Annotated in this window: 52 protein-coding genes, 1 tRNA gene and 1 pseudogene; 9 read left to right on the forward strand and 45 right to left on the reverse strand. The window is 43.2% G+C overall.

The features are described from left to right. Positions 1 to 480, forward strand: a pseudogene (locus HMPREF2918_RS08630) (TIGR00341 family protein); the annotation flags it as partial. Between the two features lie 211 nt (positions 481 to 691). On the opposite strand, the gene thrS reads toward HMPREF2918_RS08630, so the two are convergent. The 4 genes from thrS to ccpA form a co-directional block, all read right to left on the reverse strand. Beyond that, entirely contained in the window at positions 692 to 2,635 is a 1,944-nt protein-coding gene (thrS, locus tag HMPREF2918_RS08635; protein WP_070595233.1) for a threonine--tRNA ligase, read from the reverse strand. A gap of 353 nt (positions 2,636 to 2,988) precedes the next feature. Beyond that, the gene (locus HMPREF2918_RS08640; protein ID WP_070595236.1) at positions 2,989 to 4,311 is read right to left on the reverse strand and encodes a glycosyltransferase family 4 protein; all 1,323 of its coding nucleotides are present in this window, start codon (positions 4,309 to 4,311) and stop codon (positions 2,989 to 2,991) included. A 1-nt stretch (position 4,312) separates the two neighbouring features. After that, the gene (locus tag HMPREF2918_RS08645; RefSeq protein ID WP_003008161.1) at positions 4,313 to 5,311 is read right to left on the reverse strand and encodes an LTA glycolipid anchor biosynthesis glycosyltransferase, IagA/BgsA family; all 999 of its coding nucleotides are present in this window, start codon (positions 5,309 to 5,311) and stop codon (positions 4,313 to 4,315) included. 141 nt (positions 5,312 to 5,452) lie between these two features. Next, entirely contained in the window at positions 5,453 to 6,457 is a 1,005-nt protein-coding gene (gene ccpA, locus HMPREF2918_RS08650) for a catabolite control protein A (protein WP_070595238.1), read from the reverse strand. A gap of 160 nt (positions 6,458 to 6,617) precedes the next feature. On the opposite strand from ccpA, the gene HMPREF2918_RS08655 reads away from it, so the two are divergent. Next, positions 6,618 to 7,700 (forward strand): M24 family metallopeptidase, encoded by a 1,083-nt coding sequence (locus HMPREF2918_RS08655; protein WP_070595239.1) that lies wholly within the window; start codon positions 6,618 to 6,620, stop codon positions 7,698 to 7,700. Between the two features lie 240 nt (positions 7,701 to 7,940). Here HMPREF2918_RS08655 and HMPREF2918_RS08660 read toward each other — a convergent pair whose 3' ends face one another. The 4 genes from HMPREF2918_RS08660 to HMPREF2918_RS08675 form a co-directional block, all read right to left on the reverse strand. Next, complete coding sequence (locus HMPREF2918_RS08660; RefSeq protein ID WP_031576605.1) at positions 7,941 to 8,390, reverse strand: Rrf2 family transcriptional regulator; 450 nt, start codon at positions 8,388 to 8,390, stop codon at positions 7,941 to 7,943. A 111-nt stretch (positions 8,391 to 8,501) separates the two neighbouring features. Next, positions 8,502 to 9,344, reverse strand: a complete 843-nt coding sequence (locus HMPREF2918_RS08665; RefSeq protein WP_070595241.1) for a metallophosphoesterase family protein — start codon at positions 9,342 to 9,344, stop codon at positions 8,502 to 8,504. A gap of 165 nt (positions 9,345 to 9,509) precedes the next feature. Beyond that, complete coding sequence (locus tag HMPREF2918_RS08670) at positions 9,510 to 12,233, reverse strand: ABC transporter permease (protein ID WP_070595243.1); 2,724 nt, start codon at positions 12,231 to 12,233, stop codon at positions 9,510 to 9,512. Between the two features lie 13 nt (positions 12,234 to 12,246). Then, entirely contained in the window at positions 12,247 to 12,948 is a 702-nt protein-coding gene (locus HMPREF2918_RS08675) for an ABC transporter ATP-binding protein (RefSeq protein WP_070595245.1), read from the reverse strand. A gap of 170 nt (positions 12,949 to 13,118) precedes the next feature. Here HMPREF2918_RS08675 and HMPREF2918_RS08680 point away from each other — a divergent pair, with 170 nt between their 5' ends. Further along, complete coding sequence (locus HMPREF2918_RS08680) at positions 13,119 to 14,465, forward strand: Nramp family divalent metal transporter (protein ID WP_070595247.1); 1,347 nt, start codon at positions 13,119 to 13,121, stop codon at positions 14,463 to 14,465. Between the two features lie 493 nt (positions 14,466 to 14,958). Beyond that, the gene (locus tag HMPREF2918_RS08685; protein ID WP_070595249.1) at positions 14,959 to 15,501 is read left to right on the forward strand and encodes a TetR/AcrR family transcriptional regulator; all 543 of its coding nucleotides are present in this window, start codon (positions 14,959 to 14,961) and stop codon (positions 15,499 to 15,501) included. Between the two features lie 416 nt (positions 15,502 to 15,917). Here the strand turns inward: HMPREF2918_RS08685 and tehB are convergent, their stop codons facing one another. From tehB to HMPREF2918_RS08755, 15 genes are all read right to left on the reverse strand, one after another. Continuing rightward, positions 15,918 to 16,778: an SAM-dependent methyltransferase TehB gene (gene tehB, locus HMPREF2918_RS08690; protein ID WP_045759711.1), complete on the reverse strand. Its 861-nt coding sequence runs from the start codon at positions 16,776 to 16,778 to the stop codon at positions 15,918 to 15,920. A gap of 130 nt (positions 16,779 to 16,908) precedes the next feature. Next, positions 16,909 to 17,376, reverse strand: a complete 468-nt coding sequence (gene smpB / locus HMPREF2918_RS08695; RefSeq protein WP_070595250.1) for an SsrA-binding protein SmpB — start codon at positions 17,374 to 17,376, stop codon at positions 16,909 to 16,911. After that, positions 17,339 to 19,699 (reverse strand): ribonuclease R, encoded by a 2,361-nt coding sequence (gene rnr / locus HMPREF2918_RS08700; protein ID WP_070595252.1) that lies wholly within the window; start codon positions 19,697 to 19,699, stop codon positions 17,339 to 17,341. The genes smpB and rnr overlap by 38 nt, the downstream gene beginning before the upstream one ends. Before the next feature lie 96 nt (positions 19,700 to 19,795). Then, complete coding sequence (secG, locus tag HMPREF2918_RS08705) at positions 19,796 to 20,029, reverse strand: preprotein translocase subunit SecG (protein ID WP_003008189.1); 234 nt, start codon at positions 20,027 to 20,029, stop codon at positions 19,796 to 19,798. 41 nt (positions 20,030 to 20,070) lie between these two features. After that, on the reverse strand, positions 20,071 to 20,220 hold the full coding sequence (gene rpmG / locus HMPREF2918_RS10875; protein WP_003005699.1) for a 50S ribosomal protein L33: 150 nt from the start codon (positions 20,218 to 20,220) through the stop codon (positions 20,071 to 20,073). Then, positions 20,210 to 21,409, reverse strand: a complete 1,200-nt coding sequence (locus HMPREF2918_RS08710) for a multidrug efflux MFS transporter (protein ID WP_305366777.1) — start codon at positions 21,407 to 21,409, stop codon at positions 20,210 to 20,212. Before HMPREF2918_RS08710 ends, rpmG begins: the two co-directional genes overlap by 11 nt. 16 nt (positions 21,410 to 21,425) lie before the next feature. Further along, the gene (gene coaE, locus HMPREF2918_RS08715; RefSeq protein WP_070595256.1) at positions 21,426 to 22,022 is read right to left on the reverse strand and encodes a dephospho-CoA kinase; all 597 of its coding nucleotides are present in this window, start codon (positions 22,020 to 22,022) and stop codon (positions 21,426 to 21,428) included. Further along, positions 22,023 to 22,847, reverse strand: a complete 825-nt coding sequence (mutM, locus tag HMPREF2918_RS08720) for a DNA-formamidopyrimidine glycosylase (RefSeq protein ID WP_070595258.1) — start codon at positions 22,845 to 22,847, stop codon at positions 22,023 to 22,025. A 46-nt stretch (positions 22,848 to 22,893) separates the two neighbouring features. Next, the gene (gene era, locus HMPREF2918_RS08725) at positions 22,894 to 23,793 is read right to left on the reverse strand and encodes a GTPase Era (RefSeq protein ID WP_070595260.1); all 900 of its coding nucleotides are present in this window, start codon (positions 23,791 to 23,793) and stop codon (positions 22,894 to 22,896) included. A 29-nt stretch (positions 23,794 to 23,822) separates the two neighbouring features. After that, positions 23,823 to 24,221, reverse strand: a complete 399-nt coding sequence (locus HMPREF2918_RS08730) for a diacylglycerol kinase family protein (protein WP_003005463.1) — start codon at positions 24,219 to 24,221, stop codon at positions 23,823 to 23,825. Next, the gene (gene ybeY, locus HMPREF2918_RS08735; protein WP_003005431.1) at positions 24,202 to 24,699 is read right to left on the reverse strand and encodes an rRNA maturation RNase YbeY; all 498 of its coding nucleotides are present in this window, start codon (positions 24,697 to 24,699) and stop codon (positions 24,202 to 24,204) included. Before ybeY ends, HMPREF2918_RS08730 begins: the two co-directional genes overlap by 20 nt. Positions 24,700 to 24,795: 96 nt before the next feature. After that, complete coding sequence (tetB(46), locus tag HMPREF2918_RS08740) at positions 24,796 to 26,532, reverse strand: tetracycline efflux ABC transporter Tet(46) subunit B (protein WP_070595263.1); 1,737 nt, start codon at positions 26,530 to 26,532, stop codon at positions 24,796 to 24,798. 1 nt (position 26,533) lies between these two features. Continuing rightward, on the reverse strand, positions 26,534 to 28,258 hold the full coding sequence (tetA(46), locus tag HMPREF2918_RS08745; RefSeq protein WP_070595265.1) for a tetracycline efflux ABC transporter Tet(46) subunit A: 1,725 nt from the start codon (positions 28,256 to 28,258) through the stop codon (positions 26,534 to 26,536). 393 nt (positions 28,259 to 28,651) lie between these two features. Further along, a tRNA-Thr gene (locus HMPREF2918_RS08750) sits at positions 28,652 to 28,724 on the reverse strand. Between the two features lie 50 nt (positions 28,725 to 28,774). Then, complete coding sequence (locus HMPREF2918_RS08755) at positions 28,775 to 29,344, reverse strand: GNAT family N-acetyltransferase (RefSeq protein WP_070595267.1); 570 nt, start codon at positions 29,342 to 29,344, stop codon at positions 28,775 to 28,777. Between the two features lie 200 nt (positions 29,345 to 29,544). On the opposite strand from HMPREF2918_RS08755, the gene ald reads away from it, so the two are divergent. Continuing rightward, positions 29,545 to 30,657, forward strand: a complete 1,113-nt coding sequence (gene ald, locus HMPREF2918_RS08760) for an alanine dehydrogenase (RefSeq protein ID WP_070595269.1) — start codon at positions 29,545 to 29,547, stop codon at positions 30,655 to 30,657. A 257-nt stretch (positions 30,658 to 30,914) separates the two neighbouring features. Here the strand turns inward: ald and HMPREF2918_RS08765 are convergent, their stop codons facing one another. From HMPREF2918_RS08765 to rplK, 7 genes are all read right to left on the reverse strand, one after another. Next, positions 30,915 to 31,913: a PhoH family protein gene (locus tag HMPREF2918_RS08765; RefSeq protein ID WP_049496004.1), complete on the reverse strand. Its 999-nt coding sequence runs from the start codon at positions 31,911 to 31,913 to the stop codon at positions 30,915 to 30,917. A gap of 79 nt (positions 31,914 to 31,992) precedes the next feature. Next, positions 31,993 to 32,208: a YozE family protein gene (locus tag HMPREF2918_RS08770; protein WP_003005127.1), complete on the reverse strand. Its 216-nt coding sequence runs from the start codon at positions 32,206 to 32,208 to the stop codon at positions 31,993 to 31,995. Positions 32,209 to 32,218: 10 nt separating this feature from the next. Continuing rightward, the gene (cvfB, locus tag HMPREF2918_RS08775; protein ID WP_049490840.1) at positions 32,219 to 33,073 is read right to left on the reverse strand and encodes an RNA-binding virulence regulatory protein CvfB; all 855 of its coding nucleotides are present in this window, start codon (positions 33,071 to 33,073) and stop codon (positions 32,219 to 32,221) included. 99 nt (positions 33,074 to 33,172) lie between these two features. Continuing rightward, positions 33,173 to 33,730 carry a ribosome recycling factor gene (gene frr, locus HMPREF2918_RS08780; protein ID WP_023918770.1) on the reverse strand — a complete coding sequence of 186 codons (558 nt, stop codon included), beginning with the start codon at positions 33,728 to 33,730 and terminating at the stop codon, positions 33,173 to 33,175. Between the two features lie 19 nt (positions 33,731 to 33,749). Beyond that, positions 33,750 to 34,481, reverse strand: coding sequence for a UMP kinase (gene pyrH, locus HMPREF2918_RS08785; protein WP_003005706.1), 732 nt, complete (start codon positions 34,479 to 34,481; stop codon positions 33,750 to 33,752). Between the two features lie 163 nt (positions 34,482 to 34,644). Continuing rightward, the gene (rplA, locus tag HMPREF2918_RS08790) at positions 34,645 to 35,334 is read right to left on the reverse strand and encodes a 50S ribosomal protein L1 (RefSeq protein ID WP_003005355.1); all 690 of its coding nucleotides are present in this window, start codon (positions 35,332 to 35,334) and stop codon (positions 34,645 to 34,647) included. 97 nt (positions 35,335 to 35,431) lie between these two features. After that, a complete protein-coding gene (rplK, locus tag HMPREF2918_RS08795; protein ID WP_003005369.1) occupies positions 35,432 to 35,857 on the reverse strand; it encodes a 50S ribosomal protein L11 in 426 nt (141 codons plus the stop codon). Positions 35,858 to 36,017: 160 nt separating this feature from the next. Here rplK and HMPREF2918_RS08800 point away from each other — a divergent pair, with 160 nt between their 5' ends. After that, entirely contained in the window at positions 36,018 to 36,362 is a 345-nt protein-coding gene (locus HMPREF2918_RS08800) for a DUF3397 family protein (protein ID WP_070595271.1), read from the forward strand. A 94-nt stretch (positions 36,363 to 36,456) separates the two neighbouring features. Here the strand turns inward: HMPREF2918_RS08800 and HMPREF2918_RS08805 are convergent, their stop codons facing one another. Next, complete coding sequence (locus HMPREF2918_RS08805) at positions 36,457 to 38,043, reverse strand: ATP-binding cassette domain-containing protein (RefSeq protein WP_070595273.1); 1,587 nt, start codon at positions 38,041 to 38,043, stop codon at positions 36,457 to 36,459. A gap of 81 nt (positions 38,044 to 38,124) precedes the next feature. Between HMPREF2918_RS08805 and HMPREF2918_RS08810 the strand changes: the two genes are divergently transcribed. Then, the gene (locus tag HMPREF2918_RS08810) at positions 38,125 to 38,973 is read left to right on the forward strand and encodes a helix-turn-helix domain-containing protein (RefSeq protein WP_070595275.1); all 849 of its coding nucleotides are present in this window, start codon (positions 38,125 to 38,127) and stop codon (positions 38,971 to 38,973) included. 49 nt (positions 38,974 to 39,022) lie between these two features. On the opposite strand, the gene HMPREF2918_RS08815 is transcribed toward HMPREF2918_RS08810, so the two are convergent. The 6 genes from HMPREF2918_RS08815 to HMPREF2918_RS08840 all read right to left on the reverse strand — a co-directional run bounded on the left by HMPREF2918_RS08815 (position 39,023) and on the right by HMPREF2918_RS08840 (position 46,374). Beyond that, positions 39,023 to 41,341 carry an HAD-IC family P-type ATPase gene (locus HMPREF2918_RS08815; protein ID WP_070595276.1) on the reverse strand — a complete coding sequence of 773 codons (2,319 nt, stop codon included), beginning with the start codon at positions 41,339 to 41,341 and terminating at the stop codon, positions 39,023 to 39,025. A gap of 8 nt (positions 41,342 to 41,349) precedes the next feature. Beyond that, a complete protein-coding gene (locus HMPREF2918_RS08820) occupies positions 41,350 to 41,736 on the reverse strand; it encodes an SMU1112c/YaeR family gloxylase I-like metalloprotein (protein ID WP_070595278.1) in 387 nt (128 codons plus the stop codon). A gap of 66 nt (positions 41,737 to 41,802) precedes the next feature. Continuing rightward, complete coding sequence (locus HMPREF2918_RS08825) at positions 41,803 to 44,163, reverse strand: DNA translocase FtsK (RefSeq protein ID WP_070595281.1); 2,361 nt, start codon at positions 44,161 to 44,163, stop codon at positions 41,803 to 41,805. A 118-nt stretch (positions 44,164 to 44,281) separates the two neighbouring features. Then, on the reverse strand, positions 44,282 to 45,031 hold the full coding sequence (locus HMPREF2918_RS08830) for a hypothetical protein (RefSeq protein ID WP_049474320.1): 750 nt from the start codon (positions 45,029 to 45,031) through the stop codon (positions 44,282 to 44,284). Between the two features lie 125 nt (positions 45,032 to 45,156). Continuing rightward, complete coding sequence (locus HMPREF2918_RS08835; protein ID WP_070595283.1) at positions 45,157 to 45,546, reverse strand: hypothetical protein; 390 nt, start codon at positions 45,544 to 45,546, stop codon at positions 45,157 to 45,159. Between the two features lie 63 nt (positions 45,547 to 45,609). Beyond that, positions 45,610 to 46,374: a hypothetical protein gene (locus HMPREF2918_RS08840; protein WP_070595285.1), complete on the reverse strand. Its 765-nt coding sequence runs from the start codon at positions 46,372 to 46,374 to the stop codon at positions 45,610 to 45,612. A 239-nt stretch (positions 46,375 to 46,613) separates the two neighbouring features. Here HMPREF2918_RS08840 and HMPREF2918_RS08845 point away from each other — a divergent pair, with 239 nt between their 5' ends. Next, positions 46,614 to 47,459 carry a peptidylprolyl isomerase gene (locus HMPREF2918_RS08845; protein WP_070595287.1) on the forward strand — a complete coding sequence of 282 codons (846 nt, stop codon included), beginning with the start codon at positions 46,614 to 46,616 and terminating at the stop codon, positions 47,457 to 47,459. Positions 47,460 to 47,771: 312 nt separating this feature from the next. On the opposite strand, the gene HMPREF2918_RS08850 is transcribed toward HMPREF2918_RS08845, so the two are convergent. The 8 genes from HMPREF2918_RS08850 to tmk form a co-directional block, all read right to left on the reverse strand. After that, complete coding sequence (locus HMPREF2918_RS08850; protein ID WP_049474316.1) at positions 47,772 to 49,313, reverse strand: ABC-F family ATP-binding cassette domain-containing protein; 1,542 nt, start codon at positions 49,311 to 49,313, stop codon at positions 47,772 to 47,774. 84 nt (positions 49,314 to 49,397) lie between these two features. Then, positions 49,398 to 49,751, reverse strand: coding sequence for an arsenate reductase family protein (locus HMPREF2918_RS08855; RefSeq protein WP_070595289.1), 354 nt, complete (start codon positions 49,749 to 49,751; stop codon positions 49,398 to 49,400). 5 nt (positions 49,752 to 49,756) lie between these two features. Continuing rightward, positions 49,757 to 50,248 carry a methylated-DNA--[protein]-cysteine S-methyltransferase gene (locus HMPREF2918_RS08860; RefSeq protein ID WP_070595291.1) on the reverse strand — a complete coding sequence of 164 codons (492 nt, stop codon included), beginning with the start codon at positions 50,246 to 50,248 and terminating at the stop codon, positions 49,757 to 49,759. After that, positions 50,232 to 50,813: a GNAT family N-acetyltransferase gene (locus HMPREF2918_RS08865; RefSeq protein ID WP_070595293.1), complete on the reverse strand. Its 582-nt coding sequence runs from the start codon at positions 50,811 to 50,813 to the stop codon at positions 50,232 to 50,234. Before HMPREF2918_RS08865 ends, HMPREF2918_RS08860 begins: the two co-directional genes overlap by 17 nt. Positions 50,814 to 50,830: 17 nt before the next feature. After that, positions 50,831 to 51,688: a 16S rRNA (cytidine(1402)-2'-O)-methyltransferase gene (gene rsmI / locus HMPREF2918_RS08870; RefSeq protein ID WP_049491210.1), complete on the reverse strand. Its 858-nt coding sequence runs from the start codon at positions 51,686 to 51,688 to the stop codon at positions 50,831 to 50,833. A gap of 2 nt (positions 51,689 to 51,690) precedes the next feature. Then, entirely contained in the window at positions 51,691 to 52,011 is a 321-nt protein-coding gene (gene yabA / locus HMPREF2918_RS08875) for a DNA replication initiation control protein YabA (protein WP_014713697.1), read from the reverse strand. 9 nt (positions 52,012 to 52,020) lie between these two features. Then, positions 52,021 to 52,914: a DNA polymerase III subunit delta' gene (locus HMPREF2918_RS08880; protein ID WP_049491212.1), complete on the reverse strand. Its 894-nt coding sequence runs from the start codon at positions 52,912 to 52,914 to the stop codon at positions 52,021 to 52,023. Beyond that, positions 52,911 to 53,549, reverse strand: coding sequence for a dTMP kinase (gene tmk, locus HMPREF2918_RS08885; RefSeq protein WP_021153665.1), 639 nt, complete (start codon positions 53,547 to 53,549; stop codon positions 52,911 to 52,913). Before tmk ends, HMPREF2918_RS08880 begins: the two co-directional genes overlap by 4 nt. A 149-nt stretch (positions 53,550 to 53,698) precedes the next feature. On the opposite strand from tmk, the gene HMPREF2918_RS08890 reads away from it, so the two are divergent. Next, positions 53,699 to 54,586, forward strand: a complete 888-nt coding sequence (locus HMPREF2918_RS08890; RefSeq protein ID WP_070595295.1) for a YitT family protein — start codon at positions 53,699 to 53,701, stop codon at positions 54,584 to 54,586. Positions 54,587 to 54,662: the final 76 nt, after the last annotated feature.

A 54,662-nucleotide genomic window follows, 5' to 3' on the forward strand; every position in this document is an offset into this window, starting at 1 on the left:
GTTGGAACAAGAATTTTGATGAGAAAATCTCCCTTAAGTTCATTTAAAGAGCTAAACATTAAAATGAAAATTGGGTTGATATCCTTGATTGTATTATTGGTTCTTCCAGCCAGCTATTCAGCAGTTACTCTGACGATAGATCAAGCGCGAAAAGAAGGAATCAAACAGTTTGTAGGAAAAGAGTTCGCCAATCATACGGTCATTAATCAAGTCTACAAGTCAAGGAACAATGAATTGGTCTTGACGGTTGTTGGAGATCCGATTTCAGAAGAAGAATTAGAAACCATTCGCCAAAAACAAGACTCTTACGGTATTCAATCTGTTCAATTGAAAGTCAATCAAGTCCATAATTCGACAAAATTAGACAGTGAGACGACCAAGGAATTTTACGAAAACATTGACAAGTATATCGATCAAAAACTCTCTGAAAAAGATTCACAAAACGATCTCGTAAAAGAAAATGAAGCAGACAAGGACTGAGGATAGTCAACTTATCTAACTCATGGAAGCAAATCTTGGGAGGATATCCTATATCCAAAAGTTAATGGATAGAAAGGATTGTTGATGAGGATACTATTTGTGGTGGTTTGACAGATCACTACTAGCTCAGCTTAATCAAAATGTAAAAAAGCAACAACTATTTCAGTTGTTGCTTTTTAGGTGGCTGAGATTTTGTTCTAGGTTAAATGGTTTATTTCTCAACACGAGATTTATTTGCAATATCTGCAAGAATCAATTCTACAAATGCATCTACCGGCATGGTTTCTGTTTCTTTTTGACCATAACGGCGAACGTTTACAGCCTGCTCTTCCATTTCCTTGTCCCCAACGATTAATTGGTAAGGAATCTTTTGAGTTTGAGAAGCACGGATCTTGAACTGCATTTTTTCATTGCGTTCATCCACATCAGCTCGAACACCACGGTCACGAAGTTTCTTAGCTACTTCCCAAGCATAGTCCACGTGTTTTTCGTTCGATACTGGGATAAGGGTTACTTGGTGAGGAGCAAGCCATGTTGGGAAGGCACCCTTGTAGTTTTCAATCAAGATCGCTGTGAAGCGTTCCATGGTTGAGATTACCCCACGGTGGATCATGACTGGACGGTGTTCTTCCCCGTCTGCTCCAATGTAATGAAGATCAAAGCGTTCTGGAAGCAAGAAGTCCAATTGGATAGTTGAAAGAGTTTCTTCTTTACCAAGAGCTGTTTTCACTTGGATATCCAATTTTGGTCCGTAGAAGGCTGCTTCTCCTTCAGCTTCATAGTACTCAACACCCATATCATCAACGGCTGCTTTCAACATGCGTTGCGCATTTTCCCACATTTCATCGTTGTCAAAGTATTTGTGTTTGTCTTCAGGATCACGATAAGACAAGCGGAAACGGTAATCCGTCAAGTTAAAGTCTTCATACACATCGATGATCAATTGAAGGATCTTCTTGAATTCTTCCTCGATTTGTTCTGGAGCCACAAAAGTATGACCATCATTCAGAGACATTTCACGGACACGTTGCAAACCAGTCAGAGCACCAGATTTTTCATAACGGTGCATCATACCAATTTCAGCGATACGGATTGGCAATTCACGGTAAGAATGCACATGGTGTTTGTAGACTTCAATGTGGTGAGGGCAGTTCATTGGACGAAGAACAAACTCTTCTCCATCACCCATATCCATTGGTGGGAACATGTCTTCACGGTAGTGATCCCAGTGACCTGAAGTCTTATACAGTTCTACAGAAGCAATTGGTGGAGTGTAGACGTGTTGGTAGCCTGCTGCTACTTCTTTATCAACAATGTAGCGTTCCAACTCACGACGGATGGTCGCACCATTTGGCAACCAGAATGGAAGACCTTGACCAACTTCTTGAGAAATCATGAACAAATCAAGCTCTTTACCAAGTTTACGGTGGTCACGTTCTTTAGCTTCTTCACGCATTTGGAGATAGTTCTTCAAGTCTTTCTTGTCAAACCAAGCGGTACCATAGATCCGTTGCATCATCGCGTTGTCGCTATTACCACGCCAGTAAGCACCAGCAACGTTAAGAAGGTGGAAGATTTGGATGCGACCAGTTGATGGGACGTGTGGGCCACGGCAAAGGTCTACGTACTCACCTTGACGGTAGATCGTTAAACCACCTTCGTCTTCTGAGTGTTCTTCGATCAATTCTAATTTGTATGGATCATTTTTGAAGATTTCACGCGCTTCATCTTTAGTCACTTCTTCACGAATAGATGGGAAGTTTTCTTTGACGATTTTTTTCATTTCTTCTTCGATACGAGGAAGGTCTTCGTTAGAGATTTGACCAGCTTGGTTGTCTGTATCGTAGTAGAAACCATCTTCGATCGCTGGACCGACACCCAAGTGAATATCTGGGAAGAGGCGACGAGCTGCTTGGGCAAACAAGTGTGCCGCTGAGTGACGCAAGATTGGAAGAGCATCTTCGTGATCAGGTGTCACGATTTCAATGCTTCCATCTTCGGTGATGGCACGAGTTGTGTCAATCAATTTGCCGTTGAATTTACCAGCAAGAGCTTTTTTAGCCAAAGAATTGCTGATAGATTGGGCAATTTCAAAAGTAGTAACGCCAGATTCGAATTCACGAACAGCGCCATCTGGGAAAGTAATCTTAATCATGATTTTCTCCTTATAAAGTTTTTAGTAGCTAAATGGGTGGGAGGTGTCTTTGAACATTGGAATCATCTCTCCTTTTGATTTCCTCATTAAGAAATCAAAAAAGCGACCTCCTCGAAAGGACGTCGCAACGTGGTTCCACCTTCATTTATGTTCCTCAAAAAAGAGGGACACCTCTGATTGGCTCTAACGTAGCCACCGTTTTATGTTTGCATAAAAGAATCACGAGTAGTCCCAAACCTATCCTCTACGCGATTTCCAGCCCCACGCGCTCTCTATCAGATTTCCTAGATTTGATATGTCTCTGTCAGTTATTATAGCACGATTGAAAAATTTTGCAAGAAAAAGTTTCATTTTCAATCAAAGAAATGCGTGATTTTACGGATTTTCTTTACTTGTTTGACCGAAGCCTTCATCATCTTCACAGATCCATTGACCGGAAGAGCAATCACCTTGGTCGGGATTTTCACAATGGTCTTAGACATCCGCTTGACCCGACTTTGCTCAGGATTCAAATCATTTGAGAAGTCTTTAGAGATGATTTTATCCAAGTAAAATTCGTAGACCCGACGGCCAAAGGTTGCTGCAGAAATATCATCAATCTTTTCTGCCCACTTGGTCTCATCGATTGCGGGCATCTCGTCAATCGCTTCAAGAATCGCTTGCGCCAGATCGCTCTCTTCATAAAAGAGCTTTCCAAACATAGGATCATCAATCACATGATCGAGATAAGGATTGCCATGAGCGATGATCGGGGTACCACTTGCAATACTCTCTAAATAGGTCAACCCTTGCGTCTCACTCGTTGAAGCTGAAATAAAGAAGTCAGCCGCTTTATAGTAGAGAGCTGTCTCATTTGGTGGGATCATCCCTGTAAAGACAACCGCATCTGAAATCCCCAGTTTCACCGCTTGTTTTTTCAAATCATCCAAATAAGGACCATCTCCAGCCACGATCAACTTAACTTTTGGATTGACCTTGAGGACATCAGGAAGGGCCGCGATAACAGCCTGGATGTTCTTTTCATAAGAGACCCGCGACAGGCTCAATAAAAGCGTTTCATCTTCTGCGACTTCATATTTTTCACGAAGAGCAGCTGTCTCTGTCGGAGTGATTTCTGGTCGGTCAAACTTGGCCAAATCAATTCCTGTCGGAATAATGCGTTTTTCTGCCTTGACCTTGTACTTTTGGAGCAAGTCATAGACGATCTCACTAGGACAGATCACGCCGTCCAGATCATTCATATAACTTCTCACAATGTATTTGACCATACTTGGGCGAATGACCATGCCTCTTGCAATATAGCGAACATAGTCCTCATACTGGGTATGATAGGTATGAATAACTGGAATCCGCAACTCGCGTCCAATCCACACTCCCAAAAGGCCCAGTGAAAACTCAGTCTGGGTATGGATAATATCAAGCTGGTATTGCTTGGCAATGGCAAGCGCCTTTGAGAATCCACGGTAAGCAACGCGGCGGTCCTTAAAGGCGAAGAAAGGCACACTTGGAATCCGAATGATCTGCCAATCTTCATAGCGGTTCACATCTTTATCCGTTGTCGTAAAGATAAAGACCGTGTGACCCAATTTTTCTAATTCTGTTTTGAGCGTCCGAATACTGGTCGCCACTCCCGAAACTTGCGGGAAATAGGTATCTGTAAATAACCCTACACGCATCTTACATCTCCAAAACTGTTTGATAGGCTTCGACCAATTGATAAGCCACTAAGTCGATCGAACGACTTTCAGCAACCTTGTAGCCTGCCTCCCGCTTGTCTACTTGTCCGTTCAAGACCTTGTTCAAGGAATCCACAAATTCGTCTACATTATGGCACAATTCAGATGACGTCTCGTCAATCCAGCCATTGTATACGGGAATATCCCGCAAGACCGTGTGCTGATGACTGGCCAAGGCCTCCAAAACAACGATTCCTTCTGTTTCTTCATAAGATGGGAAGAAGAAAGCATCTGAACCCGTCATGGCCCCTTGGAAGACCGCTCCCTTGAAGTAGCCAGGGAATTCCACATTACTCGGATGATCCTTTTCCACGATACGACGAATCTTACGCGGAATGATCCATTTGTTGATAGAACCTAGCCAGATAAAGCGCACATCCGGCATGCGACGGGCCACTTCTACGAAATCTTCAATTCCTTTACGTTTAAAATAAAGCCCTGCACAGATGACAACCTTTTGGCCTTCTTGGATATTAAAATGCTTGCGAAAGACTTCTTCTTTTTTCGGATCCTTCTTGTATTTTTCCAAATCAATTCCATTGGAAACCGCGATAATCGGTGTAGTCACCCCATAAGACTGAATCAGGTGTTTAGAATACTCAGATGGCGTGATCACATAGTCTGCCTTTTGGTACATGTGAGCCAAATACTTTCCAAACAAGGGCGCAAAAAAGTTAGACCCGATAAAGGAATTTTCAAAATCCTCACGAGTTGAATGGCCATGCATGATGACTTTCTTTCCACGACGCTTTGCTGCATGGAGCAAAAGGAAACTCCGTGGGCCATAGGTATTGATATGCACCACATCATAATCTCCTAAAATATCTGTCGTATACGGAATCCCAGCCAAATCAAGCGCATGCATTTGATGCTGCAAGGCTCGACCAATTCCTGATTTTTGTAATACGGATTTTCCTTCTAAATACAGTAAAACTTTCATACCTTCTATTATACCGAAATAAAGAGTGCCCAGCAAGTCTCTACCTGTTTGCAGTATAAAAAAGAGGCTAGAACAGTTCTGTTCTAGCCTCTCAGACTAGTAGACACGTCTTCCCAAGTCGAGACTCTAGTCTACTAATCCTTATTTTTTGGTCGTTCCACGTTGGTTGATCGTATGAGACAACAGTACTTCGCGTTCTTCCAACTCTTCTTTGTGCATGATCTTAGTCAACATGCGCATACTGATCGCACCAAGGTCATACAAGGGTTGGCCAATCGTTGATAGATTTGGACGCGTGTAACGAGTGACTTGTGAATCATCGCTGGTGATAATTTCAAAGTCTTCTGGTACTTTGATACCGTGATCAGACAAGCCGTTCAAGAGACCTGCAGCCAATTCATCCCCTGTCACAAAAGCAGCTGTTGCTTTTGACGCAATGATGCGTTCTGCCAAGTTGTAACCTTCATCGTAACGGTACTTGGATTCAAAGACAAGTCCTTCGCTATAGCTCAATTTTTTCGCTTTCAAAGCTTCTTTGTAGCCCGCCAAACGGATTTTTCCATTGATATCATCCACCAATGGGCCGCTTACAAAAGCAATTTTCTTGTTGTGTTTTGCCAACTGTGTAACAGCATCAACGGTTGCTTGCTTGTAGTCAATATTGACACTTGGTAATTGGTGTTCAACATCCACTGTCCCAGCAAGGACAACTGGCGTCCGAGAGCGTGAAAATTCTGAGCGAATCTTTTCTGTCAAATGATAGCCCATGAAAATGATCCCATCCACTTGTTTTGAAAAGAGGTTGTTTACCACTGAAACTTCTTTGTCATCGTCTTCATCGCTATTTGCAAGAACAATATTGTACTTGTACATTTCAGAAATGTCATCGATCCCCTTAGCCAATGTAGAGAAATAGCTGTTCGTGATGTTTGGAATCACAACACCGACTGTTGTGGTTTTCTTGCTGGCAAGACCACGCGCAACAGCATTTGGACGGTAATCCAAGCGTTCGATCACTTCTAAAACTTTTTTACGTGTATTTTCTTTAACGTTTTTATTCCCATTTACTACACGACTAACGGTTGCCATTGAAACCCCTGCTTCACGGGCGACATCATAAATTGTTACTGTATCGTCTGTATTCATAAGATTTCCTTTCATTGTTGAAAATTTCGTTTTCACTCTCTAATTAATCCTATTTTATCACTTATTGTAAACACTTTCAAGCATTTTGGTAAAATTTTGTAAACTCTTGCTTTTTTGGGGAAAATTTGACAAAATAGATCCATAGAAAGAAGGTAGCATTATGTCTAAATTAGATCAAATCGTCGATTTTCTTGAAACTGAAAAAACAGATGTCGCTGTTGTATCCGATCCTGTCACCATCAATTACCTGACTGGATTTTACAGTGATCCCCACGAACGTCAACTCTTCTTGTTCGTCTACACTGACCACGAACCACTTCTCTTCGTTCCTGCACTTGAAGTGGAACGGGCGACTGCAGTTGTCGATTTCCAAGTGGTTGGCTATGTGGATTCTGAAAACCCTTGGGAAAAGATTAAAGGGGCTATCGCAAAACCAGATGCTAAAACCGTTGCACTTGAATATGATAACTTGATCCTGACCAAATTCAATGGCTTACGTACTGTCTTTGAAAAGGCTCAATTCACCAACTTGACACCACGGATTAACCGGATGCGCTTGATCAAATCTGCTGATGAGATCCAAAAAATGTTGGTGGCTGGTCAATATGCAGATAAGGCTGTCAATATGGGATTCGACGCCATCTCACTGGATAAAACAGAAACTGATATCGTAGCAGAAATCGACTTTGGTATCAAACGCTTGGGTTATGAAATGAGCTTTGAAACCATGGTCTTGACTGGAAATAATGCAGCTAACCCACACGGAATTCCTGGAAGCAACAAAGTCGAAAACGATGCCCTCTTGCTCTTTGACCTTGGCTGTATGGTGAATGGTTATGCGTCTGATATGACTCGTACTGTTGCTGTTGGAAAACCTGATGATTTCAAAAAAGAAATCTACCACTTGACGTTAGAAGCTCAACAAGCAGCCATTGACATGATCAAACCAGGTGTAACAGCACACGACGTCGACCGTGCTGCACGGAGCGTCATTGAAAAAGCTGGCTATGGTGAGTACTTCAACCACCGCCTCGGACACGGTATCGGAATGGACGTGCATGAATTCCCTTCTATTATGGAAGGAAATGACATGGTGCTTGAAGAAGGCATGTGCTTCTCAGTCGAACCAGGAATCTATATTCCAGGTAAAGTCGGTGTTCGTATCGAAGATTGTGGGTACGTCACAAAAGACGGATTTGGACTCTTCACTGAAACCAGCAAAGACTTACTTTACTTTGACTAATCCTTTAGTCGTTTCAATATATAACAAACATCTTGTTTCGTTAATAACTATAAAAAATGAGGCTGGGACAAAAGTCCTAGCCTCTTAATTATCTTTGGATTGTCGAGCAAGACGCAGTGGTTGAGCGAGCTCTACTACACTGGTTTCATCAGCTTTTACAGCCCTACTCAACTGTGCGGAGGTGTGACGACGAAATCGAATTCTAACGAATGACCAATTTCTGTCCCACTCTCTATTTTCTTATGAAACCGATTCGAGTTTCATTCTTTTCTGCGTATCTTCTACGACGTCTTTTAAAGTGGTTTGGGACATTTCTTTTTCCATAGCAGTCTGAATGTCCTCAAGCTTTCCATCTAAAACATTATGGATATTGTGGCCAATTGGGCAGGCTGGATTCGGATTGTCATGAAAACCAAATAATTGACCTGTCGAACCTAAGCATTCTACTGCTTGATAGATATCCAGCAGGCTGATCTCATCGGCTGCTTTTGCGAGCTCAGCTCCGCCTGTCCCACGCGCTACATGGATCAATCCTGCTTTCTTCAACTGAGACAAGGTCTTTCGAATAATAACAGGGTTGACACCAACACTTCCTGCCAAAAAATCACTGGTTACTTTTGTTTTTTCTCCTTGTAGAGCAATCATGATCAAGACATGAGTCCCAATGGTAAAGCGACTCGAAATTTGCATAACTTCACTCCTTTCTACCCGTTTTGAAGGTAGAGTCTATTGAACAACCGTCAAGGGACGACTTTCGTTATTCCTATTATACTCTTTTTAGTTGTAATGTCAACAGTTACACTATTGGAAGAAGTCTTCTAGCCAAGCATCGATTTCTCGATCATGACCTTCTCTCTGCTCAATCTCATGAAGGAGCTCATGATTGTGGGTATGATGAATGCCATTGACCAAACTTTCATAATACACTTGGTAATAAGGAAGATGGAGGTCTTTTGCGAGTTGCAATTCTTTTTGGACATCATAGTCCACCCGTCTAAAATCGACATCTTTTAGCCCCATTTGATCAAATTCAAGAATAGCATACATGGCCCGAAGATCCTTGCGAAGATTCTTTTCCAAAAAGAAAGGTTGACCGATCGACCCAGGATTGATGATCAGTTCTCCTCCTGTCCCGTAACGGAAAAACTGCTGGTGAATGTGTCCGTAGACTGCAATATCACAAGACGGGTTTGTCACCAAGCGATCAAAATCCTTCTGCTCACCAATGTGGATCAATTCGCGACCCCAATTCTTATCAGGTAAGTGGTGGGTGATGCCGATCTTTAAACCTGCGATTTCTCTATGGACCTGCATGGGCGTTTTCTGCATGTCTTCAATTTCCTGGGGCGTGATTTCTTCAAGAATATATTGACACTGGCGCATGAGGTAGCGATGACTGGGTCTGGTCTCATCCAACATCCCCCTCATAGCCCGCCAAAGACTATCTTCCCAGTTTCCAAGGACTTTTACCGTAATCGGTAACTCCTCTAACAGCTCCAAGAGGGCCCGTCTCCCCGTCCCTGGCATCAAACTATCTCCCAAGAGCCAATATTCATCCACCTTGGCTTTTCGACTATCCTCTAGGACAGCTTCCAATGCTGTCGTATTTCCATGAATATCTGAAAGTAAAGCAATTTTAGTCATGATCTTCTCCTTCTCTCCATTATAACAAAGAGAAGAAAAACTTCCACCCAAAGGTGAAAGTTTTATGAACATTCCATGCTACCAGAAATGAAAACTCAGGCTAGAAGCGGACGCTTCGTCGTTGGATTTATCTTTTTCCAAAGAGTTGCTTAACGGCTTTGTATCTTAGTCTACTGATTTGAGGGCTTCGAGCATGTCTACTTTTCGAAGATAATGGTCAACATAAATTCCTAACAGGATCAAGAGAAGGAGCATTCCTCCGACAGGGAAGAGGAAAACGCCAAGTCCGACTTTAGGGTAAAAGAGAATGGCATCTGGTGCAATCATAGCAATGAGGAATTGATGAAGATAATAACCACCCACTAATCCCATGAGGATCCCTATGATAGACAATAAGATGGTTTCGCGGTAAATATAGAGCGTCACTTCCTTATTATGGAATCCTAAGACCTTAATGGTCGATAATTCACGGATCCGCTCTGCCACATTGATATTGGTTAAATTATACAAGATCACGATGGCTAGCAAGATCGATACGACTACTAGAATCATCATAGTGGTGTCCAAGGATTTGGCAACTGAATTAAAGAGGGAAATCATCGAAGCATTCTGACTAACCGCCTTCACAGCTGCAAGTTCCATCATGTCCCGACTGACAGCCTGCACTTGTCGTGTAGAAGGATTTCTCAACTGCACCAAATAGCTATTTGCTGAAGTCCGCTTTCCGTAGATTTTTTGGTAACTTGCCTGATCCATATAGATAAAATGGCCGACATAATTTTCAGTGATTCCTGCTACCTTAAAAGTGTGACCATCTAAGGTCAGTCGATCACCGACTGTAACCCGGGCTAGTTGTGCTAGCTTACTACTGATGATGACCCCTTTCTTGAGAGACAAGGGCTCTCCTTGCTTGAGAGAACGTAAGCTGATAAAGGGAGAAAAATCTGTACGATCCGTTACCATCATCGTAATGGTCTGCTTGTCGCGTCCACCCTTTAAAGATGCTTCGATGACCTTACTATAGATGGCTCGATAATCTTTGATATCTGATTTTTCCAGACGATTGGTTAGTTCCTTGCTTTCTTGGCTTGATGCATTCGTTTTTTTGGCTACAATCAACTCATATGATAGGATCTCTTGAAATTGGCGTTTGGGAACCCCTCCTACAGAAGATTGAATCCCTAGCCCTGCGAAGAGAAGAGCAACAGAACCTGCCACTCCAAAAATGGTCATCAGCATCCGTTGTTTGTAACGAAAGAGATTACGAGCAGTGACCTTGTGGGTGAAACTCAGACGCCTCCAAATAAAATGGAGACGCTCCAGGAAAATCCTCGAACCGGATACCGGTGGTTTAGGAAGCAATAAAAGATTGGCTTCTTCTTTTAATTCCTTGCGAGAAACCCAGTAAGCCGGAAGCACACTCGCGACAAAAGACAGTCCTAGCGCAATCAGAGTCATATCTCCATAAAAATACTCTCTGCTCTCTCCAATCACCATCCCTTGCGTAATAATAATGGAAATGATTCCCGATAGGAAATAATGGCCCAGCAAGGTTCCTAGAAGGGTCCCGATCGTCCCTGCAAAGAATCCATAGAGGACAAATTTGAGAATGATGTCCTTGGTACGATAGCCCAGCGCCTTAAAAACGCCTGCATTGGTCCGCTCTTCATCGACAAAGCGGGTCATCGTGGTAAAGGTCACCATGGCTGCTACCAGATAAAGAACGACCGGAAAAATATTTCCAACAGCAGAGATACTACTACTGGCATTGCTATACATCAGGTAACCTTGTCCACCTGGCATGGTCTTGCGGTCATAGACATGATAAGTTGGGATTTCCAGTTGATCTCGCTCCCTTTGAGCTTTTTTCAGCTCCTCCTCTTTTTTTGCGAGCTCCGATTCACCTGCAGTCCAGTCCTTCTTTTTCTGATCCAGTTGTTCTTTGGCTTGATGGAGCTTTTCTTGACTGGCTACTTGCTCTTTAGCTGGCAGAAATGGAGCTAATTTCTTGAACTGGGCCTCCTGCAAGTCTAATTGTTTTTGAGCCTGATCGATCTGATTTTTAGCTGACTGGAGGGTTTCCTTGGCACGACTGAGTTCTTTCTGGCCTTTTTGAATCTGCCCATCCGCCTCCTGCTTGAGTCTTTGATAGCGAGCCTTTCCATTGTCTTTCAGAAGTTTTTCTAACTCTTCTTGATGAGCTTTGAGCCCTTTTTGGTAGACTTGCGAAAAAGAATCTAAAGACTTCAGATCATCAAACTGGATCCGCGCCATCGCGGGAAGTTTAGTCGTAAAGACCTCTTTTGAAACTAGTGCATAGGCATCTAGATTTCCACTACCACTCATGGCAGTGCCTAAATTCTTTTGAGACCACATCTCAGAGGATTGAACAAAACCAACAATGGTGAATTGCTTTCGCTTTAAACTAGAGCGCGTTCCAGCCTTTTCTTCAAGTGTGAGGGTATCCCCTATCTGATAGCGATCCTCCCAAAAACTTGCTAGGGCCAGTTCCCCTTCTTTTTGGGGCAGGCGCCCCTTGGTCACACGAAAGAAAGAAAGACTTTTTGGGGCAGAAAACAGTCGAATTGCCTTTCCTGTTCCTTTCACTGTCAGATCCAGCAGTGAACCAAATTCGACACGCGCCCCTTTGACTCCTAAAAGCTCCTCTTGGTCTGCCTGGTCTAATCCCAAGTCCCCCATGACAGCAAGATCTAGCATCTTTTGTTGCTGAATAAACTGGTTAGCCGTTCGATGCATATTTGGAGTAGTCACCTTTAAGCCTACCAAGGCCAAGCTTCCCAACAACATCAAGGTTAAGATGGAGAGAAAACGTCCTTTTGAATGTGTAAAAGAACCAAACAGATCCTTCCAATAGACTTTTCGTTTCATGCTAGCACCTCTTCTAATACTCTAGTGTAGCAATATCTTGAGGAAGCTCATTGATTTCTACCGACTTGACCTTGGCATCATGCATGCGAATCACACGGTCTGCAATCGGGGCTAAAGCAGCATTATGGGTTACGATGATGACCGTCGCTCCCTTTTTACGAGACATGGCCTGTAAAATCCCCAATACTTGCTTACCTGTCTGGTAGTCTAAGGCTCCTGTAGGCTCATCGCAAAGGAGAATTTTAGGGTTTTTCGCCACTGCCCGAGCAATCGCCACCCGTTGTTGCTCTCCACCTGACAATTGGGCAGGAAAATTATCAAGACGATTGCCAAGTCCTACTTCTCTTAAAACGGCTTCCGGATCCAAGGCATCAGAGACGATTTCTGAAGCCAATTCGACATTTTCCTTGGCTGTCAGATTGGCTACTAAATTATAAAATTGAAAGACAAAGCCAACGTCATCTCGTCGATAATCCGTTCGTTGATGGGAATTGAGCTTAGAAATATCCACCCCATCAATCAGTACCTGTCCTTCGTCATTCGTGTCCATCCCTCCTAAGATATTGAGAACTGTTGATTTTCCAGCTCCTGACGCCCCTAAAATAATGACCAATTCGCCTTTTTCAATCTCAAAAGAAACATCCTGATTAGCGAGAATCTCCGTTTCTCCACTAGTGTATCGCTTGTAACAGTGCTGCATTTCGATGTAGGCCATTTTTTCTCTCCTCCCTCCTATTTCCTATCTATATTATAGTCCTTTTCGTATAGATTACAAAGAAATCGAGGCATCACCAATAGTGATTCTTCCTCATTATCATGAACTATTATAAATTTTATGCTATAATTAGAGAGAAATTTGATTTATTCTTAGAAAGAAGGCTCATCATGAGTTTACAACAGTTTGAAAGGAAATCTCTTCAAGAAATCAACCAGTCTATTGACGTGCCAAAAGGCATCCCCTTTTGGAAGACTCTTCTACTCTTTTCAGGACCAGGAAGTCTGGTAGCTGTCGGCTATATGGACCCGGGAAACTGGATTACCAGTGTGGTCGGAGGGGCACAATACCGCTACCTCCTCTTATCAGTGGTTCTTCTCTCCTCTTTAATCGCCATGCAGTTGCAACAAATGGCTGGTAAACTAGGGATTGTCCATCGTAAGGATCTGGCCCAAACAACCGCCCATCATTTACCAAAATGGCTTCGCTATACCCTTTGGATTGTGATTGAGCTTGCCTTGATGGCGACAGATTTAGCGGAAGTCATCGGATCAGGGATTGCCCTCCACCTTCTTTTTGGCTGGCCCTTGCTCTTTTCTATCCTGATCACCATCTTTGATGTCTTCCTATTACTGGGGCTCATGCATCTAGGATTTCGAAAGATCGAGGCCATCGTATCAACCTTGATCCTCACGATCCTTGCAATTTTTGGCTATCTGGTATTCCTATCGAAACCAGATATCGGAGGAATCTTCGCTGGCTTCCTCCCTCAAAAAGAGGTGCTAGGAATCGGTCTTCCAAAAGGAAATGAAGCCTTAACCTTGGCGCTTGGAATCATCGGGGCAACAGTAATGCCCCACAACCTCTATCTCCACTCTTCCATTTCGCAAACGCGAAAGGTGGACTACAAAGATCCAGCAGATATCAAACGGGCAGTGCGCTTTATGACCTGGGATTCAAATATTGAATTGAGTTTGGCCTTCGTCGTCAACTCCCTCCTCTTGATTCTTGGAGCAGCCCTCTTCTTTGGTCACGGAGATAAGATCGGTGCTTTCTCTAGCATGTACAATGCGCTCAAGGATAATCATATAGCCGGTGCTATCGCTAGTCCCTTCTTATCCACCCTCTTTGCCATCGCTTTGTTAGCCAGTGGTCAAAATTCAACCATTACTGGGACCCTAACCGGTCAAATCGTTATGGAAGGTTTCTTGAGATTCCGCTTACCACAATGGGTCGTTCGTCTCATGACTCGGATCATTGCCCTTCTTCCTGTCATCATCGTTGCGATCTTATTTGGAGATCAGGAACATGTCCTTGATGACCTTCTGGTTTATTCTCAAGTCTTCCTATCAGCGGCTCTTCCATTCTCCATCTTCCCTCTGGTTTATTTCACCTCCAACAAGAAAATCATGGGAGAGCATGTCAATGCGAAGTGGAACACTTTCTTAGGCTATCTCGTTGCGATTGTCTTAACCATCTTAAATTTCAATTTGATCGTGACAACTTTTATCAAATAAAGAGAGAGTGGGACAGAAATCGGTAATTCGTTAGAATTCGATTTCGTCGTCCCACCTCCGCACAGTTGAGTAGGGCTGTAAAAGCTGATGAAATCAGCGTAGTAGAGCCCACTCAACCACTGCGTCTTGCTCGACAATCCAAAAATAATTGAGAGACTAGGACTTTTGTCCCAGCCTTTTTTTATTTATTACACTCCCTTTTCCATCTTGCTCCTCCATTTCCTAAAAATTTCCTGACCATTTTTTTAGGAGGGAATTATTTTAAATCACTAATTATTGTGAGATTTTCACAAAATCTTGTCAGAGCCCGTCATTCATAAACTTGTAAATTTTTTGTACACTTTCCGTTATCTGTACAAAAATTAGAATTGTTGTCTAATTTATTCTTTTGGAGTATAATGCTCTTTGTTAGTGTCGTGAAATTATTTAACATATAAATTATTTTAACGTCAAATAAATAAGAATAAATTTATACAACTACAGAAAGGAACATATGGTACGCCAAAGACAAACAACAACCAAGTCAGACTTACGAAATGCGCTCTCAAAACTCCTCTTGCAACAACCTTTTGAAAGCATCACTATTCGACAATTAACTGAAACCGCTGGGATTAACCGCGGGACCTTCTACTTGCACTATGTCGATAAATACGACATGTTTGAGCAAATGAAAATGGACATGATGCAAGAATTGGATAGCCTCTTCGTTGAAGGAAGCCCTGTCAAGGTGAACTTTCTCAATGTCTTGACTGCTATTAAAGACAATTATGATTTTATTTATGCATTGTCCCAATCCTGTTGCTCGGACTTCCGTAAATTGGTAAGAAGTTTTACTCTCCATGCACTAGACGATACTCCTCATTCTAAAGAACACATCATTTCAGACTTTCAAGTTCCATACAAGTATGGGCTAGAAATTTTCATCGCTACGATTGAATCTGTGATTGTGACCTGGTTAGAATCCGGTGCCAAGGAAGAGCCAATCGAAATCGGTACGATCATTCTTAGCGTCTGCGACTTTGCTAACTGGAACTAAATTCCCCAACCTTTTCCTTCCTTTATGGAGAAGGTTTTTCTTTTTGGCAAATAAACAACATTCAGATCACCTTGTCCAACTTGTTTGTAGAAAGCAAAAAGGCAGGATCCTAACATCCTACTTTTAGAATGTAGACAAATTACTTTAAAGTAAAATAAGTTAAGCGATTTTGCAAAAAAAAATAAAAATGAGTTCCAATTTTTAAATCGATTCAAGAAAATACCGAAACTTTCCGCTGTGAGAAAAGTGCCTGAAACACAATTGTTTCAGGCACTCGGGAGTTTTGAGACCTTAGGCTCAAAACTAAGTCATGGAACTTCTTCGAAGTTCGCTGACGTCCGTACTCACCTAAGGAAAGTTTTTTATATGACTTTGTCTTCAATCTGAAGGCAGGATCTTAACATCCTGCTTTTTCTTTATTTTTTCTTTGCCAACATGGTTGCAAATCGAAGTTGAATCCGATGGCCATTTTCATCTCGACGATGGAGATGGCCTGGATTTTCATTGTACTTGACCAACTCCCAATCCTTGTAATACTCCGCCAATTCTCCTTCTTTAAAGGTGAACGAGAAGGGCATCTGGCAGGGATAATCTTCCGTATCCATGGCACAGACAATGAGATTGTAGCCACCTGGATTGGTATGCTCTTGCATATTGCGGATAATCGCTGGAATCCGATCAGCCTCTAAAAACATGAGGACCACAGTCGATATGATGAAGTCATAGTTTTGGGTAAGAGCTGCAGCATTGATATCATAGAGTCCCACTGGCATCTCTAGATCTTCCTCAGCGACAATACTTTGTAAGATCTCAAGAGCCAGTTCATTTTGATCCACTGCTGTCACGTCAAAGCCATGTTGGGCCAAAAAGAGGGCGTTGCGTCCTTGCCCGCATCCTAGATCCAGTGCCTTTCCAGCTGGGACAATTCCCACTGCTTCTAGCACTTCTGAATGGACAGGATTGGTGTTGTATTTTTTGGGGAAATAGTCTTTTGGCTCACAGTAAAATTCCAAGTACCACTCCACATCGTCCGTCGCTGCTTCCACACGGTGCCAGGCCTGGGGCTCGGCCATGGGGTTCTCTGCTCCTGCTTCAAAGAGGTGGCTCGCGATTTCTTCCCCCTCTTCGGTCAATTCAATAAATCGTAACTGACCTTTTAAAACAGTAATCTTTCCCCAGGTTCCTACCTTGGTATTGTGCTTTCTTTGAAGAGCTTCTGGCATGGTATCCTTGGTCCAGATAGGCATGCGTTTGTAAGCGATCAATTTTTGTGTCATGCTGCTTCTCCTTTTTCTTTCACTACCCTTATCATACAGAAAAAAGCCCCTTTTTACAAGTTGGAAAAAGGAGAGCCCATCTCTAAGAAAAAAGACAGTTCTGAAACAAGTTTCAAAACTGCCTTTTTCTTTAACGTGTATTGTATTGTTTCATGACCCGTTCGATGTCTCGGTTTTGTTCCCTACGTTTGATGGATTCACGCTTGTCATAATCATGTTTCCCTTTAGCAAGCCCCAAAAGCAATTTGGCATAGCCATCCTTGAGATAGACCTTCAAAGGCACCAAGGTCATTCCGGTCCCTTTGGTGTCTTGGTCCAGCTTTTGGATTTGCTTTTTATGAAGAAGGAGCTTGCGACGACGGTCTGGATCTTGGTTCCAGATATTGCCTTCCTCATATGGAGCAATGTGGACATTGCTAAGCCAAACTTCGCCATTTTTCACTTGCGCAAAGCCATCTTTCAAGTTAATGCGTGCTGCACGGACACTTTTGATCTCTGTCCCCGTCAGCACCATCCCTGCTTCAATCGTATCCACGATGGTGTAGTCATGTCTCGCCTTTTTATTTTGCGCGACTACCTTTCCTTCGCCCTTTGCCATGTTTGGCTCCTTTCTTTGCTACTTCCTTGTAAAATGGTTTCTTCCCTTTTTTCTTTTTGGATTTAGAGGAAGAATCTTTCCGCTTGTCATCTTTTCTAGCGGTTGATCCCTTAGAAACTTTTTTGTCCTTGCGTCTACGATCCCTGCGATTACCATCTCGGTCACGTACTTTTGCTTTGAGGCCTGTTTCGACGACATCCCATTCACTTGGAATATAAGAGAAATCAATCTCTCCTGTCATCTTGTCGGCTCTTTCTACTTTGATCCGGATTTGCTGACCGACACGGAAGGTTACTCCTGATTTTTCCCCGCGAAGGGTTAGATCTCGTTCATTAAAGTGGTAGAATTCAGGGAGATTGGTAATATGGATCAAGCCTTCAACCGTATTTGGCAACTCCACAAAGAGGCCAAATTTAACCACACTGGAAACCACGGCATCGTATTCTTCCCCAACATAGTCTTCCATGTATTCAGCCTTCTTCATGGCTTCTACTTCGCGCTCCGCATCAATAGCCCGGCGTTCCCGACTAGAGGATTGGCTGGCAATGTCTGGAAGGACTTGTTCAAAGTGCTCTGCCACTTCTTGGGATTTTCCGTATTCGCGCACCATTCGATGAACCATCAGGTCCGGATACCGACGGATGGGACTAGTAAAGTGGGTATAAAACTCAGCAGCAAGCCCATAGTGGCCATGGTTATGCTCTGAGTAGCGAGCCTGCTGCATCGAGCGCAACAACATCATCGAAAGGACATCTGCATAGGGTTCCCCTTCGACCTTGCGCATAATTTCTTGCAGGGCTTCTTGGCTCATCTCACTAGCCGTTCCGTAGATTTGGATCCCGAAGCTAGAAGCATAATCGATAAACTTCTGTACTTTTTCTGCCTTTGGATCTTCGTGGATCCGGTAGATGAACGGTAGTTTCAGTCGCGTAAAGTGCTCCGCCACTGTTTCATTGGCAATCAGCATAAAGGACTCGATCATCCGCTCAGCAATTCCTCTTTGACGAAGGACGATATCGACCGGTTTTCCTTCTTTATTGACCAGGATTTTAGCCTCATTGGTATCAAAATTAAGGGCGCCGCGACGAATCCGCATGCTTTCTAGAATGCCATGCAAGGTGGCCATTTGATGAATACTTGGGACAATTTTCTTAAAGGTTTGAGCCTTTTCTTCGTCGCCCACTAAGATATCATTGACGTCGCTATAGGTCATACGGAAGGTTGTATTGATCACTGTTTGGGTAATGGTATGCTTGACGACCTTGCCATGAGGATCGATCTCCATGATGGCAGACTGGGTCAGGCGGTCCACATTCGGATTTAAAGAACAGATCCCATTGGAGAGACGCTCTGGCAACATGGGTACTACTCGGTCGGTCACATAGACAGAAGTCGCCCGATTTAGAGCTTCCTTATCAAGTGCTGAACCTTCATGAACGTAATAGGAGACATCTGCGATGTGAACACCCAGCTCAAAGTTGCCGTTCTTGAGTAGCTTGATATGGACCGCATCGTCCAAGTCCTTGGCATCTGCCCCATCGATGGTAAAGGTGATCTCCTCTCGCAGATCCAAGCGTCCCTCTAAATCCTTTGTAGACGGTGCATCTGGAACCTGCTCGGCTTCTTTCAGCACTTCTTCTGGAAATTCTGAGACGATGTCCATGGATTCTAACACTTCCAAGACATCGATTCCTGGATCTGTTGCATGACCGACCACATCCCGCACCGTCGCCACAAAATAATTGTGCTTGCGGCTCGGGTATTGATCAATTTCGACCTTGAGGATTTCGGTCCCTTCCAATTGGATGGCTGGCTTCTTCACATAGATCAGCTGGCTGATCTTTTGATTTTTCGAACGAATGTAGCCGGCATATTTAGGTTTTTCCTCATCCAGGACAATTTGTCCAACTACCGTTTTGATGCTATGTTCCAAGACATCAATAATCTTAGCTTCTGCTGCCGTTCCTTTGTTTCGGTCTGCTACCTTGGTAATGACGATCTCAACGGTGTCCCCATCGATAGCGTGGTTGACATCATTTCGGCCAACAAAGAGGTCTTCTTCTTCGCCTTCTAAACTGACAAAGCCAAAGCCATTCTTATGCGCATGAAAGATCCCCTTGAGGGTAATAGCTGGGGCCTTCTTTTGAGCCAAACGAAGAGAGCCATCATCTTCGAATTTCAACTCATGACGGCGTTCCATCAGAGAGATGGTTTTGACCAAGTCACGGAAATCCTTAGACCCTTCCTTTCCTAGAGCTGCTGCCAGATCATTGATCTGGGCTTTGTCATGCTCTTGTAAATATTCTTTAATACTTGTTTTCATTGATTTATTTGCTGGTTATCCAGCCTCCTTTTTTCTATCTACTTGTGTCTTTGTTTTACAAAATAAAAATAGGCAAAGACATTGTCTGAGCCTATCTTATCTACTAGAAAGTACCATTAAGATCATCGCGATCAATAACCAAAAGAAGATCATAATAGCTGTTAAACGCTGCATCACGGCTTCAAACCCGCGCGCTTTTGAACGTTCAAACAAGTCATTTGAACTTGCGTCAAAGACGTTGCTCGATTGGTTTTTTGTTGGTTGCATAAAAATTGCGATAATAATCAATACTGATAATACTAGTAAAATAGTTGTTAATGCTCCGCTCATATTCAAAACTCCTTAAAATCCTCACTATTATACCATGAAAATCATTTTGATTCAATATGTAAGGTTACTTTTCTTTCCTTAGGACAATACTTCAAGACCTCGATCTTTTCGGGATGGGTTTTGGTATTTTTACTGGTCAAATAATTCTGACTCCCACAGCTGGTGCAGGTCAATTGAACTTTAATTCGCACGTACGTCTCTCACTTTCAAATACTTTCTAAATAAGAATAAGAGGAACATCAAATCGGTAAAGGCCAAAAGGGCTGTACCGTAAAATACCCAATGATAGCCAAAATGCATGAAAATACTCGATCCCATCATTGGCCCTAATACACCACCTAAGTAATAAAAGAGCTGGTTGTAGCTAAAGATCCGAGAAATCCCTTCAGGAGGGGTTAAACGATTCAATAATGCGGAAACTCCAGGTAGTAGGGCTCCTGTCCCGATCCCAAAGAGGAAGCGTAAAATCCCTAATTGCAGGGGTGTTTGCGCTTGGGCACAAAGGATATAGAGACAGCCACTATAGAGAAGGGCGATTAATAAGAGCCGGTGATTCCCGATTCGGTCTCCCAGTTTTCCCATCCAACCTGAAAAAAGCATACTAGAGACTCCCATAGCTGAAACAATCATCCCCGATACAAAGATCAGGTTATCTCTTTGTCCCAAAGCTCGCACATAAAGAGGCAGGATCGGAGAAATAGATTGGGCGATCATTTGAATGGTCATGCTGGTCAAAAAGAGGCCCAAGAGAATATCCTTCTGCTGAATGGACTTGAGCAACTCCCAGCTGGATTTTTGTTCTTCTTTTGGAAGGGGCTCATAGTCTTCCTCAATGCCCCAGAAGGTTAAGAGGGAAACCAAAAATAAGAAGAAGCCCACCAAGAGAAAGACATTGCGCATTCCCAGATTTTCAGCAATGAGTCCCCCAATCAAAGGGCCCATCAAGGTTCCAGCTACGACACCAGTCGACAAAGTCCCTAGGGCATAGCCGGATTGGTCCTTGGGAACTTGACTGGCAATCAGCGCCGTACTATTAGGGACAAAGCCTGAAAAGACCCCATTGAGCAAGCGCAGGACCAAGAGCCAAAAGACGGATGGGACAAAGGCAATACCTCCCATAGTCAGCGTCATGGCAATGGAAGCTCTAAGCATCATGGGTTTTCGACCATAGCGGTCGGCCAGGCTCCCCCAGATGGGAGACATGATCGCAGAGGTTACAGAAGAACTTGAGACGGCAATCCCAGCATAAAGGGGAACAGCCTTGCCCGTAACACCCAACTCTTCCACAAAGAGGGCCATAAATGGGACGACTAAAGAAAGGCTGGCTCCGATGAAAAAGCACCCGATCCAGGCAATATATAGATTTTTACGCCAATTGATTTCTCTTGTGATAAAATCATCTTCTTTCTAATTGTTGTAGGGCTGCATCTAATTGGGCATAGAGGGCCGTTAGATCGTCATTATTGTCTAAGACCAGATCTGCATGGACTCTTTTTTCATCTAGCGGCATTTGAGACGCGATGCGTTCTTGGGCCTGCAGTTCTGATAAGTGGTTGCGTTCCATCAGACGTTTGAGCTGGGTTTCTTTTGATACAGCTACCAACCAGACAGATTCAAACCACTCTTCATAGTGCTGCTCGATTAAGAGAGGAATATCCATAAAAAAGAGATCGGATTGTGCAGCTTGTCTATCTCTTACCTCAGCTAGAGCCTCACGAATAAGCCTGCCTTGAACGCGATTGGACCAGTCTCGTTCACTAAGGTCTGAAAAGATCCGCTGACCCAAAGCTAGGCGATCCAGCTCTCCTTCTTTGGTAAGGATCTCTCTACCAAAATGATCCACTAGGACACGGTAGAGGGCTCCTCCTGGTGCTTGCAAATCATGAACCACTTGATCAGCATCAATGACAGGATACCCTTTTTCTCTCAGATAGGAGGTGACAGTGGACTTTCCTGAAGCAATCCCTCCTGTTAATCCGATGATTCTCGCCATCTAGTTCTCCTTTTGACAGTGGGGGCAAAAATGGGTTCCGCGTCCCCCCAGCTGGATTTTCTCAATCGGTGTCCCGCAACGCAAACAAGGCTGGCCTGTTTTCCCATAGACCTGGTGTTCTTCCTGCATGGTGCCATCTTCCCCAAAAGCATTGCTGTAGGAGCGAATGGTGGAGCCACCCTTTTCAACAGCCTGAGCAAGCACAGCAATCGTTTCTTTGCGGATTGCTTTAGCTTCTCTAGCAGTCAAGCTTTGACCCAAACGGGCTGGATGAACCTTGGCTCGATAAAGGACCTCATCCACATAGATATTGCCCAGACCAGCCACTAATTTTTGGTCTAAAAGAGCTGATTTAATGGGTTTCTTTGATTTTTTAAGAGTTGCTTGGAAGGCTGGTGCTTTAAAATCCGCTTCTGTCGGCTCTGGACCAATTTTTTTCGCCAAAAAATAGCTGTCGACAAGCTCAGGTATGAGGACTTCCATGGTCCCAAACTTACGGACATCTTCATAAACCAGGGTGCTGCCATCTGTAAAATGAAAGAAGACATGGGCGTGCTTGCGAAGAGGGACTTCGTCTGGATAAAAGAAATACTTGCCTTCCATCCGCAAATGCGAGATGAGGACCAGATCCGTCAGATAAAACAAGAGGTATTTCCCGCGGCGCCCCATGGCCCGAATTTCTTGCCCCGGGAGATCTTGACGAAAAGCATCCCGATCCGTCTGAATCATCTTTGGATACTTTACTTCCACTGACTGGATGGTTTTCCCAAGAATTAATTTCTCAAGACCTCGTCGAACGGTCTCTACTTCTGGTAATTCAGGCATAGAACTCCTTTCAAAAACAAGAAGCAGGCCTTCTGCCCACCTCTTCTTAATATTCTTTTTCGTTGTATCCGAAATCGGCAAGATCCAATTTCTTATCCCGCCAATTTTTCTTGACTTTCACCCAGGTTTCTAGGAAGACCTTGTCCCCTAGCATGAGCTCAATATCCTTACGCGCAAGGGTTCCGATCTTCTTAAGCATGGCGCCGCCTTTTCCGATGATAATCCCTTTTTGGCTATCGCGCTCAACCATGATGGTTGCACGAATATGGACCTTATCGGTTTCTTCATCCCGATTCATAGAATCCACGACCACGGCAACAGAGTGGGGAATTTCTTCCCGCGTCAAGTACAAGACCTTTTCACGGATCATTTCAGAGACCAAGAAACGCTCTGGGTGGTCAGTAATTTGGTCAGCAGGGAAATATTGGAAACCTTCTTCTAAGTTTTCGCTCAAAATATCAATCAAACGCGAAACATTGTTTCCTTGGAGGGCTGAAATCGGCACGATTTCCTTGAAATCCATCTGACTACGGAAGTCATCGATTTGCGCCAAAAGTTGGTCAGGGTGCACCTTGTCGATCTTATTGACCACCAGAATAACCGGCACCTTAGCAGCCTTGAGGCGTTCGATAATCATGTCATCGCCCTTCCCACGCGGTTCATCTGCTGGCACCATAAAGAGAACGGTATCCACTTCTCGAAGGGTGCTATAGGCCGACTCCACCATGAAGTCTCCAAGGGCTGTCTTTGGTTTGTGAATCCCTGGGGTATCGATAAAGACGATCTGTTCCTTATCCGTCGTATAAATCCCCATAATCTTATTGCGCGTTGTCTGCGCCTTGTCACTCATGATGGCAATTTTTTGCCCCATAACGTGGTTCAAAAAAGTTGACTTCCCAACATTGGGACGTCCTAAAATGGCTACAAAGCCTGATTTAAATGTCATATTATCCTTTCACGAGGGCATACTCCCTCTTATCCAAATACCAAGGCCCAGAATTTGGGCACAAAAATCACCAGTCCTGTTAGTAGGGCAAAGCCTGATACGACGAGGACTGCTCCAGCTGCCATGTCTTTGGCATTCTTTGCCAACATGGAGAAATGGTAGTTACTAGCTAAATCCACCACATTTTCAATGGCTGAATTCATAATCTCAAAAGCAATCACCAAGGTGATGCTGAGCAACAAAAAGAGCCACTCTGTCGCAGAAATCCTAAATACCAAACCAGCAAGAATTGCTACAAGGGCTGATAAGGCATGCTTGCGCATATTGCGCTCTTCTTTGATCGACGTGAAAATTCCTGTTATCGCAAACTCCAGGCTTGAAGTGAAGTCCCGATTTTTCCATTTTCGCTTATTGTCTTGTGAGTCCATAGGCTGTCAAAATCTCTTCCTGTAAGCCAAACATTTCCTTTTCTTCTTCCGGCGTATAGTGATCATAGCCATTGATGTGAAGAAAACCATGTACTGCCAAAAATCCCATTTCGCGCTCAAAGCTGTGGCCATATTCTTCGGCTTGCTCACGCGCTTTGTCAATTGAAATAAAGAGCTCACCAATATAGGTATCGAATTCTGCCATCATCTCTGCCAATTCTGGATTTTCTGCAAGGTCTTCCTCATCAAAAGAAATCTCCATCTCTGGCTTGTATTCTAAACTGATGACATCCGTCGGACGATCCGTATCACGGTATTCAAGATTTAGTTCATGACTGCGTTCATTGGTTACAAAAGTCACAGCCATTTCCTTGTCTTCTTTCCCAATTTTTTGAGCAGCAAATTCTAAAATTTCTTGCGTTTGTTTTAAGATTTCGTCAGAGACTTGACCAGTCTCATCTACCATTTCAATATACATCTGGATCACCTCACTATTATCACTTCATTATAGCATAAAACCAGCCTATATACTAGATACAGGCTGGTTTTCAATCTTTTTCTTTGCAGGACAATCTTACACCACTGTTTGCTGGATGGCATTCATCTGGGCATAAATCCCGCCTTGTGCAACCAGTTCCTCGTGTCTACCACGTTCCACAATGCGTCCTTCAGATAAGACTAAGATCTGATCCGCATCTTGAATAGTGGACAAGCGATGGGCAATGATAAAGGTGGTCCGGCCCTTTTGCAGGACTGCCATAGCCTTCTGGATGATTTCTTCTGTTTCCGTATCGATGTGAGAGGTTGCCTCATCCAAAATCAGAATTTGCGGATTCATATAGAGCGTCCGCGCAAAGGATATCAATTGGCGCTCACCACTTGAAAAGGCGGATCCTTTTTCTACGACTGGATGGTCGATTCCCTTTTCAAGGCGCTCTACAAAGAGCCAAGCCCCGACTTTTTTCAAGGCATCTTGGACCGCCTCCCGATCAATGTGATCCTGACTCATTGCCACATTACTAGCAATGGTCCCTGTAAATAGATAAGGATCCTGCAGGACAATCCCCATGTGGCTTCGTAGGCTCTCACGAGAGACTTGGCGAATATCTTGACCATCGATCAAAATCGCTCCTTCTTGAGGATCATAAAAACGATAGAGTAGATTCATAATCGAAGACTTACCTGATCCAGTATGGCCCACAAGAGCGATGGTTTGACCTGGACTAGCCTGAAAGGCAATATCTCTCAGAACTGGCTTGCCTTCTTCATAGGCAAATTGAACATCGTCAAACACGACTTGAGCTTTTTCTATCTTCAGTTCCGATGCACCATCGTCTTCTAACGGTTGATCTAAGAAAGCAAGGACGCGGCTCCCCGTTTCTAAGGATCGCCGAATATTCGGAAATTGACGACTGAGATTGGCCATGAGATCAAATAGATTAATCACATAGTTAATATTGATAAATAAGAAACCAGCCGTCACACCGATATTACCCTCTAGGAAAGAAATCCCAGCGATAGTCAAAATGCCTGCAATCACTAAAAACTTGAGCAATTCCGTCAAGGTCCAAGAAGCGATAGAATCAGCCAGGAGGATTCGATCATTGGCTCCTAACATCTTCTGGGTAGTGGCTTCAAACTCCTCCACCACACCAGGCTCTTGATGATAGAGTTGAATCATACTGGCACCATGCAAGAGTTCATTGACCTGGGTATTGACCTCGCTTCTCGCATCAAAGAAATCCTTCATAGGCTGGTCCGTCATGACCTTGTAGAGATACTGGATCCCATAAAAAATCGGAAAGACCAAACACAAGAGAAGACCCATCATAGGACTCAGGTAAAAGAGAATCCCTAGGATAAAGAGAAAGCGTACCAAATAGATGACTAAAATCATACAAGAGTTATAAAACTGGGTCCGCAAGGTCTCCGTATCATTGACAATTCTTGTCGCGATCTTCCCAGCCGGCTTATCATCAAAATAAGAAATAGGCAGCCCTTGCATGACTTGAAAGGCTTGGTCTCTCAGACTAGCGGTTACTTGATTACTTCCGTGTAGCAAGATCCGATTGCCCATGTAGCTAATCAGCTGTCCTAGGCTCAAGACCAAGAGATAGAATCCCCCCATCTGAAGCAAGTCACCTTGCCCACCACCATGGGTCAGTGCGGTCAAAGGCCCATCGATTATCTTTTGGAGAAGAAAGGGAGACAATTCAGAAAAAATGGTGGCTAGTAAGAGGCAAATAAAGCCAGCAAGAAAGACAGTTGGATAAAGCGTGATCCTAGATAATAATCGTTTCAAAACTTTCATCTTATTCTCCTTCCTGTTTTTGTTGCCGTTGGTATTGTTCATAATACCAGCCCTCTTGAGCTAATAAATCACTAGCCCTGCCTTCTTCTACAATTTGCCCTTGATCCAAGACGATGATCCAATCAGCCTGATGAACAGCCGACAAGCGATGGGAAACAATGATGGTCGTCTTGTCTTTTCGTTCTTTTTGAATCGTGTCAATAATGGCCTGTTCAGTCTTCGCATCCACCGCCGAAAGGGAATCATCTAACAGCAAGAGCTCAGCATCTCTTAAGAAGGCACGCGCCAAAGAGATCCGTTGTTTTTGACCACCTGATACAGAGACCCCTTTCTCACCGATCAGGGTGTCCATTCCCTGAGACATCCGCTCGAGATCATCCGCAAAAGCAGCTTGGGCTACTGCTTCCACCAAGTCATCTTGGCTGGCTCCTTTTTTACCAAGCGCTATATTCTCACGGATAGACTTGGAGAATAAAATATGTTCTTGGGAAACATAGCCAATTTTTTCTTCGATGGAGTGTCGGTTGTAGTCCACGATCGGTTGCTGGTTGACCAAAAACTCTCCCTCACCAACTGGGTACTGCCGCAAGAATTGTCGAACCAGGGTAGTCTTTCCTGCTCCGGTACGACCAACAATCCCAACCGTCTGTCCTTTCTGGATGGTCCAATCAATGCCTGACAGGCTCTTTCGCTCAGCACCAGGATAGCTGAAAGAATAGTCCTTAAACTGCACCAAATCAATCTGCTCTAAGTAGTGAGGACCATCTGGCTCCAGATCATCCGTTTCATCAATCACTTCTTTTAATTTTTTATAGGACATTTGACCTGTCTGGTAGACCAAGATCAGGTCCGCCATCATCCACATAGGCTCAATTAAAAAGACCAAATACAGCTGTAAAGCCAATAACTTACCAAGGCTCAACTGCCCGCTTGCCAGGGACTGGCCTCCAAATAGCAGGAGCAAGACTGTCGAGAATCCAATAAACAAAAGGGCTAAAGGTCCAAAAGAATACTGGATAGAGGCAATTTTGTCCCCTGTTTTGGATAGACTGGCTGTTTTTTTCTGAAACTGTTTGACCTGCTGGTCCCGTCTACTATAGGCCCGCATGACCCGGATCCCTTCGATCGACTCCAAGACCTCATCGTTCAACTGAGCGACTGCTTCCCGGTTTTGCTCAACATACTCCTCCTGCTTTCTACTCAAAAAATAGGTAGAGACGACGAGGAAGATCATGGGAATAAAGGAAATCAAGGTTAATTGCCAAGAAATGAAAAACATGGTCGGAATAATAAAGGCAAACAAGCCACCGCCAAACAGGAGCACCATCATCCCGTAACCAGCCATATCAGCCATGCCATCCACATCTGTCGTGAACCGCGTCAAAAGATCCCCTGAACGGAATTTCTCAAAAAAGGGACGCCGCATAGCTACTAGCTTACGAAACGCTTGACCCTGAAGGGTCGCCTTGAAATGGACTGACGACTGAAAGAGTCGCAACTGCCAATAAAAAGCCGTCAAATAATTGAGGATGGCTGACCCTACCAATAGGACCATATCCCATACAAAGTTCGATTGCGTCAGCGTCTGCTGACTCAAATGATCCACTAAACGCTGGATAACTTGCGTCGGGATCAATAAGGTGTAATCATAAAGAATCAGGACCATAGCGATCTTCACATATCGCCACTTGCGCTCCCTGATATACTCCCAAATAGCTCTGATCATATATTCTCCTTTTCAAAATGGCACAGAAAAAACCCAAGCAAGGAGCTGAGTACGTGCTCAGTCCACACTTGGGCCTTCTGATGCCTATCACCAATTCAGTTAAGGCAGGTAAAAATGCATACAAAAAACCCAAGACAAACTCCTCCATCTTGGGTTCCATTTATAGTTTACATCGAACTCAACTGAGATTGGAGAAGCTGTGTATTCAATTGTGTCATCAAAACATCTACTTTGTTCATGATGGTTTTCTCCTTTCTCTTTGTTGTTCTAACTTTACCACGGATTTCCTTGCTTGTCAACGTTTTTTTGAAAATTGTTGAAAAAACCGGACTTTTAAAGATGGACTCGCAAAAAAAGAAGCCTAGATCTTCTCTAAGCTTCTCTCTTCTGATATGCTAGTTGCCGGGATTGAACCGGCGACCTCATCCTTACCATGGATGCGCTCTACCGACTGAGCTAAACCAGCAGTACCTATCTACTATATCATGGAGATAGGCCTTTTGTCAATATCCTGACTCATTTTTCTGACAAATATTCTTCCTTAGTGAGGACATAATGAACTCTCGTCACCATTCTCCCTTCTTCATGCAGGTCTAGCATCGCGTAGGTCTCCTCGTGAGAATATTTCATCCCTGATTTGGCCATCACCCGTCCAGAAGCTGGGTTGTCCTGATCATGAACAGCAATTAGCTTGTTCATCCCTAACTGTTCAAAAGCCAAGGCAATGACTGCCTTGGTAGCCTCTGTCGCAAGACCCTGGTTCCAATAGTCCTTATTCAGAACATAGCCGATACTCCCCTTCTTCAGACAAAGATCCAAATCCAGTAAATCAATCGTCCCGATAAATTTTCCATTCTCTTTGAGCTCGATCCCCCATCTTCCAAGTGGGCTCGCTAGGTAAAAGAGGGCAATATTATTACGCGTCTCTTCTAGACTTTGATTGGTTGGAAAAGTGTAGCGCGTAACTGTTTCATCAGAAGCATACTCAAACATAGCCGGTGCATCTTCAAGAGTGACCGGACGCAAGTGCAAGCGCTCAGTCTCTATTTCTAGATAAGCCGCTAACTTCACATATAAATTTTCCATTTGACACTCCTTCTTTAGGGATTAGTTTAGCAAATAACCTAAAGGAAGGCAAGCTCAAATTTTTCTTGCTTTTTAACCCACTTTTCTATACAATAAAATCAATCAAAACAATCAGATAAGGAGTGAAAAGGTCATTGAGTCAAGAGAGCAATCTCACACCAATGGCCTTTTTACACCTAAATCTGAGCAAGGAGGCAAAAATGCTCATTGGAATTCCTAAAGAAATTAAAAACAACGAAAATCGGGTCGGTTTGACACCTGCAGGTGTACAAAGCTTGGTGAAGAAAGGTCATCACGTTTTGGTAGAAACAAATGCTGGACTTGGTTCTGGCTTTGCGGATGAAGATTACACGAAGCAAGGGGCAACCATCGTTGCAACTGCTGCAGAAGCTTGGGCAGCTGAGATGGTGGTCAAAGTCAAAGAACCCCTCGCTGAAGAATATGGCTTCCTTCGCGAAGACCTCTTGCTCTTCACTTACTTGCATATGGCTGCTGCTCCAGAATTAGCGGACGCAATGGTCTCAGCTAAAACAACAGGGGTGGCCTACGAAACGGTGCGTGACCTTGATGGACAATTACCACTCTTGGTGCCAATGAGTGAGGTTGCTGGACGGATGGCTGTGCAAATCGGTGCTCACTTCCTGACCAAACAAGAAGGTGGATCAGGAGTCCTCCTAGGTGGGGTGCCAGGTGTTCCCAAAGGGAAAGTTACCATCATCGGTGGTGGGGTCGTTGGAACCCATGCTGCTCGTATCGCCCTTGGACTCGGTGCCCAAGTGACCATCTTAGATATCAGCGCTAAACGTTTGGCTGTTCTAGAAGATGTCTTTGGTCATCAAATCCAAACCCTTATGTCCAACCCATTTAACATTGAAGCCAGTGTCCGTGATGCCGATGTTGTCATCGGAGCTGTCTTGATTCCTGGGGCTAAAGCTCCTAAATTAGTGACAGACGATATAGTCAAACAAATGCGTCCCGGTTCTGTCATCGTCGATGTGGCCGTTGACCAAGGTGGGGTTATTGAAACAGCAGACCGTGTCACAACGCATACGGAGCCAGTTTACGAAAAACATGGCGTGCTCCACTATGCCGTTGCCAATATCCCAGGGGCTGTCGCTCGTACCTCTACTATCGCCCTTACCAATGTGACCCTTCCTTATGTTGAATCCCTAGCTAACAATGGTTTTCACAAGGCAATTGACCTCGACGAAGGCCTACGCCAAGGGGTCACTACTTACCAAGGCCATATCACAAGCCAACCAGTTGCTACTGGTTTAGAGCGTGACTTCACACCAATTGATGAATTGGTTTAAACTATCATATATTTAAAGAATTACCATCGAAAAAACAAGTTATTTTGAGTTTTTTAAATCATCTTTAGAGACTTTCCGCCGTGAGAAAAGTGCTTGAAACAATTTAGTTTCGAGCACTCGGAATAATTGAGACCTTAGGCTCAATTATTAGTCATGGAACTTCGAAGAAGTTCGCTGACGTCCGTTCTCACCTAAGGAAAGGCCAGGAGATGATTTTATCGTCAATTTAAGGCAAAGATCCGAAGATCTTTGCCTTTTTATTCTGCTTCTTCTTCCACATCCGGTTTTTCTTTGAGCACTGGATTTGGGATTGGCTCGTAGGCCCGGATAATCTCTGCTACTACTGGATGACGAACGACATCCTTGGCAGAGAAATGCACAAAGTCAATTTGAGAAATGTTCTTCAATTTCTCCTGAGCATCAATCAAGCCGGATTTAACATTTCGCGGAAGGTCAATCTGGCTAGTATCTCCATTGACAATCATCTTAGAGTTAAAACCAAGACGGGTCAAAAACATCTTCATCTGCATGATGGTGGTATTTTGCGCTTCATCGAGGATGACAAAGGCATCGTCCAAGGTCCGTCCCCGCATATAAGCCAAAGGCGCAATCTCGATAATCTCCCGCTCCATCATCCGAGTTGTTTGGTCTTTCCCTAAAATCTGGTAAAGAGCATCATAGACCGGTCGTAGATAAGGGTCTACTTTTTCTTTAAGATCCCCTGGTAGGAAACCAAGGCTCTCTCCAGCTTCTACAGCAGGACGCGTCAAAATGATCCGCTTGACCTGACCACGCTTGAGGGCAGTCACAGCCAAAGTCACTGCTAGGAAGGTTTTCCCAGTCCCCGCTGGTCCAATCCCAAAAGTGACATCATGGTTCTTGACACTATCGACATAGATCTTTTGACCAAGCGTTTTAACCCGAATGGGCTTGCCGTAACTATCCTTGATAATCTCTTCTTCATAGAGAGCGATGAACTTATCCAATTCACCATTTCTCACCATGGTAATGGCGGTCACCACATCTGGCGTACCAATGGTCATACCACGGTTAACGAGGACCAAAAGAGCCTGGATGACTTGACGAACCTGCTCGCAGGTTTCTTCTTCCCCAATGATTTGGACGATTTCTGTCCGGGCATGAATAGTTACCCCAAATTCTTGCTCCATCAAACGGAGATGGCGTTCGTTAGATCCAAACAAATGAAAGAGATCGTCTGGATGCGTTAATGTAATTTCAACTGAATGTTCTTGCAAATAAAGAACCTCTCTACCTGTATTTTTCTATTATTATAACAAAGAGGCCGAGAAAAAACCATCCTCGACCTATCCTTCTCTAGTGGGCTTGGTATTCTTCCCAAATCGCATCAAAATCGCCAAGATTAAAGGAAAAGCTGGCATGCTCTTCTAGATAGCGACTGACCTCGTCGAAGTCATCTGTATGCTTGGGAAAAGCAGACTCGTGAAATGCAAGATCTGCTAGAATGGCCTTAGGAGCATTGCTTTTAGGATTGCGCTCCGTCATCAGCCAAGTATAAAACGATTTTCGCATAAGCCTCCTCTTAGATCAACTCTGTTCCAAATTGGTCTTGCTTGATTTTTTTCGCCTTCATCAAACCACCCAAAGCCTTTTTGAACTGACCTTTTGAAATCCCAAAAGTTGCCTTGATCTCTTCTGGAGAGGACTTATCATTCAGGGTCATAAAGCCTCCATTGGCTTCCAAATAGGTCAAAATCATTTGAGCATCGTTTTCCAACATCTCAAAGGAGCGTGGCTTCAAAGATAGATTCAAGGTCCGGTCCACCTCACGAAAACCAATAACACGAGCATTTAAGACCTCTCCCAAACGAGGTTCTGCATAGCGCTCACTTGGGTGGATAAAGCCCAGCATATTGTTCTCTGGAAGGTAAACAAAGGTTCCAGACAATTTCAAGCGGTAGACAATGGCTGGCCAGTTTTGGTTTTGCATATTGTTGTAGGCTGGACGAGCCAAACGCTGGAAATCTTCCTGGTAGGCTAAGATCCCCCAAATCCGATCTTTCTTATCGACTTCTAAACGAATATAGAGACGATCGCCCTTTTTAGGCCATAGATCTTTGATCTCCGGTAGGATATCTAGTGAGACAACAATCTGCTTATCTGGAAGCCCTGTGTCCACAAAGACTCCCAAATCCTTGCGCACTTCCGTGACCGTTCCCCAGCCAAAGCTTTCTTGAGTTGCAGTGACTTCAAGTGTCGTGAGTCGGAGCTTTTGCTTCATATCCGTATAGGCAAAGCCCTTGACACTTTCTCCGACTTTGTGTGGGCCTTCTGCTTTATCAAGCGCGTAGGTCTGGCCATCTTTTTGAACAAAATAGAAGTGATCATTTTCATCGATGACCATTCCCATGATGTAGCTTGCTAGATTCGTATTCATGTTTCCTTCTTTCCTCTTGCCTCTTCACAAGAATAATGGAAATAAAACCCAGCCAGCAGTGCCAACTGAGTCTTTCTTTCCTGTAATGGTTGGGATGGATTAAACTTCCATCAATTCTTTTTCTTTGTGCGCTGTCATTTCATCTACATGCTTAACAGCATCATCCGTAACTTTTTGGATCTCTTTTTCAAGACCTTTCAATTCATCTTCTGTGATCTCTTTTGCTTTTTCTTGTTTCTTCGCTTCATCCATAGCATCACGACGGATGTTACGGATCGCTACTTTAGCATTTTCACCCACTTTTTTCACTTCTTTTGCCAATTCACGACGAGTTTCTTCAGTCAAAGCTGGGATAACCAAGCGGATAACAGATCCATCGTTGGCTGGAGTGATACCAAGGTCAGAAGCATTGATGCTGTGCTCGATGTCTTTCAAAGATGATTTATCAAATGGTGTGATCAACAAGACACGCGCTTCTGGAATGGTGATAGATGCCAATTGGTTCAATGGTGTCTCTACTCCGTAGTATTCTACGAAAATACGATCCAAAAGACTTGCATTTGCACGTCCAGCACGGATGCTACCAAATTCACGTCCCAAACTTTGGTGAGACTGGGTCATTCTTTCTTTTGCTTTTTCTACGATTGGGTTTGCCATAATCTTCCTCTATTTTCTATTATTTTTCTACGTTATTCGATACGGTTGTACCGATATTTTCACCAAAGACAACGCGTTTGATATTGCCTGGTTCATTCATATTAAAGACAACCAAGTCAATGTCGTTGTCCATGGAGAGAGTAGAGGCTGTTGAGTCCATGATGCGAAGACCTTTGTTGATCACATCACGGTGAGTCAATTCCTCAAATTTCACAGCTGAAGCATCTTTTTTCGGATCGGCATTGTAAACACCATCGACCCCATTTTTGGCCATGAGAATGGCATCTGCTTCAATCTCAGCTGCACGAAGGGCTGCAGTTGTATCTGTTGAGAAGTAAGGAGAACCGATCCCTGCACCAAAGATCACGATCCGATCTTTTTCAAGGTGACGAAGGGCACGACCACGGATATATGGTTCTGCAACTTGTTGCATGGCAATCGCTGTTTGAACACGTGTATCCACGCCAACTTGTTGAAGCGAATCAGCCATCACAAGAGCGTTCATGACAGTACCGAGCATACCTGTGTAGTCTGCTTGGACACGATCCATCCCTGCTTCAGCAGCAGGTTCTCCACGCCAAAGGTTTCCCCCTCCAATCACCAAGGCAATTTCAATTCCAAGTTCATGAACTTCCTTGATTTCTTGGGCCATATTTTGGACAGTTTTGATATCGATTCCGACACCACGTTCGCCGGCAAGAGCCTCACCAGATAGCTTGATTAAGATACGTTTATACTTAGGTTCTACCATTTTCTCTCTCCTTTTTTGATCTGTATTATTTTACCATAAATTACGCTTTTTATATAGTCATATCCATCAAAATTTTCTTTTTTCCATCCGATTAGTTTTACCAACTGTAGCAAATAAAAATTGAGTACAAAAAAAGCTACCCGAAGGCAGCTTTTCATTTCAATTAAAGTGAGTTAACATCCACTTTGATACCAGGACCTTGAGTTGTAGTCAAAGTCAAGCTAGTTACGTAAGTACCTTTAGCTGTAGCTGGTTTTGCTTTTTGGATTGTGTCGTTGAAAGCTTTAAAGTTTTCAACCAATTTAGTATCATCGAATGAAACTTTACCGATGATCGCTTGAACGATACCTGCTTTATCAGCACGGTAAGTGATTTTACCACCTTTAGACTCTTCAACTGCTTTCGCAACATCCATTGTTACTGTACCAGTTTTAGGGTTTGGCATCAAGTTACGTGGTCCAAGGACACGTCCAAGACGTCCAACAAGAGCCATCATATCAGGTGTAGCGATAACAACGTCGAAGTCCAACCAACCATCGTTGATTTTCGCAACAAGGTCATCTTCACCTACGAAGTCTGCACCAGCAGCTTTTGCTTCTTCAGCTTTTGCACCACGTGCAAATACAAGTACGCGAGCTGTTTTACCAGTTCCGTTTGGCAATACCATTGCACCACGGATTTGTTGGTCAGCTTTTTTCACGTCGATGTTCAAGTTGTAAGCAACTTCTACAGTTGCGTCAAATTTTGCAAAGTTAGTTTCTTTTGCAAGAGCTACAGCTTCTTCTACGCTGTATACTTTTGTGCTGTCGATTTTTTCAAGAGCAGCACGAAGTTGTTTGCTTTTTTTAGCCATTTTATCTTTCTCCTTGTAATGTGGTCATATCGATTTTCATCTCCCACGTCACTCGTCATTTGATCAAGTGTATTGCGGGCAAATAGGATTGTTACAATTAGTCAGTAACAGTGAATCCCATAGAACGAGCAGTACCTTCGATCATACGCATTGCAGACTCAATGTTTGCAGCGTTCAAATCTGGCATCTTAGTTTCAGCGATTTGTTGTACTTGTGCACGAGTTACAGTTGCAACTTTCGTTTTGTTCGGTGTACCTGAACCTTTTTCAACACCTGCAGCTTTTTTCAAAAGAACAGCAGCTGGTGGTGTTTTTGTAACGAAATCGAATGATTTGTCTTCATAAACAGTGATAACAACTGGGATGATCATACCAGCTTGATCAGCTGTACGAGCGTTAAACTCTTTAGTGAATCCCATGATGTTGATACCTGCTTGACCAAGCGCTGGACCAACCGGTGGAGCTGGAGTAGCTTTACCAGCAGGGATTTGCAATTTTACAAGTTTTTCGACTTTTTTAGCCATTTCTTAAATCCTCCTTTGTGGTTTTGGCGGTAATTACAGATTTTTACCTCCCACAAGTATGCTTTGTGCATACCTTTCTATTATACACGATTTCTCTTTTTTTGCAAGAAAAAATTAAAATATAGTAAACTTTTTTTTCGTTTTATGATAGAATGAAGCTATGTTAATCAAAGTTGCTTCTGTATTATTTATTTTTTTAACGCTGATTCTGAGCGGCATCATTGTTCACCTCTTTAAACTCCAAAAAAGAGGATGGCGATCCACCGATATTGCCTTTCCTTTATTTGCCTTGGAGTACTACCTGATTTCAGACAGTGCCTTTTACCACAGCCTCTTACCACTGCTAGCCTTGAGCCTTTCGCTTTTGGCCTTGGGGCTAACGGTTTATTTCTTAAAAAAGAAAAAGAGTTTTTATTATCCGAAATTTATCAAATACTTCTGGCGCGCTGGTTTTCTGATCACCTTCTTGCTCTATCTGATCCTAACCGTTAGTTTATTTATCTAATATTGAAAAAGATACCATCTTGCTTCATTTCAAGGTGGTATCTTTTTTTGACCAACTACGACGATTCGAATGAACTAGGAAGTATTTGCCTTTGTCAATGATTCATTTTTATAATTTTATGATCGACAATCTGATAAATAGCATCGTAATCTTCTTTCTGGTATTTATGAGCTATTTCTATCAAGGTACACTTTTGTTGAGACAATATTTTTCGAATCTCTCTTGCATTTGTTTCATCCAATGCTGCTGTCACCTCATCGGCTAATAAAATGGGTTTTGGTCGGAGAATACACCGTGCAATTTCTAATTTCATCATTTGTCCTCCAGATAAATTCTGTGGATCTATTTGATACTCTAAATCACCAGCTAATTCGTCCCAAAGATGAACAGATTCTAAAGCTTTTTGAAGTTGGTCGTCTGAAAACTCCTGAAATAGAGTCAAATTTTCTTTTACAGTCCCCTTAAATAGATAAGGTTTTTGATGAATGAGATTGACCCTGTCGTAAGAAGGATAACAAGATTTTCCTTTTCTATCTATCAATTCAATACTTCCACTATATTTCTTATCTTCTCCACATAATAAGTGAAACAGGGAAGTTTTACCACTGCCACTGGCACCCGTGAGAAGTACTTTCTGACAAGCAGCAATTGTCAGGTTTGTATTTCTAAAGATCAAATGATCTCCAAATGTCTTCGTTAAATCATCGATCTGAATACTGAGCTTTTCTGTCAAAGGTTCTAAAATGGTTGTCGTCTCATTCACTTCAGGCATTTTCAAAATCGATACAACTTTCTTTTTGACAACCGTTGATCCTTGCAAATTAGATGTCATTTCTAATAATTGTTGCAAAGGGGAGATTAAATTCATAGAAGCCGTCATCATGGCGATGAGTGTTGTCAGTGACAAGGTCGTAGAAGGAAGAAGCAATAAACCCGTTAACAAGGGGCCAATCAATCCTAATCCTTTTAAGGGACCCGTCCAAAACATGACTAAATTGTGAGTCGTATAGTAGGTATATTGTTGATGCTCCGTTTCACTAATTTCTTTCAGAACATGCTGTGAAAATTCTGTTCCCGCTTGATTGCTTTGGATGGTTTGGATTCCTTTGCTGAAATCGGTGATACTGGATAAACTTTTCTTTCTTGCCTTACTTAGCTCTTCCCCACGTTTTTGTAGGAGTTTGTTAAATACAAACTGAGGAATGATCATCAAGAAGCCACCTATTGTAAAGAGACAACCTATAAAAAAGTTCTGCATGATGAGATAGACTATAGATGCTAGAATGGATAAGCCAAATACTGGATAAATGAGCATAGGAGTCAAAAATTCTTGCCAAAACATCGGAATATCCTGTGTTAAAAATGAGTTTAACTCCGCCTCTGTATACTCTAATTTTTTTAGATGAAAGTAGGTTAACGTTCTCTCCGAAATCAATATATTGAATTCTTTGATGATCGATCGAACTAGAAGATTATCGATATACATACAAGCATAGATCAATACAAATAGAGCAATTCCTCCTATACCAAAGACAAGTAAAGCTCCCTTATCTCGCGGATTAATTTCACCTGCAAACTGAATAATAAACGATAACAAAAGCCCTTGAAGTGAGTACAAAACAGCAAATAGAACATACAACATCAATTTCCATTTAGATAAATTTTTTAAAATTATTTGCATCTTTTTTCTCCTTTCCCTTTTTATAGATATAGTATATAATATAAAAAAATAGTATATAAAAAATTACGGAAATCCGAACAAATGGACATTAGAGAAAAATTTAAATTGATTCGAAAACAAAGAAAAATCTCCTTAAGAGAACTTGGGAATATCGCTGGTTCTGCTTCGAGTATTTCTGATTTTGAAAATGGAAAAACCAATCTATCCAATGATATATTGCTTCAATTATTGGGGTACATGATTGTGGAGATTAATGAGATCTTTGATTGGAGTGATTTCCATAGTGCTGAGTTTTTAACCTTGAAAAAACGAATGGACGAGGCAATGGAAAACTCGGATTGGGTATCTCTTCTTCAAATTAAAAATGATTTTCAAGAATTAGCAATCTCAAAGCATCAATACATTTATCACATCCTCTCCCTCGTTTTAGAGATTATCATTGCAGAAAAACAACACAAAACCGTTTCACAGCAGGCAATAAATGAACTGACGGATTACTTTTTTTCATTAGATTATTGGACCAATCTTGACATTGGGTTAATGGGAAGTGTGGTCTCCTATTTCACAACTGAAGCTATTGTTCTCTTTACGGATACAATTTTGGAAAATACACCAGACAAACTTAAAAACAATCTGGACCGAATCAAAATCGATACGATTTTAAATTTAGTATCTGTCTTAATCAGTAGAAAAGAAAAAAGTGCTAGCAAACAACTGCTAACACTTCTATTTGCAAAACAATTCCCTAGCTATTTTGCATTTCAAAAATTATACTTACTAGAATTAAAGGCCATCTATCAAAGCATTTGGGAAGATCCAAAGCAAGGGAGATCTCTCCATGATGATGTTATCCATTCGGTTTCATTGTTACTTTCAAAAGCTCAAGCACAAGAGTGGGATGCCTATTTCATAGAACTAACTGAACAGTAAAAATATCGTCATCCAATCGAAACTATTTTATCTGTTTTGCTCTTTTCTTTTATTTCTTCCGATGAAAGAACCAGCCCACCAACTTCTTGAAAACTTGAATCAAGATGAGAGAAAGAACGGCCATGATGGCGCAGATAAGCAGCGTTTGAAGTCTCAAGGGGCTCATGTTAAAGAATCTACCTAGGATACTACTTGAAACCAGGAAAGCTAGGATATTTCCTAGAAGAACCAGTCTCTTGTAGTGATTGAGAGGCTGGGATTCTTGGTAGATGATGGTAAATCCAACAAAGGCCATCAAGCAGATGGCTGCACTCGAGAGTTCTTCTGACCTCATGCCAAATGTTGAAGAGAGCAATACCAGACTGAAGATCAGTATAAAATCCGTCAAGGCAGCAGGTAGCGCATTTTTAAAGACTGTTTCGATAAAGCGCCCTTTGATGCGCTCGCTATTGGGCTCAAGCGCTAAAAAGAATCCTGGAATCCCAATCGTAAAGCCACTGATCAAAGACATCTGCGACGGCATGATGGGATAGGTAAAGGCTAAGAGCGTCACTGAGATAGCCAACAAAATGGAAAAGATATTCTTGATCAAAAAGAGACTGGCTGATCGTTGAATATTATTGACTACCCGCCGCCCTTCTGCCACGATGGACGGCATCTTTCCAAAGTCGGAATCTAGCAAGACCACTTGCGCCATCTTTTTGGTCGCATCATTTCCAGATTCCATCGCAATACTACAATCCGCTGTTTTGAGGGCCAGAATATCGTTGACGCCATCTCCGGTCATGGCGACTTTATGCCCCTTTGCCTGCAAGCCTTCGACAAGGCTTTTCTTTTGCTCTGGTGTCACCCGACCAAAGACCGTATATTGGCTCGCTGCTTGGTGCAAGTCTTCTTCCGTCAGTAAGCTTCTGGCATCGATCAGATTTTCTGCTCCTTCAATGCCTGCTTTTTGTGCAATAGCTGAGACCGTAGCTGGGTTGTCCCCTGAAATGACCTTAATGGTCACTCCTTGTTGTTTAAAGTAGGCGAAGGTTTCTTTGGCATTTTTTCTCAAAGGATTGGAGAGAATGATCCAGGCCACCAAGTCTACAGGAGCCTCTAAAGTCTCTCCCAGGTGTTCTCCCTTATATTTCCCAAAGGCCAAGACCCGATTGCCTGCCTGAGTAGCAGGAGCTATCTCTTGTTCAAGCTCAGAGAAGCCCTCTCGTAAAACAAATTCTGGTGCCCCTAATACATAGATCCCAGATTCAAAGGCAATGGCCCCATATTTTTTCTTGGACGTAAAGGGCTGAATGTCGAGAGCCTTCCATGGCTGGCTGACTGGTGTCTTGTGAAATTTTCGGATGGCATCCATGGTATCGTTTTGATCCATACTAGCCTCTACATACTGAGCTAGAGTTTCCAAGTCTTGAGCGTCTTTAACTGGACGAATCTCTGTCACTTCCATACCTGGCTCTGTAATAGTCCCTGTCTTATCGACACAAAGGACATCCACGCGCGATAAGGTCTCAATCCCCTTCATGCTATTGAGCAGAACCTTTTCCTTGGCTAATCTGACAGCCCCCAGAGCCAGTGCCAAGGTCATCAAGAGATACAAGCCTTCTGGAATCATCCCGATCAAGGCCCCGACTGTTGAAGTCACACTGAGCTTGAGGCTATCGCCTAGGCTGATATAGCTACGAAGAAAAAGGAGCGAGCCTAGCGGAATGATAAGGAGACCAATGATCCCCACGATTCGGTTGACCGCATGGACCATATCGGACTCCTCATGAGACTTGACTTGCTTGGCTTCCAAGCTCAATTGGTTGATGTAGGAGTCGTTCCCAACTTTTTCCAGTCGCGCTAAACCTTGACCAGCGATCACAAAACTACCTGACATGAGTGCGTCTTGTGCTCCTTTTTTGACCTCATCGGCTTCACCGGTCAATTGCGACTCATCGACTTTTAGCTCGCCATCCAGCAAAACCCCGTCCGCATAGATCTGATCTCCAGCTTGAAAGCGAACCAAATCACCCTCCACCAGCTGATCGATAGGTAGAGCGACTTCTTTTTCTTCGCGAAGAACGATCGCCTCACTCATATGTAGAAATTGCATCTGACGCAAGATACGTCTAGAGCGGACTTCCTGCACAATTCCTACCAAGGAGTTGACCACGACGACCGGGACAAACAAGAGATTGTTCCAAGACTTCACTGCTACCAGCAAGACCGCTAAAACCAGAAAAATCAGATTAAAGTAGGTAAAGACATTGTCTCGAATGATCTGCCCTACACTTTTTTCTGTCTTGATCGTGACCTTATTTTGCTTGCCCTCTTGGATCTTTTTTGCTACTTCTTCCTGACTGAGTCCTTCTAATCTATCCATTGCTTTCCTCACTCATGTATTTCCAAGGGCAATCCTTCTGGATCAAAGAAAAATGCCATCTTCTTACCATCAAAGTCATCATGGCGAAGGCCTGTACTCTCAATACCTAGCTGATCCAATTTAGCTAGATAGGTCTCTACATCGTCCACTTTAAAGGCCAGATGACGCAGTCCCGCATGCTCAGGCAAGGGGAACTTCGGACGTTCTGGGGCCGTCGATTTGATAAAGAGTTCTAAAGTCAGCTGGCCCTGACGGAGATTGATCAAGATATCTCCGCGTTCGGGACGGTCATACTCACTGACAATCGCAAAGCCCAACTGGTCCACATAAAAATGCAACATAGCATCGCGATCCCGTCCAATGATGGCAATATGATGAATCGTGTCTAACTTCATCTGGTCCTACTTTCTATTTTCTATAAAAAGAAAAGGGAGTGGGACAAGCGCCCTTTTTCCCTATCCTTATGATTGTTGCAATACTTTTCGAGGCTTGGTCCCTTCAGCTGGTCCAATCACACCTGCTGCTTCCAACTCTTCCATGAGGCGAGTCGCCCGGTTAAAACCAACCGATAAGCGACGCTGGATCATCGAAGCACTGGCTTTTTGGGTCTCGATGACGAGCGCTTTGGCCTCTTCAAAGAGAGGATCACCCTCGTCTGAGCCACCCATACCTCCATCAAAGTCTGACTCCGATACTTCTCCTGGATCAAAGGCATCATCATAATCGGCTTCTGCCTGCTCTTTGACAAAGTTGACAATCCGCTCCACATCGTCATCTGAGATAAAGGATCCTTGTAGACGGATTGGATGATTTTCATCAATCGGTTTAAAGAGCATGTCTCCGCGACCGAGCAATTTCTCTGCTCCATTTTCATCCAAGATGGTCCGTGAGTCGGTCCCAGATGATACCGCAAAAGCGACACGGGAAGGCACATTGGCCTTGATCAAACCTGAGATAACGTCAACCGATGGCCGTTGGGTCGCGAGAATCATGTGGATCCCCGCTGCACGCGCCTTTTGTCCAAGGCGGATAATGGCATCTTCCACTTCTTTACTTGCGACCATCATCAAGTCTGCCAACTCATCGACAATGACCACGATCAATGGAAGGGGTACTTGCTTCATCTCAGACTGGGCATTGTACTCAGCCACCTTGGCATTAAAGCCAGCAATATTGCGAGCACCCACTTTCGAGAAGAGCTCGTACCGATTTTCCATCTCATCAACGACCTTCTGCAGGGCCCGACTGGCCTTACGTGGGTTGGTCACCACTGGAATCAAGAGGTGAGGAATATCATTGTAGACAGAAAGCTCCACCATCTTTGGATCGACCATCATAAACTTGACTTCGTCCGGACGAGCCTTCATCAAGATACTCGAAATAATCCCATTGACCGCTACTGACTTACCAGATCCAGTAGAACCCGCTACCAAGAGGTGGGGCATCCGAGCCAAATCAAAGGTTCGTGCCGAGCCATCTACAGCCTTCCCAAGAGGAATCTCAAGGAGTTTAGCTGGATCTGTTTTGGACTGCTCCCACAATTCACGGAAGGAAACGGTCGCAATCTCTGAGTTGGGCACTTCAATCCCGACCAGAGACTTCCCTGGAATCGGTGCTTCAATCCGCACATCCTTGGCAGCTAGAGCCAAGGCCAAATCATCTGCTAGGTTCGAAATGCGGTTGACCCGCACACCGACAGCTGGCTTGACTTCATATTTGGTAACAGAAGGACCGATTTCTGCCCGCTCCACAGTCGCCTTGATATTGAAGCTTGCAAAGGTTTCTTCCAAAATGCGGATATTCTGACGAACGATGTTTTTCTCTTTAGATTGATTTTTCGGCTTGTCAGGTGCGAAGAGATCAATGGTTGGAAGCTTGTACTGGAGGAGTTCCTTAGGTGTGAAATCCACTTGAACTTCTTCCCCATCGTCCTCGAATTCTTCAGCTTCCGGAAGCTCTTCGTATGCTTCAGGCTCTTCAGGCCATTCTTGATCTGGCAGGTAGATCTCTGGTGTTGCTGGTGTGAAAATTTCGGCTTCTGGGAAGGTCTCTGTGAACGGCTCTTCCGCCAGAACCTCTCCCGTTTCAGGGTCTACAGGATGCCCTTCCATTGAAAGGGGAGTTGGAAGAACTGCACTTGCTTCTTCTTGCTCTCTTTCAGCTGCAGCAGCTTCCTCAGCAGCTCTCGCTTCCTTTTCAAGGAATTTCTGCTCGCGACGTTCTTTGCGTTTTTCCATAGAAGCGTGGAAGGCTTCCGATCCCTTTTCAAACAAATCATAGATGGAGTAAGGACTCATCAAGAGGATCCCCAATCCAATAAAGAGAAGGCCAATAAAATAAGAGCCAATATTTGAAAACAGGAAGGAAATCGGAGCATAAAGTAGAGCACCGATCATACCACCACCAGCAAAACTCTCCACTCGCAGATGAATCAGGTCTGCCATGATTCTTGAAAAGGTGACCTTGATTCCATTATTGTCTAAATGAAGGGAGGATACAAAGAAGGCCTGAAACATCAAGAGAAGTCCAGCAAAGAAGCTTAGGAATCCTGAAATAACCCCTTCGTGTTTGTCCAGCCATTTAAAGGCATAGAGGTAGAAAAAGGTCGCTAAAATAGCCAAGTAAGCCAAACTCCCAACAAAGAGTCGGATTAAGTTGTAGGCCAAGACCCCTACTGCTCCCAATTTCAAGGCCGCAAAGACTAAAACCAGACTAATCAGAATGGTCACAATCATGCGGTGAATTGCTTTTTTTCTTTCTAATTCTGCTTTGGACAGTCGTCTCGTCGACCGTGTTTTTTTTGATTGATTATTGTTTGCCATAACCTTTATTATACCACATTTCTAAACTAGTTCTCTAGTAAAATCCTTTCCTCAATTTTTCAAAAAAAAGTAAAAAAACAGCACCCAGTGGGCACTGTTTCTATAAGTTTTTCTTAAGCTAAACTTTTGTTAAAATATCATATTTTTCTTTGTATTGTTCGTAGTACAAAAATAGGTAGTAACCCCCTACTATTTCTAAAAAGAAGACATAAAGAGCGACAGCCATAATAGCGGGACAGAATGGCATTAAGATGGCATCAATGCTCCCTCTTACATTTGTATGATTTGAACGATCAAACAATACCAAACCCGCTGTAACTCCACTTCCTCCCCAGATCAATAATTGATCTGTTATTTTTTCTGTTGCTAGGGCAGCCAAGGAAGCATAGGGTTTTCTTTCTTCAACCGCAGCCTTTATCTTTTTCGGGACCGTCCTAAAGAGATATATCACAACAACTATCGTTAATCCTGCTGATAAAAAACCGAGAAGTTTTCTGCAAAAAATCCCAATTAATACAAATCCTAATTCCATAAATAGTAATAGAAGGTACATATAACAATAAGTGAGATATTTCAAGATCATTTTTTTCTTTCGATATTTAAACGAATAGAAAATGTAGACCAAATAAAATGAAAGTAGAACAAACAAAAGAGGTAAATTTAACCATTGATAGGCAACATCCCCATCTCCATCTAATCTTATTCCCTTAAAGACTGCTGGAAGAAGGATATAAAGTAGATAGACTATTGCAGAAAATAAAGGCATACCAATAAATCTTTTCCAATTTCCCTTATCGTTAAAGCGGCTAATAATGGTCTCATTTACGAAGGATTGACTTTCTTCAAATGAGTAAGTAAAAAGTTTCATGTTTCCCCCTTTTAGATTCAATCTGTCACTTACTAGTCCTGACTATCACTCGTAGGCACTTCAATAGCAGGCACATCGATTACATTATTGACTTGGATATTATCTTGTTGATCCTTCAGATTTGTCTACTGGACTTGTGGTTTAAATGACGAAGCAAATCCTACTCCAATTACCAATAAACTCGCTCCAATGACGCAAAGTCTCTTGACATGCCAAGCCATCGGCAAGGGAATTTTCGCTCGAATCCCTGAATTCTTGACCCAATCCGGGTGGTCTCGCATGACACGATTTGCTGCCATCAGAGGCATCAGGTAGCCAAAGAGCGCAATGACCGTTGTCAAACCAATAACCCGAAAACGATTCTGATTGGACGGAGAAACATGGTTCACTTCCATCAGGACCATGCCCGTAATAACCAAAATAATGACCAGCAATAGTCCCAAAGATCTCCATAGACCTTCTCTGCGGTAACATTTCAATTCATCAAACGACATCTCGTTAAAATTCTTATTCATTTTTTAATAATTCCTTGTGTTTGTTCAGGCTCTTTCAATTAATCTCTATTTTGATTGGAGGATTTACAGATGACTGCCTTCATCCTTCAAGTATTGCTTAGCCTTTCGAACGATATAGAGCAACTCATCTTCTGAGACTAACTTGCGAAAGAGATCATTGGCTCTGTGCTGATCGCCTTTAAGAGTAGCATTCAAGGCTTGGTAGTAGATAATTTCCAACTGCTGGTACTTGAAATCATTGCTTAAATCTTCGAAATAGTCATTACTTTGGTGCGCAATGGTTAAATCATAAAGGGCAAGACAGACCTTTCTTGTTTTCTCAGCCAGTGTCGGGTCTGTGATAGTCAATTCATTCAACCTACCCTCCAGTTCTCCTCTAGACAAATCAGGATCTGTCAGGACAGTTGATCGCATGAGATAACTTTCAAAAAAGTTTTTATATTTCTGCGGATAATCCGTCCGACTAAGTGCTTCCCTAGCTTCTTTTATGACAGTATCAAAATCTCCCATCATAAAAGAATAGGCAACCGATGTCAGCTTAATATCTATCTGTGAAATAGCTTTTTTCACATTCTTGTTCAACTGAAGGTATTGCTGCCAAAAAGCTAAATCTAAGTCTACACGGAGCAAGGTGTTGCACTTGTTGGTGTAGCTTTTCTTGAGCAATTGGATGAATAAAATCAAGCATGCAATAACCAATAAAACGCCAGCAGTCTGAAGAAGATTATCCCTGACCACTAATCCAATGCAAAAGATCAGAAGCATTGCTAACAAGCCTGCAGATCTAATATAGAGTCTATAGTTTTTGCGTAGAGTTTTATAATCCAATTTGTAGCCTCCTATTCATGATACGGTTTTTGAGGGAATTCGTTCATTTTCAAACAAATTAACATATCTCCCATCATACCGAATTTTCCATCTATACGCAACTTCCTTCTTAATTAGTGATTTATCAAATGTTATCGGTCTTGAAACAACCTCAGAAAATAGAGAATCCCGTCCAGATTTGAAAGTATCGCAAAATTAAGGTACAATAGAAAAAGACAACTATGTTGGAAAGGAAGAATATGAAAAAATTAATCGCACTACTATTATTTTCCGGCTTGGCTTTGACAGCTTGTTCGTCTAATAAGACTGACGCTAACTCTTCAAGCTCAAGCAAAGAAAAGACAGAGCAGACAGCAACTTCTAGCTCTAGTGAAAAAGATCAAAAGAAAATTGAAGAAGAACAAAAAAAATTAGAACAACTGCGCAAAGATTTTAACGATGCCATGACCAATGAAAATGCTGTCTTCCCACAACTCTCAACTGATGTGGCTGAAGACGAAGCAGAGGTTAAAATCACGACAACTGAAGGCGACATCACTGTGAAGCTCTTCCCTAAATATGCGCCCCTTGCAGTTGAAAACTTCTTGACCCACGCAAAAGAAGGCTACTACAATGGCTTACTCTTCCACCGTGTTATTAACAACTTTATGATCCAAACTGGGGATCCTAAGGGAGACGGTACGGGTGGCGAGTCCATCTGGAAGGGCAAAGACAAATCCAAAGATTCAGGTACTGGTTTTGAGAATGAGTATTCTCCATACCTTTACAACCTTCGTGGAGCCCTTGCCATGGCCAATTCTGGTCCAAATACCAATGGTAGTCAATTCTATATCAACCAAAATAAGGATGATATTTCTAGCAAGCTCCCGACTGACCGCTTCCCAGCTAAGATCATCGATGCTTATAAAAATGGTGGAAATCCAACCCTTGATGGTGGCAACTACACTGTCTTTGGACAAGTCATCGATGGCATGGATGTGGTCGATAAAATTGCGTCTGCCGAAACTGATGATAAGGACAAACCAAAAATAGACATCAAGATTGAAAAAATCGAGATCTTAAAAGACTATAATTTCAAGAAATAATGAAAAGAGAACCAAACGGTTCTCTTTTTCTATCAAATGTAAATTTTTCTTAGAAACTTTCCTTAGGTGAGTACGGACGTCAGCGAACTTCTGCGAAGTTCCATGACTAATTATTGAGCCTAAGGTCTCAATAATTCCGTGTGCCTGAAACAAATCTGTTTCAGGCACTTTTCTCACTGCGGAATGTTTCGGTCATTACTTGACTAAATTTAAAAATAGAATCATTTAGATTTTTTGAATTAGTTATGCCGCTTTATGTAAACAACAAAATTTCTTCATTCTAAAAAGCGAGACAAGTTTCTCTCTTTGTCTTTACGTCAATTCATTAAAGTCCCAGATTTGATCCATCCAGCCTTCATAGAAGTCTGGCTCGTGGCAAACCATGAGAATCGATCCCTTGTACTCTTTCAGAGCCCGTTTCAATTCATCTTTGGCATCCACATCCAAGTGGTTGGTTGGTTCGTCTAGTACCAAGACATTGTTTTCACGGTTCATCAAGAGACAGAAGCGTACCTTAGCTTGCTCCCCACCGGATAACACCTGGATTTGGCTCTCGATGTGTTTGGTCGTCAAGCCACAGCGGGCAAGGGCGGCACGGACTTCTGCTTGGTTGAGAGCCGGAAAGGCATTCCAGACTGCTTCTAGTGGTGTTTGACGATTGCCACCTTCGACCTCTTGCTCGAAGTAACCAAGCTCTAGGTAATCTCCACGCTCGACTTCTCCAGCGATTGGTGGGATGATTCCCAGCAAGCTCTTCAAGAGAGTGGTTTTCCCGATCCCGTTGGCTCCGATGATGGCTACCTTTTGATTGCGTTCAAACGTTAGGTTCAAAGGCTTGGTCAAAGGACGATCATAGCCAATCTGAAGATCCTTAGCCTGGAAGATAAAGCGTCCAGGAGTCCGAGCATTTTTAAATTCAAAGGATGGCTTTGGTTTCTCGCTTTGCAACTCAATGAGTTCCATCTTGTCCAGCTTCTTCTGACGAGACATGGCCATATTCCGTGTAGCCACACGCGCCTTATTGCGGGCTACGAAATCTTTCAAATCAGCAATCTCTTTTTGCTGGCGCTCATAAGCCGCTTCCAATTGCGATTTCTTCATTTCATAGACTTCAAGGAATTGGTAGTAGTCTCCTGAATAGCGGGTTAACTGCTGATTTTCCACATGGTAGACGATATTGATCACATCGTTCAAGAATGGAATATCATGGGAAATGAGGACAAAGGCATTTTCATAATTTTGCAAATAGCGCTTGAGCCAATCGATGTGCTCTGCATCCAAGTAGTTGGTCGGCTCATCTAGTAGCAAGATATCTGGTTTTTCAAGGAGGAGTTTGGCCAAGAGGACCTTGGTCCGTTGCCCACCTGACAAGGAGGTCACATCCGTCTCCATGCCAAAATCCATGACCCCAAGAGCACGCGCCACTTCATCTATCTTGGCATCCAAGGTATAAAAATCACGACTTTCTAGACGCTCTTGGAGTTCCCCAACCTCTTCCATGAGAGCATCGACATCAGCTCCGTCTTCTGCCATGGCCATATAGAGGTCATTGATCCGAGCTTCTGCTGTGAACAACTCATCAAAAGCTGTCCGCAAGACATCGCGCACCGTTTGTCCTTCTTCTAAAACCGAATGCTGGTCCAGGTAACCAGCCGTCACATACTTAGACCACTCGACCTTTCCTTCGTCTGGTTGCATCTTACCGGTCACGATGCTCATGAAGGTCGATTTTCCTTCACCATTGGCCCCGACCAGACCGATATGCTCTCCCTTTAACAAACGGAAAGACACATCCTCAAAAATCGCACGGTCCCCAAAACCGTGACTCAAATTTTTCACTTCTAAAATACTCATGCTTGACTCTCTTTCATTGATTTCACTCGTATGATTATATCATCTTCAACTCAAAATGAAAAGGGAGTCCAACTCCCTTTTCTTTTACAAATCTAAGTCTGCGTAGGGTTTCCGGTAGCCAACTTGAACCACTTTTCCGTCTTTGACAAGTAGGGGGCGCTTGATCAGCATACCGTCGCTAGCCAAAAGATCCGCTGCTTCTTCTATTGTCAGTTGATCTACCTTATCTTTCAAGCCGAGTTCCCGGTATTTCATCCCGCTGGTATTAAAGAAAGACTTGATTGGTAGGCCAGATGCTGCCATCCAGTCCTGTAATTCTTGACTAGTCGGTGTTTCGGTTACAATATTTTGGCTCTGAAACTCACATTGGAGACCGTCCAATTCTGATTTAGCCTTTCGACAAGTCGAACATTTTGGATATTCAATAAAGGTATACATCGATTTCATTTCTCCTTCCAGGTAATTCCTTCGTGTTGTAAGAGCCAGCGTTTACGATCGAGTCCGGACGCATAGCCTGTCAATTCTCCATTTTTTCCCATCACGCGGTGACAGGGAACTAGGATCGACAAGGGATTGCGCCCAACTGCTTGTCCCACGGCCTGGGCTGAACCACAAGAAAGATCCTGGGCTAGCTGCCCATAGGTCTTGGTCTCACCATAGGGGATCTCTCTCAATAACTGCCACACCCGCTCTTGAAAAGCTGTCCCTTGCGGCGCTAGTGGAAAGCTGATCGCAATTGGGGCCCCAGCAAAATAATGGTCCAACCACTCCTTTACCTTCTCATGGTAGGGATGGAACTGCTCCAGCGCCCCAAAAGGATCAGGCGCATCTTCTTTCGGATTATAAAAATCAAGCTCTACAAGGCCTTCTTCGCTGACAATGATCGAAAGAAGTCCCATAGGGCTCTCATAGAATTGTTTAAGATAGAGTGTCATTGTAAGCCGCTTCTGCTCTTTGGTCCCAGCGGTCCTCTTCTGAGACCACTTGGAATAGACTGGTTTCTGCTTTTCGTTTGATCTTTTGATAAGCCAGACGGACGCCATCAATTGGGACCTTTCCACAATAATGGTAGCCTAATTTTTCAAGCAAATGTTGCATGACTAGATTATCCGGGTGCGTATCGCAACGGAAATCCGGCCCTTTTTCTCCTTCGATCAAACCTTGAAGGAAGGTTTGAGCCACCCCTTTGCCAGCAGCTTCTTTGGCCACAGCGACACGGTGAAAAGTGATATACATATAGTTGTCATGCTCCCACTTGCCATCGTAAATCTCATTATAGGCTGCTTCATTTCCCTTGTGGACGGCAGCATAGGCGACGACTTCCTGATCTTCAACCGCTACATAGCCACGACTTTCTAGTATATCCTCAAAAATGATCTCTTCATCTGGATAACCATCCTGCCACTGGTCAACCTGTCTTTGAGCCAGGCTTTCCTTGGCATCTTGGATGATTTCCATAATTCGCTGGATCTCATTTGGATAAGCCATTCTAATTTCCATCCTGCTTTCAACCTTTCCTACTCTTGATGGTAACGAGCATAAAGCTCACTCTTTTGCAGGCCGTATTGTTTGGCGACCTGTTTGATTGCTTGATTCTTCTTCATCCCCTCTTGGACCAAGGTATCGATCTCTTGGATCAAGTCGACCTCTTCTAGGTCTAGCACTTCTTCCTTAGCTCCTTCGACGATCAAGAGGCACTCCCCTTTGAGGGGATTTTCTTCAAGAAATGCGACTAACTCTGAAATGCTGCCGCGAGTATATTCTTCGTAGATCTTGGTCAATTCACGAACCAAGACAACCGGACGATCCCCATAGACAGCCAACATATTCTCTAAGGTCGCTTTCACCCGATGGGGAGACTCATAAAAGATCTGTGTCTCCGGATAGGCCACTTTTTCTTGGAAAAAGGCCTTTTGTTGCCCCTCTTTGCGAGGCAGAAATCCATAAAAAATATGAGGTTGAGGTGCTAAGCCACTGGCAATCAAACCTGTAATCCCTGCACTTGGGCCAGGAATAGCTACGACAGGAATCTCGCGTTCAATCGCTGCCTTGACCAAATCATGACCAGGGTCAGAGATACTTGGGAGTCCTGCATCTGAGACCTGCGCCAAATCTTTTCCAGATTCTAAATGGGCGATCAGATCTGGAATTTTCTCCTGGGCATTATGCTCATGAAAGCTAGTCTGGGGAGTCCTAATCTCAAAATGCTTGAGCAAGAGACCTGTATTTCTGGTATCCTCTGCTGCGATCAAGTCCACATCCTTTAAGGTCTGGACCATGCGGTAACTCATATCCTCACGATTGCCGATCGGTGTTGGGACTAGGTAGAGGACCCCTGTTTTCTTTTCCCCTTTAAAACTTCGTTGGATCTGCATGCTTACTCCCTAAATAACAACTCGTCACAAAACATACACTCTTCATCGTTCTCACGGCGTTGACCATAGGAATAGGTGCAAATATGAAAGCCGTCGTTGTAAATTCGTTGCAAATTTTCACGGCCATGGTGTTGTGACTTTGCGGATGCGGTCTTCTCAACTTCCCCCAAACGCTCTCTCAATTTATCATTTTCTAAGCGAAGAGCTGTATTTTCTTCGATGACTTGTTTCAAATTTTTCTTGATGGCTTCGACTTCAGCCAAGGTGACCAACAAATTCTGAGAAAAGCCGTCTAAAGCATCAAATAATTCTTTTTTATTCATTCTGACTCCTTAACTTTCTAAGCTCAAAACCATATATTCTAGAGCATTTTGAAAAGAAACATTGGCCTTCCACATCCTGCGAGCAAGACTCAATTTCTCAAGCAACTGCTGAGATCTACTCAAGCGCAACTGCTCTTCTAAAGCCAACTCCATCAAACGAAAGGCCTGGCTTTGTTTTTCCTTATCATCTGCTAGGCTCACTAAGCGGGTCACTTCCAAATAAGCACGATTCAAATTGGATTGGCAACGTTCGATGAACTGATCACAAACTTTTGCCAGTTCAAAAAATGTAGCATTCTTTTTTTGTTGCTCTGCTTCTTCGAGACTAAAACTAAAACGAGCTACTAAATTTGCCTGTGATTTGATCAAGCCTTCTTTTTCTAGCAGTTCGGTTAGGTAGGCTTGCTTTTTAGGAAAATGGACCTGCTGGGCCCGACTCTTGATGGTCGGTAAGATCAAGTTTTCATCGGAAGTCAACAAGAAGAGATAGATCTCACTCTGGGGCTCCTCCATGACTTTTAAGAGAGAATTGGCCGCATTGGTATGCATCTTATCCGCATCTTGGACGATAAAGACCTGCCGACTTCCTTCAAATCCTGATTGAGAAAAGTCTTGAACGAGCGAGCGAATGCGGTCCGTCTTAATGATTTGGTTGACTGGACGCACGATCTTTACGTCTGAGAATTCTTCTTCTTCAATCAAGCGGCAGGAACGGCATTTGCCACAAGGCCAGACTCCCTGCAAATCTTCGCAAAATTGACTTTGAGCTAGCAAGAGGGCCATCTCAAAACTGGCAAAAGAACCCGTAAAGAGATAAGCATGACTGAGCTGTTTGTGTTCCAAGATCTGGGTGAAGCGCTCCACCAATTCTGGCTGGAGCTGTTGGATCTCTTCTAGCTTCATTTCAATATCCCCAAGCGATTTTCTAAAACAGCCAAGACATCCGCAAAGACTGCTTCAAAGGATTGACTGGCATCGATTTTCACAATGCGCTCTGGTTCCTTTTCGTACAAGGCCAAATAACCTTGTCTGACTTTTTGGTGAAGCTCCAAACCTTCCAAATCCAAACGATTGACTTCCCGCTCTTGGTTTTTGGCAATTCGGGCGAGCCCTTCTTCAACATCCAGATCAAAGTAAAGGGTGAGATCTGGTTTAAGACCATCTGTCGCGAATTGATTGAGCCACTCGATATCTTCCACACTCAGACCGCGACCATACCCTTGATAAGCGACCGAGCTATCAATAAAGCGGTCCATCAAGACAATCTTCCCAGCTGCAAGGGCTGGCAAGACACGTTCCACCAAATGCTGCCGGCGACTAGCAATATAAAGCAACAACTCGGTCTTAGCATCCATACGAGTATGGTCTGGATCTAAAATGACTTGGCGGATCTTTTCTGCAATGTCTACACCGCCTGGTTCACGGGTTGTAATAAAAGGAATTCCTTTTTCTTCAAGTAGAGGCAAAACGGCTTCTAGGACCGATGATTTCCCCGCTCCTTCTGGACCTTCAAATGAAATTAATGTACCGTTTACCATAGTATCCTCTTTCTGTTTTTCTTCTTTTTATTTTACCAAAAATAAGGGTAAAAATCTTGTATTTTAGGAGAGAAAATTTTTCAAAGTCATTTTCATTTTTTCACTTTTTTGTTACAATGATCTTATAAAGTTTTAGGAGACAACCTATCATGTTTAAATTTAAAGATATTCTGGCTATCATCTTGGGGGCCGGCATTTTTTCGTTTGGGATCTATTTTTTGGTCATTCCCTTTCACTTCTATGAAGGAGGAGCGACAGGGATTACCTTGATCACCTATTACCTCTTAAAAGTCCCCGTATCCCTGATGAACTTGCTGATCAATATCCCTCTTTTCGTTCTGGCTTGGAAACTGCTGGGCAAGAAATCTCTTTATCTGAGCTTACTTGGGACTTTCTCGGTTTCGGCATGGATGGCAATTTTTGAAGCTATGCCTCTCAGCCACCACTACCATCACTTTATCTTTACAGCCTTTAAAGGAGATATTCTGCTTGCCTGTATCGCCTCAGGGGTTGTGCTTGGTTTGGGGCTAGGGATCATCTTCAATGCTGGAGGAACCACTGGAGGAACCGATATCCTCGCTCGCATCTTTAACAAATACACTTCCCTCAGTATGGGAAAGCTCATGTTGATTGTAGATGCCATTGTTCTGACAACTGTGGTCATTGTCTTCCAAGATGTCCGTACCGCTATGTATACCCTCTTCTTTATCCTGATTGACACCCTTGTGATCGACTTGATTGGAGAAGGTGGTTTTGCTGGAAAAGGCTTCCTTATCGTTACATCCAAACCAGAAGAAATTGCCAAAAAGGTTTCTGACGATCTGGGTCGCGGGATTACCTTTATCCGCGGGATGGGCTATTACAGCCGTAAGGACCTGGATATCGTCTACTGTGTCGTTTCACGGAATGAGATGAAACAAATGAAAGACATCATTAATCAGATTGATCCATTCGCCTTTATCACCATTTCTGAAGCCCATGAAATTCTCGGCGAAGGCTTTACTTTAGATAAAGAAAAACAACCCATTAATCGTTAATAGAAATAAGGCTAGATTTTCATCTAGCTTTTTTTCTATTTACGATTTTCCTTAGGTGAGTACGGACGTCAGCGAA

This window comes from Streptococcus sp. HMSC065C01, assembly GCF_001813525.1.
Lineage (GTDB): Bacteria > Bacillota > Bacilli > Lactobacillales > Streptococcaceae > Streptococcus > Streptococcus parasanguinis_V.

Bases quoted from the DNA above. Each gene is read 5' to 3' on its own strand.
- HMPREF2918_RS08880 (WP_049491212.1), bottom strand. From the start codon at position 52,914: ATGAAGCTAGAAGAGATCCAACAGCTCCAGCCAGAATTGGTGGAGCGC.
- HMPREF2918_RS08685 (WP_070595249.1), top strand. From the start codon at position 14,959: ATGGTACGCCAAAGACAAACAACAACCAAGTCAGACTTACGAAATGCG.
- HMPREF2918_RS08835 (WP_070595283.1), bottom strand. From the start codon at position 45,546: ATGAATAAGAATTTTAACGAGATGTCGTTTGATGAATTGAAATGTTAC.
- thrS (WP_070595233.1), bottom strand. From the start codon at position 2,635: ATGATTAAGATTACTTTCCCAGATGGCGCTGTTCGTGAATTCGAATCT.
- cvfB (WP_049490840.1), bottom strand. From the start codon at position 33,073: ATGAATACGAATCTAGCAAGCTACATCATGGGAATGGTCATCGATGAA.
- HMPREF2918_RS08800 (WP_070595271.1), top strand. From the start codon at position 36,018: ATGTTAATCAAAGTTGCTTCTGTATTATTTATTTTTTTAACGCTGATT.
- ybeY (WP_003005431.1), bottom strand. From the start codon at position 24,699: ATGTATATTGAAATGGTAGATGAGACTGGTCAAGTCTCTGACGAAATC.
- tmk (WP_021153665.1), bottom strand. From the start codon at position 53,549: ATGGTAAACGGTACATTAATTTCATTTGAAGGTCCAGAAGGAGCGGGG.
- HMPREF2918_RS08655 (WP_070595239.1), top strand. From the start codon at position 6,618: ATGTCTAAATTAGATCAAATCGTCGATTTTCTTGAAACTGAAAAAACA.
- HMPREF2918_RS08770 (WP_003005127.1), bottom strand. From the start codon at position 32,208: ATGCGAAAATCGTTTTATACTTGGCTGATGACGGAGCGCAATCCTAAA.
- ald (WP_070595269.1), top strand. From the start codon at position 29,545: ATGCTCATTGGAATTCCTAAAGAAATTAAAAACAACGAAAATCGGGTC.
- HMPREF2918_RS08805 (WP_070595273.1), bottom strand. From the start codon at position 38,043: ATGCAAATAATTTTAAAAAATTTATCTAAATGGAAATTGATGTTGTAT.
- HMPREF2918_RS08815 (WP_070595276.1), bottom strand. From the start codon at position 41,341: ATGGATAGATTAGAAGGACTCAGTCAGGAAGAAGTAGCAAAAAAGATC.
- mutM (WP_070595258.1), bottom strand. From the start codon at position 22,847: ATGCCTGAATTACCAGAAGTAGAGACCGTTCGACGAGGTCTTGAGAAA.
- smpB (WP_070595250.1), bottom strand. From the start codon at position 17,376: ATGGCAAAGGGCGAAGGAAAGGTAGTCGCGCAAAATAAAAAGGCGAGA.
- HMPREF2918_RS08820 (WP_070595278.1), bottom strand. From the start codon at position 41,736: ATGAAGTTAGACACGATTCATCATATTGCCATCATTGGACGGGATCGC.
- HMPREF2918_RS08670 (WP_070595243.1), bottom strand. From the start codon at position 12,233: ATGAAACGAAAAGTCTATTGGAAGGATCTGTTTGGTTCTTTTACACAT.
- rnr (WP_070595252.1), bottom strand. From the start codon at position 19,699: ATGAAAACAAGTATTAAAGAATATTTACAAGAGCATGACAAAGCCCAG.
- HMPREF2918_RS08855 (WP_070595289.1), bottom strand. From the start codon at position 49,751: ATGTATACCTTTATTGAATATCCAAAATGTTCGACTTGTCGAAAGGCT.
- HMPREF2918_RS08890 (WP_070595295.1), top strand. From the start codon at position 53,699: ATGTTTAAATTTAAAGATATTCTGGCTATCATCTTGGGGGCCGGCATT.
- secG (WP_003008189.1), bottom strand. From the start codon at position 20,029: ATGAGCGGAGCATTAACAACTATTTTACTAGTATTATCAGTATTGATT.
- HMPREF2918_RS08865 (WP_070595293.1), bottom strand. From the start codon at position 50,813: ATGGAAATTAGAATGGCTTATCCAAATGAGATCCAGCGAATTATGGAA.
- HMPREF2918_RS08645 (WP_003008161.1), bottom strand. From the start codon at position 5,311: ATGAAAGTTTTACTGTATTTAGAAGGAAAATCCGTATTACAAAAATCA.
- rsmI (WP_049491210.1), bottom strand. From the start codon at position 51,688: ATGCAGATCCAACGAAGTTTTAAAGGGGAAAAGAAAACAGGGGTCCTC.
- ccpA (WP_070595238.1), bottom strand. From the start codon at position 6,457: ATGAATACAGACGATACAGTAACAATTTATGATGTCGCCCGTGAAGCA.
- tehB (WP_045759711.1), bottom strand. From the start codon at position 16,778: ATGACACAAAAATTGATCGCTTACAAACGCATGCCTATCTGGACCAAG.
- HMPREF2918_RS08665 (WP_070595241.1), bottom strand. From the start codon at position 9,344: ATGACTAAAATTGCTTTACTTTCAGATATTCATGGAAATACGACAGCA.
- HMPREF2918_RS08680 (WP_070595247.1), top strand. From the start codon at position 13,119: ATGAGTTTACAACAGTTTGAAAGGAAATCTCTTCAAGAAATCAACCAG.
- rplK (WP_003005369.1), bottom strand. From the start codon at position 35,857: ATGGCTAAAAAAGTCGAAAAACTTGTAAAATTGCAAATCCCTGCTGGT.
- HMPREF2918_RS08830 (WP_049474320.1), bottom strand. From the start codon at position 45,031: ATGAAACTTTTTACTTACTCATTTGAAGAAAGTCAATCCTTCGTAAAT.
- HMPREF2918_RS08850 (WP_049474316.1), bottom strand. From the start codon at position 49,313: ATGAGTATTTTAGAAGTGAAAAATTTGAGTCACGGTTTTGGGGACCGT.
- HMPREF2918_RS08860 (WP_070595291.1), bottom strand. From the start codon at position 50,248: ATGACACTCTATCTTAAACAATTCTATGAGAGCCCTATGGGACTTCTT.
- HMPREF2918_RS08845 (WP_070595287.1), top strand. From the start codon at position 46,614: ATGAAAAAATTAATCGCACTACTATTATTTTCCGGCTTGGCTTTGACA.
- pyrH (WP_003005706.1), bottom strand. From the start codon at position 34,481: ATGGTAGAACCTAAGTATAAACGTATCTTAATCAAGCTATCTGGTGAG.
- era (WP_070595260.1), bottom strand. From the start codon at position 23,793: ATGACATTTAAATCAGGCTTTGTAGCCATTTTAGGACGTCCCAATGTT.
- rplA (WP_003005355.1), bottom strand. From the start codon at position 35,334: ATGGCTAAAAAAAGCAAACAACTTCGTGCTGCTCTTGAAAAAATCGAC.
- HMPREF2918_RS08755 (WP_070595267.1), bottom strand. From the start codon at position 29,344: ATGGAAAATTTATATGTGAAGTTAGCGGCTTATCTAGAAATAGAGACT.
- HMPREF2918_RS08825 (WP_070595281.1), bottom strand. From the start codon at position 44,163: ATGGCAAACAATAATCAATCAAAAAAAACACGGTCGACGAGACGACTG.
- HMPREF2918_RS08810 (WP_070595275.1), top strand. From the start codon at position 38,125: ATGGACATTAGAGAAAAATTTAAATTGATTCGAAAACAAAGAAAAATC.
- coaE (WP_070595256.1), bottom strand. From the start codon at position 22,022: ATGGCGAGAATCATCGGATTAACAGGAGGGATTGCTTCAGGAAAGTCC.
- HMPREF2918_RS08660 (WP_031576605.1), bottom strand. From the start codon at position 8,390: ATGCAAATTTCGAGTCGCTTTACCATTGGGACTCATGTCTTGATCATG.
- HMPREF2918_RS08675 (WP_070595245.1), bottom strand. From the start codon at position 12,948: ATGGCCTACATCGAAATGCAGCACTGTTACAAGCGATACACTAGTGGA.
- yabA (WP_014713697.1), bottom strand. From the start codon at position 52,011: ATGAATAAAAAAGAATTATTTGATGCTTTAGACGGCTTTTCTCAGAAT.
- HMPREF2918_RS08640 (WP_070595236.1), bottom strand. From the start codon at position 4,311: ATGCGTGTAGGGTTATTTACAGATACCTATTTCCCGCAAGTTTCGGGA.
- frr (WP_023918770.1), bottom strand. From the start codon at position 33,730: ATGGCAAACCCAATCGTAGAAAAAGCAAAAGAAAGAATGACCCAGTCT.
- HMPREF2918_RS08730 (WP_003005463.1), bottom strand. From the start codon at position 24,221: ATGGACTCACAAGACAATAAGCGAAAATGGAAAAATCGGGACTTCACT.